The sequence below is a fragment of the Micromonospora sp. NPDC048947 genome (assembly GCF_040649495.1).
GTDB lineage: Bacteria > Actinomycetota > Actinomycetes > Mycobacteriales > Micromonosporaceae > Micromonospora > Micromonospora alfalfae.
In genome coordinates this window covers 57,672-114,241 of the sequence record NZ_JBEZFO010000004.1, presented here as the reverse complement: position 1 = coordinate 114,241, position 56,570 = coordinate 57,672, and the positions used below count along the sequence as shown (strand labels likewise).

51 protein-coding genes (2 of these 51 cut by a window edge) are annotated in these 56,570 nt (G+C 71.8%); 22 read left to right on the top strand and 29 right to left on the bottom strand.

The window, feature by feature from the left end; translation table 11 throughout:
* Nucleotides 1–869, top strand: partial view of an ABC transporter ATP-binding protein gene (locus tag AB0B98_RS07895; RefSeq protein ID WP_357361675.1) — the 3' portion only. Its footprint begins 838 nt before the window's first position; only the last 869 of its 1,707 coding nucleotides appear in the window; the start codon falls outside the window, past its left edge; it ends in the stop codon at nt 867–869.
* A 50-nt stretch (nt 870–919) separates the two neighbouring features.
* A complete protein-coding gene (locus tag AB0B98_RS07890) occupies nt 920–2,611 on the top strand; it encodes an ABC transporter ATP-binding protein (protein WP_357361674.1) in 1,692 nt (563 codons plus the stop codon).
* A gap of 6 nt (nt 2,612–2,617) precedes the next feature.
* Here the strand turns inward: AB0B98_RS07890 and AB0B98_RS07885 are convergent, their stop codons facing one another.
* From AB0B98_RS07885 to AB0B98_RS07865, 5 genes are read right to left on the bottom strand one after another with little or no spacing between them, the layout of a single operon-like run.
* On the bottom strand, nt 2,618–3,547 hold the full coding sequence (locus AB0B98_RS07885) for a carbohydrate ABC transporter permease (protein ID WP_357361474.1): 930 nt from the start codon (nt 3,545–3,547) through the stop codon (nt 2,618–2,620).
* Nucleotides 3,547–4,455: a sugar ABC transporter permease gene (locus AB0B98_RS07880; RefSeq protein ID WP_357361473.1), complete on the bottom strand. Its 909-nt coding sequence runs from the start codon at nt 4,453–4,455 to the stop codon at nt 3,547–3,549. The genes AB0B98_RS07885 and AB0B98_RS07880 overlap by 1 nt, the downstream gene beginning before the upstream one ends.
* A gap of 18 nt (nt 4,456–4,473) precedes the next feature.
* Nucleotides 4,474–5,910, bottom strand: coding sequence for an N-acetylglucosamine/diacetylchitobiose ABC transporter substrate-binding protein (gene ngcE / locus AB0B98_RS07875; protein WP_357361472.1), 1,437 nt, complete (start codon nt 5,908–5,910; stop codon nt 4,474–4,476).
* Nucleotides 5,911–5,936: 26 nt separating this feature from the next.
* Nucleotides 5,937–6,686, bottom strand: a complete 750-nt coding sequence (locus AB0B98_RS07870) for an SIS domain-containing protein (RefSeq protein ID WP_091403970.1) — start codon at nt 6,684–6,686, stop codon at nt 5,937–5,939.
* Nucleotides 6,683–7,636: a MurR/RpiR family transcriptional regulator gene (locus AB0B98_RS07865; protein ID WP_357361471.1), complete on the bottom strand. Its 954-nt coding sequence runs from the start codon at nt 7,634–7,636 to the stop codon at nt 6,683–6,685. Before AB0B98_RS07865 ends, AB0B98_RS07870 begins: the two co-directional genes overlap by 4 nt.
* 206 nt (nt 7,637–7,842) lie before the next feature.
* Here AB0B98_RS07865 and AB0B98_RS07860 point away from each other — a divergent pair, with 206 nt between their 5' ends.
* Entirely contained in the window at nt 7,843–8,829 is a 987-nt protein-coding gene (locus tag AB0B98_RS07860) for a BadF/BadG/BcrA/BcrD ATPase family protein (RefSeq protein ID WP_357361470.1), read from the top strand.
* A 336-nt stretch (nt 8,830–9,165) separates the two neighbouring features.
* Nucleotides 9,166–10,137 (top strand): SDR family oxidoreductase, encoded by a 972-nt coding sequence (locus AB0B98_RS07855; RefSeq protein ID WP_357361469.1) that lies wholly within the window; start codon nt 9,166–9,168, stop codon nt 10,135–10,137.
* A gap of 197 nt (nt 10,138–10,334) precedes the next feature.
* On the opposite strand, the gene AB0B98_RS07850 is transcribed toward AB0B98_RS07855, so the two are convergent.
* The 5 genes from AB0B98_RS07850 to AB0B98_RS07830 all read right to left on the bottom strand — a co-directional run bounded on the left by AB0B98_RS07850 (nt 10,335) and on the right by AB0B98_RS07830 (nt 16,676).
* Complete coding sequence (locus AB0B98_RS07850; protein WP_357361468.1) at nt 10,335–11,234, bottom strand: carbohydrate ABC transporter permease; 900 nt, start codon at nt 11,232–11,234, stop codon at nt 10,335–10,337.
* A complete protein-coding gene (locus tag AB0B98_RS07845) occupies nt 11,231–12,139 on the bottom strand; it encodes a sugar ABC transporter permease (RefSeq protein WP_238672637.1) in 909 nt (302 codons plus the stop codon). The genes AB0B98_RS07850 and AB0B98_RS07845 overlap by 4 nt, the downstream gene beginning before the upstream one ends.
* A gap of 64 nt (nt 12,140–12,203) precedes the next feature.
* The gene (gene ngcE, locus AB0B98_RS07840) at nt 12,204–13,619 is read right to left on the bottom strand and encodes an N-acetylglucosamine/diacetylchitobiose ABC transporter substrate-binding protein (protein WP_357361467.1); all 1,416 of its coding nucleotides are present in this window, start codon (nt 13,617–13,619) and stop codon (nt 12,204–12,206) included.
* Nucleotides 13,620–13,893: 274 nt separating this feature from the next.
* Nucleotides 13,894–15,381: a CoA-acylating methylmalonate-semialdehyde dehydrogenase gene (locus AB0B98_RS07835; protein ID WP_357361466.1), complete on the bottom strand. Its 1,488-nt coding sequence runs from the start codon at nt 15,379–15,381 to the stop codon at nt 13,894–13,896.
* Nucleotides 15,378–16,676, bottom strand: a complete 1,299-nt coding sequence (locus AB0B98_RS07830) for an aspartate aminotransferase family protein (protein WP_357361465.1) — start codon at nt 16,674–16,676, stop codon at nt 15,378–15,380. Before AB0B98_RS07830 ends, AB0B98_RS07835 begins: the two co-directional genes overlap by 4 nt.
* Before the next feature lie 239 nt (nt 16,677–16,915).
* Here AB0B98_RS07830 and AB0B98_RS07825 point away from each other — a divergent pair, with 239 nt between their 5' ends.
* Nucleotides 16,916–17,812, top strand: coding sequence for a glutamate cyclase domain-containing protein (locus AB0B98_RS07825; protein WP_357361464.1), 897 nt, complete (start codon nt 16,916–16,918; stop codon nt 17,810–17,812).
* Here the strand turns inward: AB0B98_RS07825 and AB0B98_RS07820 are convergent.
* Together AB0B98_RS07820 and AB0B98_RS07815 are read right to left on the bottom strand one after the other, a co-directional pair.
* The gene (locus AB0B98_RS07820; RefSeq protein WP_357361463.1) at nt 17,796–18,608 is read right to left on the bottom strand and encodes a hypothetical protein; all 813 of its coding nucleotides are present in this window, start codon (nt 18,606–18,608) and stop codon (nt 17,796–17,798) included. The genes AB0B98_RS07825 and AB0B98_RS07820 overlap by 17 nt on opposite strands.
* Nucleotides 18,609–18,639: 31 nt before the next feature.
* Entirely contained in the window at nt 18,640–19,509 is an 870-nt protein-coding gene (locus AB0B98_RS07815; protein WP_357277154.1) for a hypothetical protein, read from the bottom strand.
* An 86-nt stretch (nt 19,510–19,595) separates the two neighbouring features.
* On the opposite strand from AB0B98_RS07815, the gene AB0B98_RS07810 reads away from it, so the two are divergent.
* Nucleotides 19,596–20,564, top strand: a complete 969-nt coding sequence (locus AB0B98_RS07810) for a hypothetical protein (RefSeq protein WP_357361462.1) — start codon at nt 19,596–19,598, stop codon at nt 20,562–20,564.
* Nucleotides 20,565–20,568: 4 nt separating this feature from the next.
* On the opposite strand, the gene murD is transcribed toward AB0B98_RS07810, so the two are convergent.
* Nucleotides 20,569–21,915 carry a UDP-N-acetylmuramoyl-L-alanine--D-glutamate ligase gene (murD, locus tag AB0B98_RS07805; RefSeq protein WP_357361461.1) on the bottom strand — a complete coding sequence of 449 codons (1,347 nt, stop codon included), beginning with the start codon at nt 21,913–21,915 and terminating at the stop codon, nt 20,569–20,571.
* A gap of 82 nt (nt 21,916–21,997) precedes the next feature.
* On the opposite strand from murD, the gene AB0B98_RS07800 reads away from it, so the two are divergent.
* Nucleotides 21,998–23,347, top strand: coding sequence for a hypothetical protein (locus tag AB0B98_RS07800; RefSeq protein ID WP_357361460.1), 1,350 nt, complete (start codon nt 21,998–22,000; stop codon nt 23,345–23,347).
* A gap of 442 nt (nt 23,348–23,789) precedes the next feature.
* On the opposite strand, the gene AB0B98_RS07795 is transcribed toward AB0B98_RS07800, so the two are convergent.
* From AB0B98_RS07795 to AB0B98_RS07785, 3 genes are read right to left on the bottom strand one after another with little or no spacing between them, the layout of a single operon-like run.
* Nucleotides 23,790–25,670 (bottom strand): PucR family transcriptional regulator ligand-binding domain-containing protein, encoded by a 1,881-nt coding sequence (locus AB0B98_RS07795; RefSeq protein ID WP_357361459.1) that lies wholly within the window; start codon nt 25,668–25,670, stop codon nt 23,790–23,792.
* 47 nt (nt 25,671–25,717) lie between these two features.
* Nucleotides 25,718–27,169 (bottom strand): argininosuccinate synthase, encoded by a 1,452-nt coding sequence (gene argG / locus AB0B98_RS07790; protein WP_238672652.1) that lies wholly within the window; start codon nt 27,167–27,169, stop codon nt 25,718–25,720.
* A 47-nt stretch (nt 27,170–27,216) separates the two neighbouring features.
* The gene (locus AB0B98_RS07785) at nt 27,217–28,131 is read right to left on the bottom strand and encodes an RNA methyltransferase (RefSeq protein ID WP_357361458.1); all 915 of its coding nucleotides are present in this window, start codon (nt 28,129–28,131) and stop codon (nt 27,217–27,219) included.
* A 26-nt stretch (nt 28,132–28,157) separates the two neighbouring features.
* Between AB0B98_RS07785 and AB0B98_RS07780 the strand changes: the two genes are divergently transcribed.
* Complete coding sequence (locus tag AB0B98_RS07780) at nt 28,158–30,005, top strand: thiamine pyrophosphate-requiring protein (RefSeq protein WP_357361457.1); 1,848 nt, start codon at nt 28,158–28,160, stop codon at nt 30,003–30,005.
* A gap of 5 nt (nt 30,006–30,010) precedes the next feature.
* Here AB0B98_RS07780 and AB0B98_RS07775 read toward each other — a convergent pair whose 3' ends face one another.
* From AB0B98_RS07775 to AB0B98_RS07760, 4 genes are all read right to left on the bottom strand, one after another.
* Nucleotides 30,011–32,212 carry a transglycosylase domain-containing protein gene (locus AB0B98_RS07775; RefSeq protein WP_357361456.1) on the bottom strand — a complete coding sequence of 734 codons (2,202 nt, stop codon included), beginning with the start codon at nt 32,210–32,212 and terminating at the stop codon, nt 30,011–30,013.
* 345 nt (nt 32,213–32,557) lie between these two features.
* On the bottom strand, nt 32,558–33,325 hold the full coding sequence (locus tag AB0B98_RS07770) for a hypothetical protein (RefSeq protein ID WP_357277214.1): 768 nt from the start codon (nt 33,323–33,325) through the stop codon (nt 32,558–32,560).
* A 133-nt stretch (nt 33,326–33,458) separates the two neighbouring features.
* Nucleotides 33,459–34,565, bottom strand: a complete 1,107-nt coding sequence (locus tag AB0B98_RS07765) for an SPFH domain-containing protein (RefSeq protein WP_238672666.1) — start codon at nt 34,563–34,565, stop codon at nt 33,459–33,461.
* Nucleotides 34,566–34,570: 5 nt separating this feature from the next.
* Entirely contained in the window at nt 34,571–35,044 is a 474-nt protein-coding gene (locus AB0B98_RS07760) for an NfeD family protein (protein WP_091403880.1), read from the bottom strand.
* A 120-nt stretch (nt 35,045–35,164) separates the two neighbouring features.
* Between AB0B98_RS07760 and AB0B98_RS07755 the strand changes: the two genes are divergently transcribed.
* A complete protein-coding gene (locus AB0B98_RS07755) occupies nt 35,165–36,466 on the top strand; it encodes a serine hydrolase domain-containing protein (protein ID WP_357361673.1) in 1,302 nt (433 codons plus the stop codon).
* A 33-nt stretch (nt 36,467–36,499) separates the two neighbouring features.
* Here the strand turns inward: AB0B98_RS07755 and AB0B98_RS07750 are convergent, their stop codons facing one another.
* Complete coding sequence (locus AB0B98_RS07750; RefSeq protein ID WP_357361455.1) at nt 36,500–37,312, bottom strand: DUF3097 domain-containing protein; 813 nt, start codon at nt 37,310–37,312, stop codon at nt 36,500–36,502.
* A 412-nt stretch (nt 37,313–37,724) separates the two neighbouring features.
* Between AB0B98_RS07750 and AB0B98_RS07745 the strand changes: the two genes are divergently transcribed.
* Nucleotides 37,725–38,519 carry a hypothetical protein gene (locus tag AB0B98_RS07745; RefSeq protein WP_238672671.1) on the top strand — a complete coding sequence of 265 codons (795 nt, stop codon included), beginning with the start codon at nt 37,725–37,727 and terminating at the stop codon, nt 38,517–38,519.
* Between the two features lie 245 nt (nt 38,520–38,764).
* On the opposite strand, the gene AB0B98_RS07740 is transcribed toward AB0B98_RS07745, so the two are convergent.
* From AB0B98_RS07740 to fabG, 4 genes are all read right to left on the bottom strand, one after another.
* A complete protein-coding gene (locus tag AB0B98_RS07740; RefSeq protein ID WP_091403868.1) occupies nt 38,765–39,544 on the bottom strand; it encodes an HAD-IIA family hydrolase in 780 nt (259 codons plus the stop codon).
* A gap of 15 nt (nt 39,545–39,559) precedes the next feature.
* A complete protein-coding gene (locus AB0B98_RS07735) occupies nt 39,560–40,588 on the bottom strand; it encodes a ferrochelatase (protein ID WP_357361454.1) in 1,029 nt (342 codons plus the stop codon).
* Nucleotides 40,589–40,688: 100 nt separating this feature from the next.
* Nucleotides 40,689–41,456, bottom strand: a complete 768-nt coding sequence (fabI, locus tag AB0B98_RS07730; RefSeq protein ID WP_210786387.1) for an enoyl-ACP reductase FabI — start codon at nt 41,454–41,456, stop codon at nt 40,689–40,691.
* Between the two features lie 27 nt (nt 41,457–41,483).
* Nucleotides 41,484–42,239: a 3-oxoacyl-ACP reductase FabG gene (gene fabG / locus AB0B98_RS07725; protein ID WP_357361453.1), complete on the bottom strand. Its 756-nt coding sequence runs from the start codon at nt 42,237–42,239 to the stop codon at nt 41,484–41,486.
* Nucleotides 42,240–42,394: 155 nt separating this feature from the next.
* Between fabG and AB0B98_RS07720 the strand changes: the two genes are divergently transcribed.
* The 5 genes from AB0B98_RS07720 (at nt 42,395) to AB0B98_RS07700 (ending at nt 46,823) form a co-directional block, all read left to right on the top strand.
* Complete coding sequence (locus AB0B98_RS07720) at nt 42,395–43,624, top strand: histidine kinase (protein WP_357361452.1); 1,230 nt, start codon at nt 42,395–42,397, stop codon at nt 43,622–43,624.
* Entirely contained in the window at nt 43,621–44,283 is a 663-nt protein-coding gene (locus tag AB0B98_RS07715; protein ID WP_091403852.1) for a response regulator transcription factor, read from the top strand. Before AB0B98_RS07720 ends, AB0B98_RS07715 begins: the two co-directional genes overlap by 4 nt.
* Before the next feature lie 100 nt (nt 44,284–44,383).
* The gene (locus AB0B98_RS07710; protein ID WP_238672679.1) at nt 44,384–45,283 is read left to right on the top strand and encodes an alpha/beta hydrolase; all 900 of its coding nucleotides are present in this window, start codon (nt 44,384–44,386) and stop codon (nt 45,281–45,283) included.
* Nucleotides 45,280–46,545 carry an acyltransferase gene (locus AB0B98_RS07705; RefSeq protein WP_357361451.1) on the top strand — a complete coding sequence of 422 codons (1,266 nt, stop codon included), beginning with the start codon at nt 45,280–45,282 and terminating at the stop codon, nt 46,543–46,545. Before AB0B98_RS07710 ends, AB0B98_RS07705 begins: the two co-directional genes overlap by 4 nt.
* Nucleotides 46,546–46,613: 68 nt before the next feature.
* Nucleotides 46,614–46,823, top strand: coding sequence for a hypothetical protein (locus tag AB0B98_RS07700; protein ID WP_357277279.1), 210 nt, complete (start codon nt 46,614–46,616; stop codon nt 46,821–46,823).
* 89 nt (nt 46,824–46,912) lie between these two features.
* Here AB0B98_RS07700 and AB0B98_RS07695 read toward each other — a convergent pair whose 3' ends face one another.
* From AB0B98_RS07695 to AB0B98_RS07685, 3 genes are read right to left on the bottom strand one after another with little or no spacing between them, the layout of a single operon-like run.
* Nucleotides 46,913–47,863, bottom strand: coding sequence for a VWA domain-containing protein (locus AB0B98_RS07695; RefSeq protein WP_357361450.1), 951 nt, complete (start codon nt 47,861–47,863; stop codon nt 46,913–46,915).
* The gene (locus AB0B98_RS07690; protein ID WP_112603426.1) at nt 47,860–48,861 is read right to left on the bottom strand and encodes a DUF58 domain-containing protein; all 1,002 of its coding nucleotides are present in this window, start codon (nt 48,859–48,861) and stop codon (nt 47,860–47,862) included. Before AB0B98_RS07690 ends, AB0B98_RS07695 begins: the two co-directional genes overlap by 4 nt.
* Entirely contained in the window at nt 48,840–49,937 is a 1,098-nt protein-coding gene (locus AB0B98_RS07685) for a MoxR family ATPase (protein ID WP_238672683.1), read from the bottom strand. Before AB0B98_RS07685 ends, AB0B98_RS07690 begins: the two co-directional genes overlap by 22 nt.
* Before the next feature lie 241 nt (nt 49,938–50,178).
* On the opposite strand from AB0B98_RS07685, the gene AB0B98_RS07680 reads away from it, so the two are divergent.
* The 5 genes from AB0B98_RS07680 (at nt 50,179) to AB0B98_RS07660 (ending at nt 54,129) form a co-directional block, all read left to right on the top strand.
* Nucleotides 50,179–50,409: a hypothetical protein gene (locus AB0B98_RS07680; protein ID WP_357361449.1), complete on the top strand. Its 231-nt coding sequence runs from the start codon at nt 50,179–50,181 to the stop codon at nt 50,407–50,409.
* Nucleotides 50,410–50,651: 242 nt separating this feature from the next.
* Nucleotides 50,652–51,185, top strand: coding sequence for a PH domain-containing protein (locus tag AB0B98_RS07675; RefSeq protein WP_238672716.1), 534 nt, complete (start codon nt 50,652–50,654; stop codon nt 51,183–51,185).
* Nucleotides 51,186–51,228: 43 nt separating this feature from the next.
* Entirely contained in the window at nt 51,229–52,755 is a 1,527-nt protein-coding gene (locus tag AB0B98_RS07670; RefSeq protein ID WP_357361448.1) for a PH domain-containing protein, read from the top strand.
* A gap of 55 nt (nt 52,756–52,810) precedes the next feature.
* Nucleotides 52,811–53,158: a PadR family transcriptional regulator gene (locus AB0B98_RS07665; protein WP_357361447.1), complete on the top strand. Its 348-nt coding sequence runs from the start codon at nt 52,811–52,813 to the stop codon at nt 53,156–53,158.
* Nucleotides 53,155–54,129 carry a hypothetical protein gene (locus AB0B98_RS07660; RefSeq protein WP_357361446.1) on the top strand — a complete coding sequence of 325 codons (975 nt, stop codon included), beginning with the start codon at nt 53,155–53,157 and terminating at the stop codon, nt 54,127–54,129. The genes AB0B98_RS07665 and AB0B98_RS07660 overlap by 4 nt, the downstream gene beginning before the upstream one ends.
* Before the next feature lie 39 nt (nt 54,130–54,168).
* Here AB0B98_RS07660 and AB0B98_RS07655 read toward each other — a convergent pair whose 3' ends face one another.
* Nucleotides 54,169–55,245, bottom strand: coding sequence for a phosphatase PAP2 family protein (locus AB0B98_RS07655; protein WP_357361445.1), 1,077 nt, complete (start codon nt 55,243–55,245; stop codon nt 54,169–54,171).
* Between the two features lie 126 nt (nt 55,246–55,371).
* Between AB0B98_RS07655 and AB0B98_RS07650 the strand changes: the two genes are divergently transcribed.
* Together AB0B98_RS07650 and AB0B98_RS07645 are read left to right on the top strand one after the other, a co-directional pair.
* Nucleotides 55,372–55,776 (top strand): hotdog domain-containing protein, encoded by a 405-nt coding sequence (locus tag AB0B98_RS07650; protein WP_238672688.1) that lies wholly within the window; start codon nt 55,372–55,374, stop codon nt 55,774–55,776.
* Nucleotides 55,773–56,570, top strand: partial view of an MBL fold metallo-hydrolase gene (locus AB0B98_RS07645; RefSeq protein WP_357361444.1) — the 5' portion only. The gene runs 33 nt beyond the window's last position; only the first 798 of its 831 coding nucleotides appear in the window; it begins with the start codon at nt 55,773–55,775; its stop codon lies beyond the right edge, outside the window. Before AB0B98_RS07650 ends, AB0B98_RS07645 begins: the two co-directional genes overlap by 4 nt.

Genomic DNA, 56,570 nt, shown 5'->3' with positions numbered 1-56,570 from the left:
CCCTGATCGTGCCGGTCTGGTTTCTGCTGGAGGGCAGTCACCAGCTCATCCGCGGTCGGGTCGCCGCCCGACGGATCGCCGACCTGCTCAACGTGACACCGGACGACGTCGGTGGCCCGGGCCGCCGGTGGCCGGGCGCCGTGCCCGAGGCACGCCAGCCCGACGACCGGGCCGGGCCGGACCGCCCGGCCGACCTGCACGACCCGGTTACCGGCCTGACCGTGCGCGCCGGCCAACTGACCGGGGTGGCGGCAGATGATCCGGCGGCGGCCGTCGCACTGGCCGACCGGCTCGGCCGGTACGTCGCCAGTGACGTCACCTGGGGGGCCGTGCCGCTGCGCGAGGTCGCCCTGGACGAGGTCCGCGCGCGGATCCTCGTCGCCGACCACGACTCCTACCTCTTCGCCGGCACGCTGCGCGACATCCTGTGCGCCGGGGCCGACGGCGACGACGAACGGATCGGCGCGGCAGTGCGGACCGCCTCGGCGCAGGACGTCGTCGACGCCCTGCCCGCCGGGCTGGACACTCCGATCGACGCCCGAGCCCGGACGCTCTCCGGCGGTCAACGTCAACGGGTGCGCCTGGCCCGGGCGTTGAGCATCGAACCGGAGGTGCTGATCCTCGTCGACCCGACGTCGGCGGTGGACGCGCACACCGAGGCGCGGATCGCCGAGCGGCTGCAGGCCGCGCGGGCCGGGCTGACCACAGTGGTGATCGCCACGTCGCCGCTGCTGCTCGGCCGGGCCGACCTGGTCGCGCTGCTGAGCGCCGGCCGGATCACCGCCACCGGCAGCCACGCCGACCTGCTCGACGACGACCCGGCCTACCGGCACCTGGTGGCCCGCGGCAGCGAGGAGGCGTACCGGTGAGCCGGCTGCCCGTCGCCGACCGCGGCACCGTACGCCGGGCCCTGCGGGACATGATCAGCCGGCACCGGCGCGCCGTCTGGGTCGTGCTGGCGCTGCACAGCGCCGCCGCGGTCGCCGGGCTCGCCCCGCCGTGGCTGCTGGGCACCATCGTCGACCGGGTCACCGCGGGCGCGGACGTGGCCACCGTGGACCGACTGGCACTGGCCATCGCCGGCTGCGTCCTGGTCAGCGCCCTGCTCTCCCGGTACGCCCAGTACGCCGGCCACCGCTTCGGCGAACGGGCCGTCGCCGAGCTGCGCGAGGATTTCGTCTCCCGGACTCTCGGGCTGCCCGTCTCGGTCGTCGAGCGTGCCGGCTCCGGGGACCTGGCCACCCGCAGCTCGGTCGACGTGTCGACGGTCGGCACCACAGTCCGGGACGTGGTGCCCACCATCGTCATCGCCACGGTGCAGTTGACGTTGCTGTTCGGGGCCATCTTCCTGCTGCACCCGCTGCTCGGGTTGGCCGCGCTGGCCGGGCTCCCGTCGATCGTGGGGGTGACCCGCTGGTACCTGCGCCGGGCCAGCTCCGCGTACCTCACCGAGGGCGCGGCGGCGGCCGAGCTGACCGAGACGCTGACCACCACCGCCGAGGGCGCGCGCACCGTGGAGGCGCTGCGGCTGGCCGACGACCGGATCCGGCACGGCACCACCCGCGTCACTGCCGTGTGGCGGGCCCGTAGGGCGACCCTCGCGCTGCGTACCGTGTTCTTCTCGGTCGTCGAGGCCAGCTATCCGCTGCCGGTCGCCATGGTCCTGCTCGTCGGGGGCTACCTGCTCTCCCGGGACATGGTGTCGCTGGGCGCGGTGGTCGCCGGCGCGCTCTACCTGCAACAGGCGATCGACCCGTTGGACCGGCTGTTGCAGTGGACCGAGCAGGCGCAACGCGGGTTCGCGTCGTACGCGCGGCTGCTCGGCGTGGGCCTGGTTCCGCCCGAAGCAGCCGGCACGACCGCCTCGTCACGGGGCGAGCGGCTCGTCGTTCGAGGCGCCCGGTTCTCCTACTCCGACGGGACGGACGTGCTGCACGGCATCGACCTGGAGGTGCAGCCCGGTGAGCGGCTGGCCGTCGTCGGCCCGTCCGGCGCGGGCAAGTCCACACTGGCCCGGCTGCTGGCCGGGATCGACGCGCCGCGTCAGGGCGTCGTCAGCATCGGCGGCTGCCCGGTCACCGACCTCGACCCGGCCGAGCGTCGCCGCCGGATCGCCCTGGTCACCCAGGAGCACCACGTCTTCATCGGCTCGGTACGCGACAACCTCTCCTTCGCCGCGCCCGACGCCTCCGACGAGCAGATGCGCGCCGCGCTGCTCACGGTGGGCGCCGACTGGTTTGCCGGGCTACCCGACGACCTGGACACCCAGCTCGGCGACGGGGCCCGTCAACTCGGTGCGGCCGAGGCCCAACAGCTCGCGCTGGCCCGGTTGGTGCTCGCCGACCCGCACACGCTGATCCTGGACGAGGCGACCGCCGCGCTCGATCCGTCCACCGCCCGCCGCACCGAACGCGCGCTGGCCGCCGTGCTGGTCGGGCGGACCGTCATCGCGATCGCGCACCGGCTCAACACCGCGCACGACGCCGACCGGGTGGCCGTGCTCGCCGACGGTCGGATCACCGAGATCGGCAGCCACGACGAGCTGGTCGCGGCCGGCGGAGCGTACGCGGCCCTGTGGCGCTCCTGGCACACCCGCGTCGACGAGCGCTGAGGCGTCCTACTTCACCGCGCCGGAGGTGAGGCCGGCCTGGATCTGACGCTGGAACACCGCATACACGATGATCATCGGGAGGATGGCGATGGTCAGCGCGGCGAACAACCCGGACCAGTCCGCCTCGTAACCGGCGTTGACGGAGATGTCGGCGATGCCCTGGGTGAGCACCCACTTGTCCTTGGCGTTGGAGAGCAACACCAACGGGAGCTGGTACTGCGCCCACTGACCGATGATGTTGAAGATCGCGACGCTGATCAGACCCGGCTTCGCCATCGGCATCATCACCTGGAAGAACAACCGGCTGTGCCCGCAGCCGTCGATCATCCCCGCCTCGGCCACCGACGACGGCAGCGTCTTGAAGAACGCGGCCAGGAAGAACACAGTGAACGGCAACGAGTACGCGGTGTAGACCAGCACCACGCCGGTGTGGGTGTCCAACAGACCGAGGTTCTTCACCACGAAGAAGAGCGGCACCAGCGCCAGGAAGACCGGGAAGGCCAACCCCGAGACGAAGAGGAAGTAGACCGCCCGGTTCCCCCAGAACTTGTAGCGGGCCAGCACGTACGCGGCCATCGAACCGAGCAGCATGGTGAGGAACGTGCTGCACGACACCACGATCACACTGTTGAGGAAGTACCGCCCGACGTGCGCCTTGGTCCAGGCCCGCCCGAAGTTCTCCCAGCGCAGCTCGGCCGGCAGCGTCCACGGGCTACTGAAGATCTCGCTGGTGTTCTTGAACGCGGCGAGGAAGGTCCAGAGGATCGGCACGATCACGATCACCGCCCACACGGCGAGCGCGACGTGCCCCAGGCTGGCGAAGAACCGTACCTCCGAGCGGGGGCCCTTGTGCCCCGACCCGGTGGGGGCGGACGGGTCACCGGTCTTCGGCGGCAGCGCCGCCGGCGTCGGCGGCAGCGTCGACTGCGGATTCATCAGTACTCCACGCTTTCCCGCTTGGTGAGCCGCAGCGTCAGCGCCGCGAACGTGAGGGTGAGGAAGAACAGCGCCACGCCCATCGCCGAGGCGTAGCCGTACTTCGAGTAGACGAACGCGTTGCGGTAGATCTCCATGGCGAGAACCGTGGTGGCGCCGTCCGGGCCGCCACCGTCCACCGAGAGCACCGCGACGATGGCGAACGCGTCGAACGCCGCGATCCCGAGGTACACCCAGGCCACCTGGAGGGTGTCCCACAGCAGCGGCAGGGTGACCCGGAAGAACAAGGTCACCTTCGTCGCACCGTCCATCTCGGCGGCCTCGTAGATCTCACCGGGGATGGAGGCCATCCCGGCCGAGAAGAGCACCACGTAGAAGCCGACCGCCTGCCACACCAGCACCGCGATGATCGACCAGAGGGCCAGGTTCGGCTTGACGAGGAAGAGGACCGGCTCGATGCCGAACTTCATCAACACGCCGTTGATCAGGCCGGACTCGTTCGGCCGGTACACCATCTGGAACAACACGGCGATGATGGCCACCGCCAGGACCTGGGGGAAGAAGAACACCACCCGGTAGAACTTCGCCCCCCAGACCCCCTGGCGTTGCCCGCCGCTGCTCTTGCCGCCCACGTTGAGCAGGAAGGCGAAGAACAGGGCGATGGCAATGGTGATCAGCGGCAGGGCAAGCAGCAGTACGCCGTGGTGCTGGACCGCTTTCCAGAAGGCCCCGTCGTCGAGCAACCTCCGGTAGTTGTCGAAGCCCACCCACTGCGGGGCCGACAGCCCCCGCCAGTTGGTCATCGAGATCTGGAACGCCTGCGCGTACGGCCAGATCACGAATGTCACGTACAGCGCGACCGGGGCGAACAGGAACCCGATCACGAATGGATACTTGCCGTGCCGCATGACCCTAGCTCCGATCGATCAGCGCTTGAACTTGGTGACGGAGCTGTCCTTCTTGATGGCGTCGGCGCGCTTCTGGATCCGCTCCACGAAGGCGTCGGCGTTGATCCGGCCGAACATCAGCTCGTTGGTGGCGGTACGCGCCTCCGTGTCGAGCTCCTTGTACCAACCGTCGAAGTACAGGTTGAACACGTCCTGACCGGCTGCCTTGAGCGCGGCCTGGGAGCTGGCCACACCGGGCGGGAAGGCGAAGCCCTCCGAGCCGGCGGTGACCACGGTCGGGGCCTTGACCACCTCGGTGAAGCCCTTCGCCCCCTCCTTCGACAGCATCTGGCGCATGTACTCCAGCCCGCCCTTGGGGTTCTTGCTCTTCGCCGAGACAAAGTAGCCCTCACCGGCGGTGGCACGCAGCGCGGTGGCCGGCAGCTTGTCCGAGGCGGACAGGCTCGGCACCGGCATGAGCTGGTAGTCGAAGCCGGCCGGCGTGTCCTTCTTCTGCTCGCCCTCCAGCCAGTCACCGCTGGGGTACATGGCCACCTTGTACTGGTTCTGCCGCAGCTGCACGTCGGTGTGCTTGAGCCCCTCGAAGCTCTTGTCGCTGAACTTCGCGCCGACCTCGGCCCACGCCGCGGCAGCCTGCTTGACGGCGTCCTGCTTCCAGGCACCGTCCTCCAGGTTGTCGATGTTCTTCAGCACGTCGGTGCCGCCGATCTTGGCGGCGTGGGTGAGGATCACGTTCCACTGGTAGTACGCGGCGTTCGCCCCGGCGTAGCCGTACGGGGTGATGCCCTTGGCCTTGATGTTCGTGAGCAGGGCCAGGAACTCGTCCCAGTTCTTCGCCGGCGCCCAGCCGTTGTCCTTGAACAGCTTGCCCGAGTACCAGATGCCGAAGACGGTGGAGACGTAGTACAGGACGAACGGCTTGCCGTTGAACGAACCGGCCTCGATGGTGCCCGGCACCACCGTGTCGCGGACCTTCTTGCTCGGGTCGTCGACGGACGGCGCGTCCCACAGCTCGGTGAGGTCCTGGAGCTGACCGTCGGCCACGAGCGCCCCGAAGTCCATCAGCTTCTCGCCCGAGTTGTTCACGAACTCCGGCGGGTTACCGGAGGCGAACCGCGGCTGGAGCACAGTGGAGACGGCCTGGGTGGCCTGGTGCTTGACCTCGGCCTTGGGGAACGCCTTCTTGTACAGCGGCTCGTGCACGTCGGTGGCGTACTTCTCGCCGTAGCCACCGTTGAAGATGACCACCTCGATCGCGGCGTCCTCCTTGACGCCCAGCGGGTTCTTCTCGCTCTTGGTGCCGCCGGCGACCTGCTCGTTGTCACCGTCGCTGCCGCTGGTGGCGCAGGCGCCGAGCAGGCCGATGGCCGGAGTGGCGAGCATGCCCACGGCGGCGGCGCGACGCAGCACCGTGCGACGGTCGAGTGCGGCCGGGTGTTCGGGGGTAATCGACATCGTCGTCTCTCCTTGTGAAATTCGGGTCATGCGGTACGCCGGAGACGTCCGGCGTACCGCGACTCGAGGGCGAGGTTGTGCTCGTCCCCGCCGGGGACGTTGGCGGAGAGGTAGATAGGGGGTACCTCCCCGGCCTGGTGGAACCGTCGTACCACCTCCGCGGTCAGCAACTGCGCCAGCAGCGCCGTGGTGACCGAGGAGACCGCACAGACCGCGCCGCCGCCCTCGAGCGGCAGCAGTGCATCGCCGTACGGCGCGCCGTTGTCCAGCACGACGTCGGCGAGGTCGGCGAGCCGGTGCCCGGACGGGTGCCGTGGGGCGACCCGCGCGGTGTGCTCGACCGAGGTGACCGCGATCAACGGGTGACCGCGCTCGGTGACCAGCGCCGCCAGCTCGACCACCGAGCCGTTGATGCCGGATTGGGACGCCACGACGAACACGTCGCGCGGCTGGGGTGCCGCGAGCGCGTAGATCTGGTGGGCGATGGAGGGATCACGTTCCAGCTTGGGATCGGCGAGCACGTCACGCGGGGCGTCACCGTGCATCACCAGGTCCCGGACCGAGAGCCTGTTGGTGGGGACCAACCCGCCGGCCCGGGCGACCAACTCGGCGGCGAACGCCTCCGAGTGCCCGGCGCCGAACGCCTGGAGCACGCCGCCGTCGCGCAGGCTGTCGGCGATCAGGTCGGCGGCCCGGGTGATCCCGTCGGCCTCCGAGTCGAGCAGCCGGTCGAGCACCGGGCGGACGGCGTCCGCGTACCCCTGGGCGCTGATCATGAGAGGGCTCCCTTCGCCGCCTTGTGCCCGTCGACTGCCTGCGCTGTCCGCCGGAAGGCCGCGTGCGCGCGGTCGTGCGTGCGCTGGGCGACGGCGATGTAGAGCAGGTCGAGCACCACCAGTTGGGGGTGCCGGGCGGAGAGCGCGTCCGGTCGGAAGGTGGTCGCCTGGCTGGCCGTGAGCAGCACGATGTCGGCCAGCTCGGCCAACGGGGAGCGGGGGAAGCCGGTGAGCGCGAGCGTGGTGGCGCCCCGGCTGCCCGCCTCGGCGAGCATCTCGATCGTCTCCCGGGTCTGCCCGGTGTGCGAGATGCCGAGCGCCACGTCCCCCGATCGCAGCAACGCGGCGCTGGCCAGCCCCTCGTGCACGTCGTTCCACGCCCACGCGGCCACACCGATGCGGTGCAGGCTGAACTGCATCTCCTCACCGACCAGGGCGCTGCCACTGGCACCGAAGATGTTCACCCTGCTGGCGCCGGCGATCGCCACAGCGGCCCGTTCCACCTCGGTGAGGTCGAGCAGTGTGGCGGTGTCGTGCATGGCCCGGGTGTCGGCGGCCATGATCTGGTCGAGCACCCGGGCGAGCGGGTCGCTCGGCTGGATCTCCCGTCCGATGTCGACCGTCCAACCGGCCGAGCGGGCCCGGCCGGTCTCGGAGGCGATGCCCAGTCGCAGGTCGGCGTATCCCTCGAAGCCCATCGCCCGGCAGAAGCGGGTGATGGTCGCCGGTGAGGTGCCACTGCGCTCGGCCAGCTCGACGATTGTCGAGCGGGCGGCGGCCTCCGGGTCGCTGAGCACGTGCTCGGCGACCCGACGCAGGGCGCCGGTCAACTCGCCGAGCCCGTTGCGTACCCGGGCCAACACCCCGTCGGAGGCCGAGGTCCGCCGGTCGATCACGTTGGCGTCGACCACCGCGGTCCCCGCGGCGGTGTCCACCTCGTGATCAACCATGAGACGCCTCAGCTTTCCGAAAAGACTGTTAACTGTTAGTGGTAAAAGTTCTTACTGAACGACCCCCTGTGTCAAGACTGTGGGCGAAGTTTTCAAACTGTTACCTGGTGCACAGCCCGCCAGTCCCGCCACAACTTGCCCCGCACGACCCCGCCGACCAGCATGAACAAGCCAGATCGCCGTTCCGCGCAAGGAGACTCGTGCCGATGTCCGACACCGTCGTGGTGGGTCTCGATATCGGCGGTACGTCCACCCGGGCGACCGTCCTCACCCTCACCGGGCAACGCCTCGGCACCGGCCGCGCCGGCGGCGGCAACCCCACCAGTCACGGCGCCGAACGCGCCGCCGCCGAACTGCTGACCGCGCTCCGCGGCGCACTCGCCGACGTCGACCCGACCCGGGCGGCCGCCGGCACCATCGGGCTCGCCGGAGCCGGCCGGCTGCTCGCCGACCCCGCCGGGCGGGACGCCTTCGACCAGGCCTGGCACGACGCCGGCCTGCGCTGCCCGTACGAGGTGCACGGCGACGCCCTGGTCGCGTACGCCTCAGGCACCGCCGCCGCAGACGGAACCATCCTCATCGCCGGCACCGGGGCGATCACCGCCCAGGTCCACGAGCTGCGACTCGACCGGATCGCCGACGGCCACGGCTGGCTGCTCGGCGACGCCGGCTCCGGCTTCTGGCTCGGCCGGGAAGCCGTACGTCGACTGCTCGCCGACCTCGACGCCGGCAATGGGCTCGGCGCGCTGACCACGACAGTGCTCACCGAGATTCTGGGCAGCGCCGACATCGCCGCCCGCCCCCGGGACACCGTCGACGCCACCATCCAGACTGTGACTCGTCGGCCCCCCGTCGAACTGGCCCGGCTCGCGCCGCTGGTCGTCGACGCCGCCACCCACGGCGACCCGGTCGCCGCCGCGCTGATCAGCGAAGCCGCCACACACCTCACCGAGAGCGTGAGCCGGATCCGCCCCGCCGGGGCCGTGACACCGATCGTGCTCGGCGGTGGCCTGCTCACCGCCGACACCCCGCTGGCCGCCGCCGTCCGGGCCGAGATCGCGCGACACTGGCCGGACGCGCCACTGCGTACCGCCGGAGACGGGGCCGCCGCCGCAGCCTGGCTGGCCGCCCGCGGCCTACCCGAGGTGACCGACCCGGCCGCCCTGCACGCCCGCCTCTTCCCCACCCCCTGACACCCCCGGCGCAGCGCGCCCACAGCACCCCCGCCCCACGCGCCGCGCCACCCCGCCCCACGCGCCGCGCCACCCCGCCCTGCACGCCGCACGCCGCGCGCCGCACGCCGCACGCCGCGCGCCGCACGCCGCACGCCGCGCATGATCGCGCCCGATCCAGGTTGTAGTGCCCTCCGGTCGCGACGAGGGGACTCTTTCCAGGTTCCAGCGCGATCACCGACGCGCGGCACCCGAGACGAGCGCGCTCACCGACGCGCGGCACCGAGACGAGCGCGCTCACCGACGCGCGGCACCCGAGACGAGCGCGCTCACGGCGGCAGGCGGCCGCGTATCCGCGTGGCCTACCCCGGCCCTGAGCGGCTGGGCGGCTGGGCAGCGCTCGCCGAAGCCGTGGCCGCGGTCGAGGACTGCCGATTCCGGGAGATGCGTTCTCGGCACCCGTCCTCCAGTGGTGGCATTGCACCAGAGCCCGTACCGCCAGGGAATCAGGAGATATGCTTGCTTGTTCAAGCAACTAACGAGTTTCAGGAGAGGTTCAGAACCGGAGGTACTGACATGAATCGTCTCGAAGGGCGCGCCGCACTGGTCACCGGGTCAACGAGCGGAATTGGGCGCGGCGTGGCGGAGGCGATGGCCCGCGAGGGCGCCATCGTCGTCGTGACCGGACTCGGCGCGGAGCAGGGCGCTCAGGTCGTCGACGGAATCGTCGCGGAGGGAGGCATCGCCCACTTCATCGAGGCGGACCTCTCTGCGGGCGGCGTCGAGATCCGCCGCCTCGCACACGAGGCGACGACCCTGGCGGGTCGGCCGATCGACATCCTGGTCAACAACGCGGCCTTTCTCGTGCCGCCCCACCCCATGACGGAGTCGACCGAGGAACAGATCGACAAGGTGCTCGAGGTCAACGTCAAGGCCCCGTTCCTTCTGACGGCGGCCCTGGTGCCCGGCATGGTGGAGCGCGGTGGCGGCTCCGTGATCAACATCGGCTCGATCGGCGGCGTGGACGGGATCAAGTTCACTTCGCTGTACGGCGCCAGCAAGGCGGGCCTGCACTCGCTGACGAGGTCGTGGGCCGCGGAGTTGGCCGCCGACGGTGTGCGGGTGAACACCGTCGCCCCCGGGCCGACCATCACGGAGGGGAACGAAGACCTCCGCCCCCTTCTGGAGAAGCTCGCCGAGAGCAACCCGGACAGGCGTACGGGCAACGTGCAGGACACCGCCGCTGCCGTGATCTTCCTTGCCAGTGAGGACGCCTCACACATCCACGGTGTACTCCTCCCGGTGGATGGCGGGGCTCTCGCGATCTGAGGACCGGCCGGCTCGGCGCGTCGGCGCGCCGAGCCGGTGTCGACCGGATCTCCAGGGCCCGACGCACGTCGGGCAGCGCGCACGTCGAGCGATCCCGACTGATCAGGATCGGTCAGACCCGAGCTGCCTGGAGGTCGCCACAGTCGCCCGGAGTACGCGGGGTAGCCGCCCCGATGGCCGGGAGGCACTGACGGACGCTACTTGAGCTGCCCTGCGGTGAGGCCCGCCTGCACCTGCCGTTGGAAGGCCACATAGACGGCGAGCACAGGGAGCACCGCGATGCTCAGCCCGGCGAACAGTCGAGCGTAGTCGCCGGCGTACCCCTGGCTGACCGACAGCGCGAACAGCCCCTGCGCCAGCATCCACTTGGACTCGTCGCCCTGCAAGAGCACCTGCGGCAACAGGAACTGGTTCCAGTGGCTGAGGAAGTTGAAGATCGCCACACTGATCATTCCCGGACGGGCCATGGGCAGCATCACCCGGAAGAAGAGCCGGAAGTGACCGCAGCCGTCGACAAGCGCGGCTTCCGCCACCGAGGTCGGAAGGGTCCGGAAGAAGGCGGTCAGGAAAAACACGGTGAACGGCAGCGAGTAGGCCGCGTACACGAGGATCAGCCCGAGCCAGGTGTTGAAGAGACCGGCGTTGCGGACCACGAAGAAGAGCGGCACCAGGGCGAGGAACACCGGGAACATCAGGCCGCCGACGAACAGGTAGTAGACGACCTGGCGGCCGCGGAACTCGTAGCGGGCGAAGACGTACGCGGCAGTGGCACCCATCAGCATGGTGAGGCTGACCGAGCCGGTCACCACCACCAGGCTGTTGAGGAAGTACCTACCGATGTGCGCGCCGGTCCAGGCCCGCGCCCAGTTGTCCAGGTGCAGCGCGCCGGGGAGCCCCCAGGGGTCGGCGAGGATCTCACCGTTGGTCTTGAACGAGCTGATGAACATCCACAGCAGTGGCAGCACGGTGAGCAGGCCCCAGAGCAGCAGGAAGCCGTGCGAGAGGGCGTTGGCCACGCCGAGTTCCCGACGTACTGGGCGGTCCCCGCTGGTGACCGGGGTGGGGGCGGTCGCTGTGGGCTGATCCAGAGTGGTCACGAGTACTCGATCCGTTCGCGCCGGCCGATGCGCAGCGACAGCACCGCCACCGAGAGGGTCAGGAAGAACATCACCACGCCGATGGCCGAGGCGTAGCCGAACTTGGTCTCGCTGCCGAAGGCGGTGTCGTACATGCGTACGCCGATCACGTCGGTGGAGAAGTTCGGCCCGCCGTTGGTCATCAGCTGCACGAGGATGAACCCGTCCAGGGCGAAGATGGCCAGGTAGACCCAGGCGACCTGGACGGTGTCCCAGAGCAGCGGCAGGGTGACCCGGCGCAGTGTGGTGAACCGGGACGCGCCGTCGAGCAGGACGGCCTCGTAGATCTCCTTCGGCACTGCCGACATCGCCGCGCCGAACAGCACCACGTAGAAGCCGACGTTGCTCCAGACCATCACCGCGAGCACGCACCAGAAGGCGGTCGCCGGGTCGCCGAGCCAGGTCGGGGCGGGCAGGCCGAGGCCGTGCAGAGCGGTGGTGAGCAGCCCCTTGTTGGGGTGGTACACCTCCTTCCACAGCAACGCGATGATCACCACGGAGAGCACCTGCGGGAAGAAGTAGACGGTGCGGTAGAGCGCGCCGCCGCGTACGCCGGTGACGCCGGCACTGCCCTTGCGCCCACCCATGGCGAGCATGGTGGCGAAGAAGAGCCCGAGCACGATGGTCAGCACCGGCACCAGTCCCAGCAGGATCGCGTTGTTCTTCAACGCGTTCCACACGTAGTCGTCGTGCCAGAGGGTCTTGAAGTTGGCCAGTCCGACCGGGTTGGCGTCGGCCGAGTAGCCGAGCCAGTCGGTGGTGGAGATCTGGAACGCCTGGAAGTACGGCGAGACGACGAAGAACACGTACAGCAGCACCGGTGGCACCAGGAACGTGACGATCAGCGGCCACTTGCCATGTTTCACGGGAGGGACCTCTCCGAGGGGGGACGGCCGGTGGGGGTGGATCTCTCCCCCACCGGCCGGGCGGTCAGGCCGCTCGCTTGTACTTCTTGATCGAGCTGTCCTGGGCGATCGAGTCGGCGCCCTTCTGGCACTGTTCGAGGAACTCGGCGGGGCCGATCCGGCCGCTGAAGAACTCGCCGCACGCGGCGTCGACGAGGTTGCGCTCCAACTTGCGGTAGTAGTTGTTGTAGACCCAGTTGAAGCCGTTGGTGCCGGACGCGTCGAGGGCCTTGACCACTGTGTTCAGCCCGTACGGCAGCTCGACTCCCTCGCTGGCGCCGGCGACGACGGTGAGGCTGGCGACCTTCCTGGTGAAGTCCTGGGCGCCCTTCTTGGACAGCATGGTCCGGAAGTACTCCAGACCGCCGGCGACGTTGCGGGCCTTGGCCGGCACCAGGAACGGTTCCCCGGCGGTGCCGCGGATCGCCTCGAACGGCAGCTTGTCGCCGCTGCCCAGGCTCGGCGTCGGCGCGATGGTCATGTTGAATCCGGCCGGGGTGACGTCCTTCTGCTCGCTCTCCAGCCAGGAGCCGCAGGAGATGAATGCGGCCTTGCCCTGGCACCAGGCGGTCTGCGACTGCTTGTGGTCCAGGCCGGGCGAGCCTTCCAGGATGTACTTGTCCTTGACGATCTGGTGCCAGGCGTCGGCCGCGGCCTTCATCGAGTCGGACTTCCAGGCGTTCGGCTCCAGGTTGTCGAGCGCGAGGGCCACCGACGGGCCGCCGAACTTGATCGCGGTGGAGATCAGCGGCCAGCTCATGTAGCGGGGGTGCAGGCCGGCGTACGTCCAGGGGGCGATGCCGGCGGCCTTGATCTGCTTGCAGAGCGCGATGTGTTCCTCCCAGGTCTTCGCGTACTCCCACTTGCGTTCGGTGAACAGCTTGTTGGAGTACCAGATGCCGTAGGCGGTGTAGGTGTAGTTGAGCACCAGGAACTTGCCGTCGTAGGAGCCGATCTCGACAGCACCGGGCAGCAGGGTGTCCTTGACGGTCTTGCCGGGCGCGTCGAGGCTCGGGGCGGCGAGCAGCTCACCGAGGTCGGCGAGGGCGTTCTGGCTGACCAGGCCGTTGAAGTCGATCTGGCCGGTGCCGGAGTTGTTGACCACGTCCGGGGGGGAGCCGTCGACGAAGCGCGGCTGGAGGGTCTTGCTGATCTCCTGGGTGGAGGAGTGCTTGATCTTCGCCTTCGGGTACTTCTCGGTGTACATGGCCTCGTGGGCCTTGGCGTACTCCTCTCCGAACCCACCGCCGAAGATCACCACTTCGAGGGGGGCGTCCTCCTTCACGCCGAGCGGGTTCTGCGCGCTCTTGGTGCCCCGGTAGGTCTCCGCGTCGTTCTTGTCACCGCCACCGCCGGTGGCGCAGCCGGACAGCAGACCGGCGGCGGGGGTGGCCAGGAGGCCGGCGGCGGCGCTGCGCCGCAGGATGTCACGCCTGTTCATGGGTTCTCCTCGGGTCGGGTCGGGCGGATCGCCGGTCTGTGGGGGGAGGCGTCCGCCGCGCGAGGGGCGGTAGTTCTCTTCAGTTCATGCTCTGTTGCTGAAGAATTTCTACGACAGCCGGGCTCGGACTTCAAGTCCTGACTGTCGAACCGTTATCACCACCAGCCGCAGGGACCGACGCCGCCGGGCCGTCGCACCCCGAGAATCCGGGGGTACGCCGACGAAGGCCGGCCCACCTCGCGGCGGGCCGGCCTGGTGTTGTCGGCGGCGAGCGTCAGGTCTGGGTGGGGAACCCGAGGTTGACCCCGCCGTGGCGCGGATCCAACCAGCGGCTGGTGACGACCTTGCCCCGGGTGAAGAAGCGCACCCCGTCCTCGCCGTGCGCGTGCAGGTCACCGAAGAGTGACGACTTCCAGCCGCCGAACGAGTGGTACGCCATCGGCACCGGAATGGGCACGTTGATCCCGACCATGCCCACCTCCACCTCGTGCTGGTAGCGCCGGGCCGCCCCACCGTCGTTCGTGAAGATCGCCGTGCCGTTGCCGTACGGGCTGGCGTTGACCAGGTCCACCGCCTCGTCGTACGAGCCGACCCGGACCACGCTCAGCACCGGCCCGAAGATCTCGTCGGTGTAGATCGACATGTCCGGGGTCACCCTGTCGAACAGCGTCGGGCCGAGCCAGAAACCGTCCGGGTCGCCGTCCGGCGTCACGTCGCGCCCATCCACCACCGGCACCGCGCCGGCGGCGACACCCGCGTCCACGTAGGAGCGCACAGTCGCCGCGTGCGCGGCGGTCACCAACGGGCCCATGTCGCAGCCCCGTCGGCCGTCGCCGGTGCGCAGACCGGTCACCCGCGCGGCGATCCGCTCGACCAGCGCGTCCGCCACCGGCTCCACCGCCACCAGCACCGAGATGGCCATGCACCGCTCCCCCGCCGAGCCGAACCCGGCGTTGACCGCCGCGTCGGCGGCCAGGTCCAGATCGGCGTCCGGGAGCACCACCATGTGGTTCTTCGCCCCACCGAGCGCCTGCACCCGCTTGCCGGCTGCCGTTGCGCCTTGGTAGACGTACCGGGCGATCGGCGTGGAGCCGACGAACGACACCGCCCGCACCTCCGGGTGCTCCAGCAACGCGTCGACCGCCTCCTTGTCGCCGTTGACCACGTTGAGCACCCCGTCGGGCAGGCCCGCCTCGGCGAACCACTCGGCCAGCAGCAGCGCCGCGCTCGGGTCCTTCTCGCTCGGCTTGAGCACCACCGCGTTGCCGCAGGCCACCGCCACCGGCACGAACCACAGCGGCACCATCACCGGGAAGTTGAACGGGGAGATCACCGCGACCACGCCGAGCGGCTGCCGGATCGTGTACGAGTCGACCTCGGCGGACACGTTCTCGCTGAACGCGCCGCGCAGCGCCGACGGCAGGCCACACGCGTACTCGATGACCTCCAGGCCGCGCTGCACCTCGCCGGCGGCATCGGCGAGCACCTTGCCGTGCTCGGCGGTGATCACCTCGGCGAGCCGGTCCCGCCGGGAGTGCACCAACTCGCGGAAGGCGAACAGCACAGCGGACCGCCGGGCCAGCGACGCGTCCCGCCAGGCCCGCGCCGCGCGGGCGGCGGCCTGCACCGCCACGTCGACGTCCGCCGTCGAGGCCAGCTCGACAACTGTGGTACGCCGTCCGGTCGCCGGGTCGAACACGTCGCCGCGCCGCTCGGAGGTGCCTTCGACCCGCTTGCCGTCGATGAAGTGACCGATGCTCATGCCGCCACCCCCGCAGCCGAACGGATCGCGTCGACGAGGATCGCCAGACCCTCACGGGCCTCCTCCTCGGTCAACGTCAACGGTGGACCCATCCGCAGCACGTTGCCGTAGAGCCCGCCCTTGCCGGTCAGCAGGCCACCGTTTCGGGCGGCTTCGAAAACCAGGTTGGTCAGCGCCGGATCCGGCTCACCGCCGCCCGGACGGACGAACTCGACGCCCAGCATCAGCCCCTTTCCGCGTACCTCGGCGACGCAGTCGAGACCGCCCACCGCGGACCGCAGGCCGTCGGCGAGGATCGCGCCGACGCGGGCCGCGTTCGCTTGGAGGTCGTGCGCGATCAGATAGTCGAGCACCGCGTTGCCGGCCGCCGTGGAGATCGGGTTGCCGCCGAAGGTGGAGAAGCTGATGGCCGGCACCGACTCCAGCACCTCGGCCCGGCCGACCACCCCGGCCAGTGCGAAACCGTTGCCGATGCCCTTGGCGAAGGTGAGCAGGTCGGGGGTGACGCCGTGCGCCTGGTAACCCCAGAAGTGCTCCCCGGTACGCCCCCAGCCGGTCTGCACCTCGTCGGCGATGAACAGGATGCCGTGCTCGTCGAGGACCTTCTTCCAGCCGGCGAAGAGCCCGTCCGGCGGGTGCACGAAACCACCCACGCCCTGGATCGGCTCGGCGATCAGCGCGGCCACGTCACCGGCGGTCTGGGTGGCCAGCACCTCGCGCAGGTCCTCCACCGCCGCGTCGACCTGCTCGTCGGCGCCGAGCCGGGCCAGCAGGCCGCGCAGCCGGTCACCGGAGTGCAGCCAGGCCACCTGGAGCGGGTTGAGGCCGCTGGCCGACCAGTTGCGGTTGCCGGTGACGCCCATCGCCGCGTACGACCGGCCGTGGTAACTGTTGCGCACGGCCAGGATCTGGTGCGAGCGGCGGTGATTGGTGGCGACCAGCAGCGCCGCCTCGTTCGCCTCGGTGCCGGAGTTGGTGAAGAACACCCGGGCGTCCGGGATGCCGGAGCGCTGGGCGATCTTCTCGGCCAGCTCCACCTGTTGGCGGATCAGGTAGAGCGTCGAGGTGTGCACGATGCCGGTGGCGAGCTGCCGCTCCACGGCCTCCCGGATCTCCGGAATGTCGTACCCGATCATGTTGGTCAGCACGCCGCCGAAGAAGTCCAGATAGCTGCGCCCCTGCGCGTCGGTGACCCGGCGACCCGAGCCGGAGACCAGTTCGAGTGGCTCGGCGTAGTACAACGGCATCCAGGACGGGAGCACGGCCCGGTGCCGGGCCAGCAGGTCGTCGGTCATCGTGGCAACCCTTCAGCGGCGTTCGTGGATATCGCACGCTCCCACCGCCGGCCGATGCGAACAACTGTCAGCCTGTAGCGCATGGGTGCCCCGACCTGACAGCACGTCAACGCTTTCCACGGCTATGGTCATTATTGACCGCCGATTTCAGCAGCGTTGACGGCATACTTCCACTCGATCCGCAGCATGGCCGCCCACCGCTACAGTGGGTCGGTCCACTCTCGCCGGGGAGGCACGCGGTGCGCATCGAAGAGACGATCGCCGAGCTGGAGCGCGTCGCCGCGCGCGAGGTGGGCCGGGGCAGCGAGGCGCTGGCAGCGCCCGCGGCGGGTGGACTGCTGGCCGCCGCCCGGTCGCTCGCCACCGCCGGGGCGCCCGACGCCGCGGTGTTCACCGGGTTCTTCATCCCCGGGGCCGAGCCACCCGCCGCGGAGACCGACGGCCCGCTCGGCGCGGTCCAGATCGCCGCCGCCCTGCGCCTGCTCGGTGGCCGGTGCCGGCTCGTCACCGACGAGCCCTGCGCCCCGGTGGTCGAGGCGGCAGTCGCCGCCGCCGCGCCGGGCCTGCCGGTCGACGTCGCGCCGCTACGGGAGTACGAAGAGTGGGCCGCAGTCCTCCGCCCCGAGTACGGCCGGCTGACCCACCTCATCGCCTGCGAACGGGTCGGGCCCGGAGTGGACGGACGGCCCCGCAACATGCGCGGTGAGGACATCGGCGCGCACACCGCACCCCTGGACCGGCTCTACACCTGCGGGTCGGCGTACCGCATCGGGATCGGCGACGGCGGCAACGAACTCGGCATGGGCCGCCTACCGGCGGACCTGATCGGACGGGTGGTCGCCTCGGGCGAGCGGATCCGGTGCGTGGTGGGCGCTGACGCGCTGCTCGTCGGCGGCACGTCCAACTGGGCCGCCGCCGCCCTCGTCGGCGCGCTGACGCTGCTGCGCCCGGAGGTGCCCGAGCTTCGGACACTGCTGGAGCCCGCCTGGTCGTACGACCTGCTGACCGCGATGGTGCGCGCAGGCGCGGTGGACGGCGTACGCCGCCGCCCCACGCTCAGCGTCGACGGCCTCGACTGGCCCGCGTACGCCGAACCGCTCACCCGGATCGCCGAGCTGGTCAGGGCAGGCCGGTAGGCGTCTGTGGCTCGGTCGCCGGCCGCAGTGCCCTCGGCGGGCGGCTCGCCGCTCGGGCGTGCGCGACCTGGCGGGGGCGCAACGGCAGGTGCAGGGCGGCGGCGACCACAGCGAAGGCCGCCCAGCCGGCACCGAGCGCCGCAGCCGACGAGACGTCCTGAAGGTAGTGGTACGCGGTGAGGAAGCCGACCAGCGCGAGGCTGTTGCGGGCGAAGTGCCCACTGAACTCCGCCAACTGCCGGCGGGCCTCGACGGCGACCAGCACCCCCGAGTACGGGAACGTCACCACCATGCCGCGCAGCACCGCGCCGAGCAGCGCGGTGAGGACCGCCCCAACGAAGATCACCACCAGCTTGAGCAACACCGGCAGCCCGTCCGGGCGGGTCTCCGCGACGGCGACCGCCTCGTCGGCGGAAGCGCCACGTCGGAGGGCGCGACGGCGCAACCACAGGATGGCCGCCAGCCAGAGCACCAGCGTGACGGCGAGGGCCACCTCGAACGGAATGTCGACAGCCAACAGGCCGGCGCTCAGCGCCACGTAGACGGCGATCCCCGCGACGTCGGCGAGCAGGATCGGCCAACGCCACCGCTGGTGGGTGACCGCCACTGTGACGAAGAAGAGGTTGAGCCCGAGCACGCCGAGCACCTGCGCGCCGTCCACCCGGTACTCGGTGGTCACCAGGGCGAGCGTCATCGGCAGCGGCAGGCTGTAGACCAACGCGCGGAGCCGGACGGAGCGGATCACGCTGACCGCCCAGACCACGGCCGTCACCAGCAGGACCGCGCTCCACGTCATGGCTCACCCGTTCCCGCCCCGATGGGGGCCGTCAGTCCTGGAAGGTCGCGGCGTTCGCGCAGAGGTCGAACACGCGGGTGAGCCGAGCGACATCCGTCCGGTTGACCGAGAACTGATTCTCGCCGATCTCGCCGTGCGCGGTCATGTGGGCCTCCCAACAGCTCGACCCGTCCCAGAGTGTCAAGTTCACGTGCAGATGCGGACTCACCACCCCGAGGGGCAGCAGACCCACCCGTGCCCCGGCCGCGCGCTGCTTCTCCACCAGTGCGGACAGATCGTCGGTCAGCGTGGCGTAGACGAAGACCCGGGTTATCTGGACACCCCGTTGCAGGGCCTCCACGTTGGCCTCCCAGTAGCGGCGGCCGATCTCACTGCGCCACCAGCTCAACTCGCCGCTCACCCGGGGCATCACGTTGGTCAACCCGTCCAGCCGACGTACGCAGGCGCGGGTCGCGCCGACCAGATCCTCGTCCTCGTCACCGCGCCGGATGATCCGACCGTCCGCGAGCTGCTCGGCCTCCAACCGGAACTGCTCGTAGCGGCGCTGCGCCTCCACCGCGACCCGGGTGCCCGCGTGCTGCTCGGCAGCCGACCGCATGGCCCCGGCCAGCTCCGTGGTGGTGCGGACCAGCCAGGGCGGGCCGTCCAACAGCGTGCGCAGGTGGAAACGGCGCTCCGCGCGGGCCAGCGAGTCGACCAACAGCGAGATGGTGATGCCCATCAGGCCGGCCAACAGCGACTCCACCCCGGAGGCGGCGTTGCTGAGGTCGAGCACGATGCTGAGGGTGATCGACAGCGTGATGCCGACCAACGCCACCGGATCGGTGTGCGCCACCAGCCGGACGAAGCCGGCGGTGGAGCCGCCCTCCCGCAACCGCTGACGGGCCACGTCACGGGTCATCGAGATCCCCCAATCAGCCGTTCCCGCCAGCGTAGACAGCGACCACAACCAGAGGCCCCGCCGCAGCGGGCCGGTAGCATCCGGCTGTGCACAGAGCGGACGCGGCGGCGTCGAGCGGAACAGACGACGAGCGGATCACGGCGGAAGTCCGAACCTGGGTCTGCTCCACCCCGCTCCGCGGCCTGGTCGCCCACTTCGGCGGCACCTGGCCCGACGGTGACCTCACCGACGTGCTCCGCTTCCTCGACGACTTCTCCGCCCGCCACTGGGACTTCCGGGGCGGCCGGGAACGACCCGACGCCCGGGAGCCCGACCTCGACCCGGCCACCGCGACACTGGTGCTCGACGCGGCCGCCGCGCTCGGGCTGATCCACCCGGTGCCGCCGGCCCGGTCGGCGTACGCCCACCTGGTGGTGCTCGGCGGCCTGGCGCACGCCTGCGTACGCCGCGTCGGCTACGCCGCGCACCTGCTCCGCACCGGCCTGCCGGTCAGCGGCGAGGTCGCCGTCCTGGGCAGCTTCCGACCACTGTCGGACTGGGAACGCCGCACCCTCGCCGAGGCGGGCCTGCCGGCCGACGAAACCGAGGTGGACGTGCTGGACACAGCCGTCCGCCGGGTGTTCGAGGTGGCCACCCCGGCGGAGCAGGACGGCGTCGACGCCGGCCACCCGCACCACTCCTGGTCGTCGCGGACCTACCGACCGGACGGGCTGCCGCCGGTCCGCGTGCTGGCCGCACCGTCCAGCGAACCGGACCAGCGGCGGGCCCACACCGCCGACACCCAGCGGTTCTGGGCCGGCCACGTCCGGCTCGCGCCGGGCGACAAGGTCCTGATGGTCACCGCGCCGATCTACGTGCCGTTCCAGCACTGCGACGCGCTACGCACGCTGGCCGTGCCGTACGGGTGCGCCATCGACACGGTCGGGGTGGACCCGACGCTGGCCGACCTCGCGGTGCTGCCCGAGCAGACGCTCACGCCGGGGCGCTACCTCCAGGAGATCCGCTCGGCGATCCGCTCGATGCGTGCCCTGCACGCCGGGCTACACCAGCGCTGACAGCTCAGCGGGCGGTGTCGGCGACGGCCTGGGCGAAGACCTCGGAGCGGTGCTCGAAGTTGCGGAACCGGCCGTAGCTGGGCGCCGCCGGGGACAGCAGAACCACCCCGCCGGCCGGGGTCACCTCGCGGGACAGCCGGACCGCGTCCACCAGGTCGTCGACCAGTTCGGTACGCACCTTCGGCAGGCCGGCGAGCACCTCGACGATGCGGGTGCCGCTGTCCGGAATCCCGATCACTGTCAGCTCCCGCTCGGCCAGGTGCTCCGCCAACGGCGTGTAGTCCAGACCCCTGTCGTTGCCCCCGACGATCACCGTCAACGGCCGCCCGTCGTACGCGTCGATGGCGTGCATGGCCGCGTACGGGCTGGTGGCCAGCGTGTCGTCGACGAACGTCAGCCCGGACGGGTCGGTGATCTCGGTGAGCCGGTGGGCCAGCCCCTGGAACTCGGCGACCGCGACGGCCAGGTGGTCCTTGTTCGCCACCACGTCCACGCCGAGCGCGTCGAGCACGGCGAGCGCGACGCAGAGGTTGCCCTCGTTGTGCCGGCCGACCAGCGGCAGCACCGCTCGCGGGAAGAGCGGCTGGTCACCGAAGTGGAACCACTGTGTGCCGTCGGCGCCGGTGGCGACGTGGGTGGTGTCGGGGCGACCGGCACGGACCGCCGGCAGCTCACCCAACTCGGCGGCGAGCCGGGGGTCGCCGCCGTTGACCACGATCGTCTGCGGGTCGTGGGCGAGCAGGTTGAGTTTGTCCCGGTAGTACTCCCGTTCCCCACCGTGCGCGTCCAGGTGCTCGGGGAAGAGCGCGGTGACCACCGCCACCCGGGGCGAGTCGGTGAGGTCGCTGCACTGGTAGCTGGACAGCTCCAGCACGTACAGCTCCGCCTCCGGCAGGTCCAGGGTCGGCACCCCGATGTTGCCGCCAAAGACGTTCGGCCGGCCCATCGCGGTGAGCAGATGACTGATCAGGCTGGAGGTGGTGCTCTTGCCCTTGCTGCCGGTGACCCCGACGGTGCGCGCGGCGTGGTCGGCCATCCACAACGCGGTGCCCTGGGTCACCAGGATCCCGCGGCGGCGCAGCTCGATCAGCCACGGGTGGGTCTGCGGCACGCCCGGAGAGCGGACCACGACGTCCGCGGCGGCCAGCCGTTCGAAGCCCGCCTCGCCGGTGACCAGCGGCGCCGCCTCGGCCAGTGGACCGTCCCAGGGCAGCGACAGGAAGTTCGCGCTGTCGTCGACAGCGACCAGCTCGGCCGGGCCGTGCGCGGCGATGGCGGTCACAGCGGCCCGGCCCTCCCGACCGGTGCCCCAGACGGCAACGGTACGTCCGCGCAGGTCAGAAAGGCGCACGGGGCTCTCCTCGGGGGTCACGGCGGCGGCTGGCAGGGCCCGGTCCGGACACGGCCGGACGAACCAGGGCCTAGTATGGCGTGTGCCCAACGAGCAGCTCCGGCGGATGGACGCCTTCACCTTCCCGTCCTACTCGATCGACTTCGCCACCGGCGAGGTGTTGTTCGACTACGCCCTTACCGGCCCGGCCGGTGAGCAACGGTTCACCGAGGTGATCACGCTTCCGCTGCCGGCGGAGCCGCCCTCCGACGAGACGGTGGCGACCCTCAACCGGGTGCTGGAGGTGCTGCACCTCGTCGCCGGGGTCAGCTACTACAAGGCCGCCGCGCCGCCCCGACTCCTGCTGCCGACGCCGCTGGGCGCGGCCACCGTCGACTACGTCACGGCCGTCTACACGAAGGGCCTCGCGGAGTACGCGTACCGCAACCAACTGCCGCACGTGCTCGAGCTGCGCCCCGAGGTGCCGGCCGGGACGCCGGAGTCTCCCCGGGTGTACGACGACTCGGACCGTCGCCCGCTGTCAGCGGTCGGCGGCGGCAAGGACTCGATCGTCAGCCTGGAGGCGCTGCGCCGCGCCGAGCTGGACCCGGTGCCTTTCTCGGTCAACCCGAACCACGTGATCGTCGCCGTCAACGAGGCGTCCGGGCTGGTTCCGCTGGCCGCCCGGCGGCGCATCGACCCGGTGCTGTTCGACCTGAACGCAGCCGGCGCGCTGAACGGGCACATCCCGGTCACCGCCATCAACTCCCTGATCGCGGTGGCCACCGCCGTCCTGCACGGGCTGGGCCCGGTGGTGATGTCCAACGAGCGTTCGGCGTCCGACCCGAACCTGGTCTGGAACGGCCACGAGATCAACCACCAGTGGTCCAAGGGCGTCGAGGCGGAGGGGCTGCTGCGCGCGTCGCTGGCCGAGCACGCCGGCCTGACCGACCCGTACTTCTCCCTGCTGCGTTCGCTGTCCGAGCTGCACATCGCCCGGCTGTTCGCCGAGTTCACCCGGTACGACGGCGTGGTGACGAGCTGCAACCAGGCGTTCAAGCTGCGCGACGCGAGTGAGCGCTGGTGCCGTGACTGCCCGAAGTGCCGCTTCGTCTTCCTGGCCATGGCGCCGTTCATGCCCCGGGAGCGGGTGGTGGGCATCTTCGGCGGCGACCTGCTGGCCGACGAGTCGCAGATCCCCGGCTACCGCGAGTTGCTGGGCGTGGACGGGCACAAGCCGTTCGAGTGCGTGGGCGAGGTCGAGGAGTCGGTGGTGGCCCTCGGCCTGCTCGCCGAGCAGGACCAGTGGCGCGACGCCCCGGTGATCCAGGCCCTTGTCGACGCCGTCCCGGAGACGGCCTGGTCGGCAGTGGCCAACTCGGACGTTTTCACCCCCGGCGGCCCCAACCACATCCCCCCCACCTACGCAAAAGCCCTGACCACCCTCACCTGACTCGGAAGCGGACCCACTTTCCCCGCCTCGCCTCGCCTCGCCCCGCGCCGCCCCGCCCCGCCCCGCCCCGCCCCGCCCCGCCCCGCCCCGCCCCGCCCCGCCCCGGGCAGTGTGCCCCTGCTCCTTTGGAGCTGATGTCGTAAACGAATCAGGGCGCGATTGACCCGCGCCGAGCCGGGCCGCGCCGAGCCGGGCCGCGCCGCGCCCAGCCGAGCCGCGCCGCGCCGCGCGATTCGTTTACGACATCAACTCGATAGCGTCCCGGCCCTCTATGCCCACCCCTACGCCAGGCCGACCCCGGCACGCGTCGATCATGGCGTTGCGGTGGGCGCAATAGACGTTTTCGCGACGTTTGCCCCCCACCACAACTCCTTGATCGACGCGGGCGGGGGCGGGGCGAGGGTGGGGTGGGGGTGGGGCGGGGTGGAGTCCGGCCCGGGGGTTAGGGGGTGCGGACTGCTTCCAGGGCCAGTAGGGCGACGTGTAGGGAGAGGCTGGCCTCTACCGAGTCCAGGTCCACGTCGAGGATGCGGGCGATGCGGGCCAGGCGTTCGTAGAAGGCCGGCCGGGACAGGTGGGCGGCGGCGGCGCCGGCGGACTTGTTGCGCCCCTGCTCCAGGTAGGCGCGCAGGGTGTCGAGCAGCCGTTCCCGGGGGTGCCGGGCGTCGTACTCCAGCAGCGCGCCGAGTTCGCGCTCCACGAACGTCTGTAGGCGGGGCTCGTCGCGCAGCAGGTGCAGCAGCCCGGCCAGACCGACGTGCGGCAGCCGGAAGATCGGCAGGTCACGCCGGTCCCGCCGGGCCGCCTCGGCGATTTGCCGCGCCTCGACCAGCGACCGTCGGGCTTCCCGCAGTGTGCCCACTCCGGAGCCGGCGGCCACGATCACGCCACTCTGGCCAGTTCCCCGGAACGGGTCGACACCGACCACCGACCGAGCGGCCTCGACACCGAACGCCGCGCGGGTCGGATCCACGCCGAAGCCCGTGCGGGCCGTGTCGACGCCGACTGCCGCACGGGAAGCGTCGGCTGCGGAGCGGGACACGTCGACGCCGGAGGCGGCCCGCGCCGGTTCGACACCGGGTGCCGGTCGGCCGGTGCCGGCGTCGAGGCGTACCTGACGAAGGGCGCTGGCGAACGCGGACAGCGCGCGGTCCTCGGCGGCCGGGTCCGGTAGGGCCAGCAGCGCGCCCACCGAGTTGTCGTCGACGGCGCTGGTCAGCGCGGTCAGTTTCGCCTCCCGCAGGGCCTGGCCGACCGCCTCGGAGAGATCGCGTAGCCGGGCCTGGCTGGCTTCGGGGCCGACCTCCCCGGCGGGGTCGTCGGCGCGGTGCCGGACCATCACGCCGACCAGGTGCCGCCGGTCGAGCACCACGCCGAGCGCCTTTGCCCGCAGCCCCACCTCGTCCACCGGGCGGGAGTGGTCGAGCAGCGCGGTGAGCAGGGTGCGGTGGATCTGCCGTTCCAGGCCCTCGGCGTCGCGGCGGATCAGCCGGCCGAGCGCGAGGGTGGACGCGGCCCGCTCGATCAGGATGGTGAGTCGGGTGGGCGAGCCCGCTGTCGGTTCGACGGCCTGGGCGCCGGGCACGTCGCCGCTGGCCGGCCAGCGCAGCAGCAGCCGACCCCAGTCCTGCCCCCGGGCGCCGACGGTGGTCACCAGCCAGCCGCTGTCCGGGTCGTACGCGGTCCGCCCGGCCGGGCGGATCCGCCGGGAGTGCTGCTCCCAGCCGTCCAGCAGCAACTCGGCGCTCTCGCCCGCCGGGTCGTACCCGAGCACCTGCCGGGACAGGTTCTCCAGCACCACTGGGCAACCGGACAGCTCGGCGGCCTGTCGGATCACCTCAGCGGCGTCGGCGCCCTCCACCGACAGGTCGTTGAACCGCTGGTGGATCTCCTCGGTGGCGCGTAGTTCGGTGAGCTGCGCGTCGACGATCAGCGCGTGCACCGCCTCGGTGATCCGGACGAACGGGGTGGCCCGGCGCAGCTCCACCAGGGGCAACCCACGCCGCTCGGCGGCGGCGGCCATCACCCGGGGCACCCCGCTGACGTACCGGCGGCCCAGCTCGACGACGAGCCCGGAGACTCCGACGTCGGCGAGGTCACCGATGAACGCGCGCAACCCGGCGTCGTGAGCGGGCAGACCGATGCCGGTGGTGAGCACCAGTTCGCCACCGCCGAGCAGGGTGGCGATGTCCGGCACCTCGGCGACGTGCACCCACCGGACGGGCCGGTCCAGCCCTTCGTCGCCGGCGACCACGCGGGGCGCGCCGTGGCGGACCGGGTCCAGGGCGAGGACCTCACGGACGGTAGGGAACACGGCCGACACGCTACCGTCCGTGACCCCGGAACTCGACTTGCCACCGGCGCGAGGGGTCAGTCGACGCCGAACTCCATAGCGGCGCGGTCGAGCGCCTCGTCCTCAGCCGAGGCGACGCCCCGGGAGGCGATGGCTTCCGCGCCGCCCTCGGGCATCGCGCCGATCAACCCGGTCGAGGCGGCCTGCGCGGCGCCGATCATCCGCTGCGGGTTCCCGCCGCCGACCAGGCCGAGGGAGGCGTACTGCTCCAGCTTCGACCGCGAGTCGGCGATGTCCAGGTTGCGCATGGTGAGCTGGCCGATCCGGTCCGACGGGCCGAAGGCCGAGTCCTCGGTACGCTCCATCGACAGCTTGTCGGGGTGGTAGCTGAACGACGGGCCGGTGGTGTCCAGGATCGAGTAGTCCTCGCCCCTACGCAGCCGCAACGTCACCTCGCCGGTGACCGCCGTGCCGACCCACCGCTGCAACGACTCGCGCAGCATCAGCGCCTGCGGGTCCAGCCAGCGGCCCTCGTACATCAGCCGACCGAGGCGGCGACCCTCGTTGTGGTAGTTCGCCAGGGTGTCCTCGTTGTGGATGGCGTTGACCAGCCGCTCGTACGCGTAGTGCAGCAGAGCCATACCGGGCGCCTCGTAGATGCCCCGGCTCTTGGCCTCGATGATCCGGTTCTCGATCTGGTCGGACATGCCCAGGCCGTGCCGGCCGCCGATGGCGTTGGCCTCCAGCACCAGGTCGACGGCGCTGCCGAACTCCTTGCCGTTGATGGTGACCGGGCGACCCTGGTCGAAGCCGATGGTGACGTCCTCGGTCGGGATCTCCACCGACGGGTCCCAGAACCGGACGCCCATGATCGGGTTGACGGTCTCGATGCCGGTGTCGAGGTGTTCCAGGGTCTTCGCCTCGTGCGTGGCGCCCCAGATGTTGGCGTCGGTCGAGTACGCCTTCTCGGTGCTGTCCCGGTAGGGCAGGCCGCGTTCGAGCAGCCACTCGGACATCTCCTTACGCCCACCCAGCTCGGTGACGAAGGCGGTGTCGAGCCACGGCTTGTAGATGCGCAGCATCGGGTTGGCCAGCAGGCCGTAGCGGTAGAACCGCTCGATGTCGTTGCCCTTGAAGGTCGAGCCGTCGCCCCAGATCTGGACGTCGTCGGCGACCATCGCGCGGACCAGCAGGGTGCCGGTCACGGCGCGGCCCAGCGGGGTGGTGTTGAAGTACGCCCGTCCGCCGGTGCGGATGTGGAAGGCGCCGCAGGTCAGCGCGGCCAGGCCCTCCTCGACCAGGGCGGCGCGGCAGTCGACCAGGCGGCCAAGCTCGGCGCCGTAGCTGAGCGCACGACCGGGCACCGAGGCGATGTCGGGCTCGTCGTACTGGCCGATGTCGGCGGTGTAGGCGCAGGGAATGGCGCCCTTGTCGCGCATCCACGCGACAGCGACCGAGGTGTCGAGGCCGCCGGAGAAGGCGATGCCGACACGTTCGCCGGTGGGCAGGGAGGTGAGAACCTTGGACACGGGGAAAATTATGCAATAGAACGCATGGCCATGCAAGCTGATGCGGTCTACTCGCCGTCGGACGTCGGGTCGTCGCGTCCCAGCTCCCAGAACGCCACCGCCGCCGCGGCGGCCACGTTCAACGAATCCACGCCGCGCCGCATCGGCAGGACCACCCGCACGTCGCTGGCGGCCTGGGCCGCCGCGGTGAGGCCGGGCCCCTCGGCGCCGAGCAGCAGCGCCGCCCGCTCCCGCTGGGCCGGGGTCAACCGCTGCATCGGTACGGCGTCCGGCGCGGGCGTCATCGCGAGCACCGTGAAGCCGGCCTCCCGTACCTGGTCCAGGCCCTCGGGCCAGCGGTCGAGCTTCGCGTACGGCATCGCGAAGACCTCACCCATGCTGACCCGGACACTGCGCCGGTAGAGCGGGTCGGCGCAGGTCGGCGAGAGCAGCACCGCGTCGACACCGAGCGCGGCGGCCCCCCGGAAGATCGCGCCCAGGTTGGTGTGGTTGTTCACGTCCTCCAGGACGACGACCCGGCGCGCGGTGGCGAGCACCTCGGCCGCCGTCGGCAGCGGCTGGCGGTGGAACGACGCCAGCACCCCCCGGTGTACGTGGAAGCCGGTGGCCCGTTGCAGCACGTCCTGGGTCGCGGCGTACACCGGAGCGTCGCCGGTGTCCAGGTCGGCGAGCTGGTCGACCCGCTTGGCGTCGACCAGGTACGACCGGGCCGGATAGCCCGCGCGCAACGCCCGGCGCAGCACCAGCTCCCCCTCGGCGATGAACAGGCCGTGCGGTGGTTCCCAGCGGGTGCGCAGCTCGACGTCGGTGAGCGCCCGGTAGTCGGCGATCCGGTCGTCGTCAGGGTCGGTGATCTGGTGTACGGGCACCGGACGATTCTGCCGGACGCCGGGCAGCGCGCTCCGACGCCCGCTCGACGATGTGTTTTGTCCGAATAAGAAGGGGAATGACCGGCGTAGCATCGGACGCGACGGGAAGGACCAGCCAGGTGAGCGCAGACGACACCACGCCGGACGAGGCGGGCGCTCTGCCCCGGCGTCCGACCGTCGCCGACCACATCGTGTCGCGGCTGTTCAGCTGGGGTGTGCACCGCTACTTCGGCTACCCCGGCGACGGCATCAACGGCATGACCTCCGCCCTGCAACGCACCAACGGGCGGGCCCAGTTCATCCAGGTCCGCCACGAGGAGACCGCCGGGTTCGCCGCCTCCGCGCACGTCAAGTACGGCGGCGGGCCGCTGGGCTGCGCCCTGGTCACCAGCGGGCCGGGCGCGATCCACCTGCTCAACGGCCTGTACGACGCGAAGCTCGACCACCAACCGGTGATCGCCCTGGTCGGGCACACAGCGACCACCGCCGAGGGCGGCGGCTACTACCAGGAGGTGGACCTGCTCGCCCTCTACAAAGACGTGGCCGCGGCGTTCCTGGCCCAGCTCGACAATCCGGCGCAGGTCCGCCACCTGGTCGACAGGGCGTGCCGGACGGCGTTGGCCCGGCGTACCGTCACCGCCCTGGTCCTACCCCTGGACATCCAGGACGAGCCGGCCGTACCGAACCCGCCGCACGCGCACGGCTACTACCAGACCAGCAACGCGCCGAGCAGCACACCGACAGTGCCACCGGAGGCCGACGTACGCCGGGCGGCCGAGGTCCTGCGCGGCGGGCAGCGGGTGGCCATGCTGGTCGGGCAGGGCGCCCTCGGCGCGCGCGACGAGGTCCGCGAGATCGCTGATCGGCTCGGGGCCGGCGTGGCCACCGCGCTGCTCGGCTTCACCGCCGTCGACCACCGCGAGCCGTGGGTGACCGGCGCGATCGGACTGCTCGGCACCCGACCGAGCTGGCAGTTGATGAGCGGTTGCGACAGGCTGCTGATCGTGGGCAGCAACATGCCGTACTCGGAGTTCTACCCGCAGCCCGGGCAGGCCCGCGCGGTGCAGATCGACCTGGACGGCACCCAGCTCGGGCTGCGCTACCCGACCGAGGTGAACCTGACCGGCGACGCCCGCCCCACCCTGCGGGCGTTGCTGAACGAGCTGGGCCCCGGCCCCGGGCCGACCGCCTGGCGGGCGGAGGTCACCGAGGCCACCTCGGCGTGGCGTCGGGTGCAACACGACCTGGCCGAGCAGACCGCCGACCCGGTCAACCCGCAGTTGCTGTTCCACACGCTGAACGAACGGCTGCCCGACGACGTGCTGCTCGCTGTCGACTGCGGCACCACCACCGCCTGGTACGCCCGACACATCCAGGTACGCCCCAGCATGCTGGCCAGCCTCTCCGGCACGCTGCTGTCCATGGGCGGCGCCATGCCGTACGCGCTGAGCGCCAAGTTCGCCCACCCGGACCGGCCGCTGGTCGCGTTGATCGGCGACGGCGCCATGCAGATGAACGGCGTCAACGAGCTGATCACCGTGGCGAAGTACTGGCGCAGCTGGGCCGACCCGCGCTTCGTGGTGCTGGTGCTCAACAACCGGGATCTGGCGTTCGTCAGCTGGGAACAGCGCTCCACCGAGGGGACACCGATGTTCCCGGACAGCCAGCAGTTGCCGGACATCGCCTACCACCAGTGGGCGGAGGTGCTCGGGCTGCACGGCGAGTTGATCGACTCACCGGATCAGGTACGGGACGTCTGGGACCGGGCGCTCACCGCCGACCGACCGGTGGTGATCAACGCCCTGGTCGACCCGGCGGAGCTGATGCTGCCACCGCACTTCACAGTCGAGCAGGCCCGCAAGACCGCCGCCGCGGTGCTACGCGGCGACACCGACTGGGCCGGAATCATCCGCCGCGGCATCCCCGCCACAGTGGCCAGCTACCGCCCCCGCCGCCGAGACCGCTGAGACCGTCAGCCTCGGCGGTCGAGCCAGCGTTGGAGGGCCGAGCGGGGGTCGTCGGTGGTGGGGTCCTGTCGACGGTTCGGGACCGTCGGGCGCTCCACCGGGCGGTGCGGGTCGCCGGCCAGCTCGTGGCTCGGTGCGGCGAACGCCTTCTCCGGTTGGCCCTTCACTGCGGTGGCGATGACCCGGGCGACCGCGTCGATCACCTTGGTCTGCACCGCCGAGCCCACCGAGTCGGCCGGGTCGTCCGGGTTGGCGGCGATACCGGCCACCGCGACCTGCGGGGTGAAGCCGACGAACGTCTCGGTGGAGTTCTGCTCCGAGCTACCCGTCTTACCAGCCACCGGTCGGCCGTCGAGGATGTCGTTCACACCGGTGGCGGTGCCACCGTTGCACTGCCCGAACGCCGACTGCTGACCCACCGGGCAGCGCGCCGCGTCGGTCGCGGCACGGGCGACGTCGGCGTCGAGCACCCGCTTGCAGGAGGGCTGCCCCACCGGCACCTTCGCGCCGTCCGCGCCGGTCACCGAAACCACCGGCACCGGCGTGCAGTAGGTGCCGTCGGCGGCCACCGTGGCGTACGCGTTGGCCAGGTCCAGCGGGGTGGTGGCCGCCACGCCCAGGGTGAACGAACCCCAGTTCGCGGCGTTGTTCTTGGCGAAGGCGGCGTCCGAGTCGGCGCGGAACGTGATGCCGAGCCGTTGCGCCATCTCGACCACCTTGTCCTGGCCGACCTGCTCGGCCAGCCAGACGAAGTAGGTGTTCACCGAGCGGCCGAAGCCGTCCCACATCATCCGGTACCCGTCCATCCAGTCCGGGTTGGCGTTCGCCGGGCACCAGCGGCCGTCACAGCTGCCCGGCCCCTCGGCGGCGTACCGGGTGGGCAGCTTGGCGGGCGCGTCGAAACCGGTGGAGAGGGTACGGCCCGACTCCAGCGCGGCGAGCATGGTGAACAGCTTGAACGTGGAACCCGCCTGGTACCCGTCGACGCTGGCTCCGCCGGAGATCAGCGGGTTGACGGTGTTCGGGTAGTTCGCCTGCCCGGCCGGGTTGTCGGCGAGGCTGTAGTGCCTGTTGACGGCCATCGCCAACACCCGCCCGGTGCCCGGCTGGACCGCCGCGATCGGCAGGGCCCGCTTGTTGTCGTAGGAGTAGACCTTGGTGGCCTGCTGCTGCGCTGTGGCCTGGATCTTCGGGTCCAGCGAGGTGACCACCGTGTAGCCGCCCGACCGCAGTGCCTGCTCGCGCTCCGCGACGGTGGCCCCGAAGGCCGGCTGGGTCAGCCACCACTGGCGCAGGTAGTCACAGAAGTAGCCCCAGTCGTCGTGACCCTGGGAGACGGCGGTGCAGCCGTTGGGCTGGGCGGTGGGGTGCAGGGCCAGCGGCTCGGCCTTGGCCTGGGCGGCCTGCGCGGCGGTGATCGCGTTGGTGGCGACCATCGAGTCCAGCACGTACGACCGGCGGGCCAGCGCCTCGTCCTTGTCGCCACTGATCGGGCTGTACGCGTCCGGGGACTGCACCAGACCGGCCAGCAGGGCCGACTCACCGAGGGTCAGCTGCGCCGGAGGCTTGCCGAAGTACCGCTGGCTGGCCGCCGCGATCCCGTACGCCCCGGAGCCGAAGTAGGCGATGTTCAGGTACCTGTCGAGGATCTCGTCCTTGCCGAGGCTCTTGTCGAGCGCACTCGCGTACCGGATCTCCTGGATCTTGCGGCCCACCGTGGGATCGGTGGCGGCGGCGCGTTCCTCGGCGGTGCGGGTGGGATCGGTCTTGAGCACGTTACGGACGTACTGCATGGTCAGCGTCGAGCCGCCCTGCTCGGTGCCGCCACCCTTGACGTTGGCCACCAACGCCCGGGCCAGGCCGCGTAGGTCCGCGCCACCGTGGTCGTAGAAGCGCCGGTCCTCTGCCGCCACGATCGCCTGCCGCATGACCGGGGCGATCTCCGACAGGGGGACGTCGGTGCGGTTCACGTCGTAGAACGTGGTGATCAGCGTCTTGCCGTCGTTGGCGTAGAGGTACGAACGCTGCGGCGTGGCCGGGGTCTTCAGCGAGGCCGGCAACGCGGCGTACGACCCGAGCGCGGAGCGGGCCGTGAGCCCGAGGAGCAGGTTGCCCGGCAGGGCGGCGACTGCCAGGACGAGCCCGGCCAACACGCCGGCGAGCAGCACTGTGAACAGCCGCGACAGCGGCGAGCGGGGGGCGGCCATGCAACCCAGGATTGCCACAAAAAGCGCCAACCGACCACCCCCACCCGGCGATTGTCAGCAACTTCACGCCCACCCACCAGCCAACTCCCACCCCACCCCCTCCGACCCCCACCCCAGTGATCACGGGCTCGCCAAAAGGTTCAGAGTCGACCGAAGGCCGGGCCCCGGCCCCGGCCCCGGCCCCGCGTTGATCATGAAGTTATTGCCACGACACGCCGTAGCCGAGCGCAATAACTTCATGATCAACAGGCGAGGGGTGGGCCTGAGGCCGGGTGGGGTGGGTGGGTGGGGTGGGTGGGGTGGGTGGGTGGGTGGGGTGGGGCGGGGTGGGGCGGGGTGGGTAGGTTAGGGGTTTGGGGTACTCAGGCTGGCGGTGGCGGCGTCTCTGGCGGTTTCGCGGGGCATCAGGCGGCCGGAGCGGTAGCCGATGCCGATGCCGGCGATCAGTACGAAGATCGCGCCGAAGGTCTGCAACGAGCCGATCAGGGCACCGCCGAGGCCGAGCAGCGGCGCAGCGATGATCAACATGACGCCGTCGCCGAGGCTGAAGGTGCCCGAGCGGGCCACCGCCCACCCGGTGAGGAACCAGCCCGCGCTGTAGAACGTGGCCCCGAGCAGGACCAGCGACCGCGCGGTGGTGCCGAAGACCGGCGTCTGCTCCTCGAACCCGGCGAACGGCAGCATCAGCACGGTGCCGGCGATGCTGACCAGTAGCCCGGCGGCGGCCACCCGGCGGCTGCGGGTCGCGGCCAGCAGCCCGGTGAGGGCCAGCAGCGCGAGCAGACCGAGCCAGACCGCGGCCACCCAGCCGATCAGGTACACCGCCCGGCCGTTGGCCGGATAGGGGTCGTTGCCCACCCCTCCGTCGCTGGCCATCGCCACCGCGCCGTAGAGGATGGCGTACGCGGGCAGCAGCCAGACCGCCGCCCGCGCGAACCGGCGCACCGACCAGGCCCAACTGGCGTTCGTGGCGGGGGCGCCCGGGGTCGGCTCACCGACGAAGGGCAGTACGCCGAACCCGCCACCGCTGCGCCGGGAGCCCAGCGGGGCGACCGGGTCATGTGCGCCGGGCACCGGGGCCGAGGACCACATCCGATTCGCCGGATCCTTCATGCGTCACCTCGCTCGTCGTCGAGCGGTGCACCGACGCGCCGGGGCGCCCCGATTGCCTGGTCACCACCCGTCCTAGGACCGATCGTGGCAGGCGTCGGAGCGCCCCATGAGTCTTTCTCGTATTAAGCCGTGATCAGCCGCGCTCACGCTGGTCGGCCGGGTCCTCGACGAGGCTGGTCGGCGACACCGGTTCCGGTGCGGGCAGCCCCTGCCGCCCCTTGCCGCCGGTGGCCTGCGCCTCGGCGACGCGTACCTCGTCGTGGATCTGCTGGGCCGCGTCCGCCGCGGCCTGCGCCGCCTCGGCGGCCTCGCGCTCGACCTGGCTCGCCTGGTCCGCGGCCTCCGGTGCGGGCAGGTCCCCGACCATCTGGCTCAGCCCACCGAGCGCGCCACCCATCCCCTCCAGGGCCTTGGTCAGCTCGGCCGGGACGATCCAGACCTTGTTGGCGCTGCCCTGGGCGATCTGCGGCAGAGCCTGCAGGTACTGGTAGGCGAGCACCTTCTGGCTCGGGTTGGCCTGGTGGATCGCGTCGAAGACCGTACGGATCGCCTTCGCCTGACCCTCGGCCTGCAGGATCCGGGCCTGGCGGTCACCGTCGGCGCGCAGCACCGCCGACTGCTTGTCACCCTCGGCGGTGAGGATCACCGACTGCTTGTGCCCCTCGGCGGTCAGGATCGCCGCGCGGCGGTCCCGCTCGGCGCGCATCTGCTTCTCCATCGAGTCGCGGATGCTGGCCGGCGGCTCGATCGCCTTGATCTCGACCCGGGTCACCTTGATGCCCCAGCGGCCGGTGGTCTCGTCAAGCACACCCGAGAGGTGCCGGTTGATCTCGTCCCGGCTGGTCAGCGCCCGCTCCAGATCGAGCGAACCGATCACGTTACGCAACGTGGTGACGGTCAACTGCTCGATGGCCTGGAGGAAGCTGGAGATCTCGTAGGTCGCCCGGACCGAGTCGACCACCTTGAAGTAGAGGACAGTGTCGATCGAGACCACCAGGTTGTCCGAGGTGATCACCGGCTGCGGCGGGAAGCTGACCACCTGCTCCCGCATGTCGACCTTGGTACGGACCGCGTCGATGAACGGCACCAGCAGGTTGAGGCCGGGGCTGAGGGTGCGCTTGTACTTGCCGAGCCGTTCCACCACGTCCTGGCGTTGCTGCGGCACGATCCGTACCGCCTTGGCCAGCGTTATCACGGCGATCAACGCCACCGCGATCACCACCACCCCGATTAAGGTCATCCCGTTCACCCTCTCGATTCCGGCAGCTCGCCGGCGGAAGAAACATCGTCCTGCCACACCAGGGCTGTCGCGCCCCGGACCTTTATCACCCGAACCCGTTGACCGGGGTCGTAGACCTGTGTCGTGTCGTACGACCGGGCGCTCCACAACTCACCGTCGATTTTGACGAGACCCTGCTCGGCGTCCACCCGTTCCAGCACCAGCGCCGTGGAGCCCTCGATCGCCTCCACGCCGAACGGCTGCTCGCCACTCTCCAGCGCGGAGCGGCTGTGCCGCCGGATAACCGGTCGGACCACCACCAGGCTCAACGCCGACACCACAGCGAAGACCAGCGCCTGCACGGCGACCGGCGCGCCCAGGGCGGCAGCACCGGCGGCGGCGAACGCACCGGCCCCGAACATGATCAGAAATAGCGTCGTCGTGAAAATCTCGGCGACGGCCAGCAGCACACCCAAAACGATCCACACCACGGCGTCCACCCCCCGATCGTGACACGCGAATGCACGAGCAGCCCACCCGTGAAGATCAGTAGGCTCGGCGAGACCTTTTCCGGCCCGTCAGAACACCACGAACCGGCGGCCCGACCCGAGGAGATCCCGTTGACCCTGCTCCCCGAGACCGCCCGACAGATCGACACCCGGGTCGCCCAGGCACAGGCCGACGGTCACACCCCGTCGCTGGTGCTGGGCGTGGTCCGCGACGGAACGCTGGCGCATGTGGCCGTCGCAGGCGTTCACCCCTGCCCGGATGTCGACCTGCAGTACCGGGTGGGCTCGATCAGCAAGACGATGACCGCCACCCTGATCATGCAGTTGCGCGACGCCGGCCGACTGGCCCTGGACGACCGGCTGGAGCAGCACCTGCCGGACACCGGTGTAGGCGCGCTCACAGTGCGCCAACTGCTCGGCCACGCCAGCGGCATCCAACGCGAACCCGAGGGCGACTGGTGGGAGCGGGCGGCGGGCGTCGACCTCACCACACTGCTCGCCGGGGTCGACGCCGACAAGATCGCTTATCCGCCACACCGCGCGTACCACTACTCCAACCTGGCGTACGGGCTACTCGGCGGGTTGCTCGAACGGCTCACCGGGAAACCGTGGGCCGACCTGCTCGACGAACGGATCCTCACCCCGCTGGGCCTGCGCCGCACCACCTACGCGGCCACCGAGCCGTACGCCCGCGGCTACGTCGTCCACCCCTGGCACGGCACGTTGCGCGAGGAACCCCGCACCGACACCGGCGCCATGGCCCCCGCCGGGCAGCTCTGGTCGACGATCGAGGACCTGGGGCGCTGGGCCGCGTTCCTGGCCGACCCCGACCCGTCGGTGCTGGCCGGCGAGACGCTGACCGAGATGTGTGCCCCCGTGGTGATCAGCGATCTCGACTCCTGGACCGGCGGGCACGGCCTGGGGCTGGAGCTCTACCGTGACGGCGAGCGTGTGTATGTCGGGCACGGCGGCTCGATGCCCGGGTACGTGGCCGCCCTCGTGGTGCACCGGGCCAGCCGCACCGCGGTGGTCGGCTTCGCCAACTCGTACGGCTTCCCGATCACCGGGCTCGGCCGCCAGCTGCTGACCACGGTGCTGGACGCCGAACCGGCGTTCACGCAGCCGTGGCGACCGGCCACCGCCGCGCCGGCTGCCGAGTTGGCCGAGCTGACCGGCCGCTGGTGGTGGATGGGCACTTCGCTGGACCTGAGCTGGGACGCTGGTGACCTGCTGGCCCACGTACGCGGTGAGCGGGTGAGCCGGTTCACCGCCGAGGGGACGGACCGCTGGCGGGGACGTTCCGGCCCGGAGAACGGCGAGATCCTGTCGGTGCTGCGCGACGACAACGGAATGGCGCGGGCTGTCGACATCGCCACGTTCGTCTTCACCCGCAGCCCGGACGAGGTTCCCTGAACCGCCGCTGGGCGGATTCGGCGGACCAGGCGGTCAGGCCGGCTCGGTGACGAAGTCGATGAGGCGTTCCATGGCGTTGATCAGAGGGGTCTCCACGTCGGCGAAGCTATTCACCCGGGACAGGATGTGCCGCCACATGTCGGCCGGCTCGGCCACCCCGAGGGCCGCGCAGACACCTTCCTTCCACGGCCGCCCCGGCGGCACCACAGGCCAGGCCGCGATGCCCAACGCGGCCGGCTTGACCGCCTGCCACACGTCCACGTAGGGATGCCCCGTCACCAGCACGTGCGGCGAGTTCACCCGGGCGACGATCCGGCTCTCCTTGCTGCCCGGCACCAGGTGGTCGACGAGCACGCCGAGTCGTCGGGTCGGGCCGGGGCCGAAGTCGCGTACCTCGGCGTCGAGTGCGTCGATGCCGTCCAACGGCTCGACCACCACGCCCTCGATCCGTAGGTCGTCGCCCCAGATCCGCTCGACCAGCGCGGCGTCGTGGATGCCCTCCACCCAGATTCGGCTGGCCTTCGCCACCTGGGCCCGGACGTTGTCCACGGCGACCGAGCCGGACGCGGTCCGCCGACGGGCCGCCGGCACCGCGGCGCGGGTCGGGCGGCGCAGCGTCACCGGACGGCCGTCGAGCAGGAACGCCGCCGGCAGCAGCGGGAAGTTGCGCCGCCTACCGTGCCGGTCCTCCAACACCACAGCTCCGGCCTCGAAGCCCACCACCGCTCCGCAGAACCCGGAGTCGGCATCCTCGACCACGAGATCCGGTTCGGCGTCCACCTCGGGGGTGACCTTGCGCCGTCGCCAGTCGCCCGCCAACACGTCCTCGCCGTATCGCCCCGCCATGTCGATCACGCTAAACCCAGTCCGCGCCCACCTCGCTCCCCGACACACCGCGCCACGCCCACAGCCGCCCCCGCCGCCCCATCCCCTCCGCCGATCATGGACTTGTGGTGCCTCACAAAACACTCGCAATCGGGAGTTGTCCCCCACCACAACTCCATGATCGACCTGAGCGGCGGGAGGGGTGGCGGGGAGGGTGGCGGGTGGGCGGCGGGAGAGCGGCGGGAGGGTGGCGGGTGGGCGGCGGGGTGGGTGGCGGGGTGGGGCGGCGGGTGGGTGACGGGGTGGGTGGGCGGCGGTGGCGGCGGGTGGGCGCTGGTCACGCACGGTGGGGCGAACAGGGCAGTTGGGGGCAGGCCGGGCGACCGGAGCGGCAGCCGAGACAGGGCCGGTCGCGACCACGTACCCTTTCGGCATGTCCACCCCCGCAACGGGCGCGGCCACTCTCGCGCCGCGCCGGTCCAGCCGGTTCGTTGCCTGGGTGCGCGCGTGGCGCGCCGGGTTGGTGCCCTATGACGAGGTCGCCGACGCCATCGCCGGCGACGAGGAACACCTCGTTGCGGACGCCCCGGGCACCTGGACCGACGTCCCGCTGGGTGCCGCGCTGCCCACCCTGGCCAAGCTCTCCCCGGACGAGATCCGCCTGGTGCTGCCCGCGCCGGGCGACCCGAGGGGTCTGCCCGGCCCCGGCGACTTCGCAGGTGCGGCGCTGGTCACGGGCGAGGCGGTGGTCGCCGGTGGGCTCGGGCTGATCCCCCAGGTGCGGCTGCACACCTCCGGCTCCGGAGACTGCTTCGAGACGGTGCTCTGGCGGGTCTACCCGCTGCCGGCCAACGCCCACGCCGCGTCGCTCTCGTTGCCTGGCGCCGCCGAGGCGGAGGCCGAGTTGGCCGCCGCGCTGGCCGAGACGACCGCCGTCCTGACCCGCCTCGACGTCGCCCAGTGGCGGCCCGAGCTGGCCGGTGCGCTGGCTGCGCTCCGCCGCCCGGACGGCACCACCGACCTCCCACCGGGCTTCGACCCGCGGGCCCGCCGGCTCTTCGCCAGGGCCGCGGTGCTCGACCGGGTGCTGGCGTTGGCCGGGCACGCCGCCCCGGGCGGTGCGATCAACAACTACGAGGCGCAGCAACGGGACGCGGCACTTCGCCCCCTGACCGCTGCCTGCCGGCAGGCGCTGGTGGCCGCCTGCAACGCCCCCCTGCGCCCCTGACCAGCACCGCCGTCACGAGCGCCGCCGTCACGAGCAACGCCGCCACGAGCAACGCCGTCACGAGCACCGCAACACCGCCGCCCGGACCGCGACGACCAACCGCGACGCGCGCCCGCCCCACCACACCCATGATCGTGCTCGATCCAGGATGTAGTGGCCTCCCGCCGCAGGGTCACCACTAAATCCTGGTTCAAGCACGATCATCAGCGCTAGCGCACCGCGCGGGCGAGGAGGACCGGGGCTGGTCAGATCTCGTCGAGCAGGTCCGCGACCGAGTTGATGATCCGCGACGGGCGGTACGGGTAGCGCTCCGCCTCGGTGCGGCTGCTGATCCCGGTGAGCACCAGGATGGTCTCCAGCCCAGCCTCCAGGCCGCACAGGATGTCGGTGTCCATCCGGTCACCGATCATCGCGGTGCTCTCCGAGTGCGCGTTGATGGTGTTCAGCGCCGAGCGCATCATCATCGGGTTGGGCTTGCCCACGAAGTACGGCTCGACCCCGGTCGCCTTGGAGATCATGGCGGCGACCGAGCCGGCGGCGGGTAGCGCGCCTTCCACTGACGGGCCGGTCACGTCGGGGTTGGTGCAGATGAACCGGGCGCCGTCGTTGATCAGGCGGACGGCCTTGGTGATCGCCTCGAAGCTGTAGGTGCGGGTCTCGCCGAGCACCACGTAGTCGGGGGCGAAGTCGGTCAGCACGTAGCCGACGGCGTGCAGCGCCGTGGTCAGCCCGGCCTCACCGATGACGTACGCGGTGCCACCCGGCCGCTGGTCGGCGAGGAACTGGCCGGTGGCCAGGGCTGAGGACCAGATCGACTCCTCCGGCACGTCCAGCCCCATCCGGCTGAGCCGGGCCGTCAGGTCCCGCGGGGTGTAGATCGAGTTGTTGGTCAGCACCAGGAACGGCTTGCCGGAGGCGCGCATCCGGTTGATGAACTCCGGCGCGCCGGGCACCGGCTGGCCCTCGTGCACCAGCACGCCGTCCATGTCGGTCAGCCAACTCTGCACGGGCTTACGGTCATGCATGATGATCCTCAGAGGTCAGGGGCGACGGGTCGACACGCAACAGACGGTGGGGCAGGTGTCCCACATGGGCAGCTCGCCCAGGCGGCGGCGCAGCTGCGCGCCGTCCGGGTCGGTCCGCTCGGTGACCAGCTCACGCACCATGGTCACGAAACGCGGGTCGGTGCCCGGCGTACCGGCCCGGACGAAGTCCAGGCCGAGCTGCTTGGCCGTCTCCAGCGCTTCGGTGTCCAGGTCCCACACGACCTCCAGGTGATCGGAGACGAACCCGATCGGGCTGACCACCACGCCGGTGGTGCCGCGGTGCGCGAGGGCGGCCAGGTGGTCGTTGATGTCCGGTTCCAGCCACGGCACCTGCGGCGGGCCGGAGCGGCTCTGCCAGACCAGGTCGTACCCCAGGTCGGGTGCGGCGGCAGCGGCGACGAGCCGGGCGGTCTCGTGCAGCTGCGCCTCGTACCGGCCGCCGTGCGGGCCGGCGTTGGCAGCCATCGAGTTGGGGATGGAGTGGGCGGTGAAGACCAGCCGGGTGGTGTCCCGCTTCGCCGGGTCGAGCTGGCCCAGTGCCGCCCGGACCGCGTCGACGTGCGGCTCGACGAAGCCGGGGTGGTCCCAGAACTGACGCAGCTTCTCGATCACCGGGGCGTCCGGGCCGACGGCGGCACGGGCGGCGGCGATGTCCTCCTGGTACTGCCGGCAGGACGAGTAGCCGCCGTAGGCGCTGGTGACGAAGGCCAACGCCCGGGTGACCCCGTCGTCGCGCATCTGGGTCACGGTGTCGGCGAGCATCGGGTCCCAGTTGCGGTTGCCCCAGTAGATGGGCAGGTCGAGACCGTGCGCGGCGAAGTCGGCGCGGACGGCGGACAGCAGGTCCCGGCACTGCTGGTTGATCGGGGACACCCCACCGAAGTGCTGGTAGTGCTCGGCGACCTCGACCAGTCGTTCGGGAGGCACACCCCGACCCCGGGTCACGTTCTGGAGAAACGGCATCACGTCCTCGGGCCGTTCGGGCCCGCCGAAGGACACCAGCACCACCGCGTCGTACGACATGGGGTCATTCTCGCCCCTCGGCCGGGACGTCCCGGCGACGCCCCCTGGTCCGGACGCGTAGATCACGCGGACGGTGACCAGGGGGCGTCACGGTGCGGCGTCAGGAACCGATGGCGTGGTAGCCGCCGTCGACGTGGACGATCTCGCCGGTGGTGGCCGGGAACCAGTCGGAGAGCAGCGCCAGGCAGGCCCGCGCGGCGGGCTCCTGGTCGGTGAGGCTCCAGCCCAGCGGGGCGCGCTCGGCCCAGGCTTCCTCGAACTGGTCGAAGCCAGGGATCGACTTCGCGGCGATGGTGCGCAGCGGCCCGGCGGCGACCAGGTTGCTGCGGATGCCCTGCTTGCCCAGGTGCAGCGCCAGGTAGCGGGACGCGGACTCCAGGCCGGCCTTGGCCACGCCCATCCAGTCGTAGACCGGCCACGCCTTCGTCGCGTCGAAGGTCAGGCCGACGACCGCGCCGCCGGGCGACATCAGCGGCAGCGCCGCCATGGCCAGGGACTTGTACGAGAAGGTGGACACGTGCAGGGCGGTCGCCACGTCCTCCCAGGGCGCGTCGAGGAAACCGCCGCCCAGGCAGCTCTGTGGGGCGAAGCCGATCGAGTGCACGACACCGTCGAGGCCGTCGACGTGTTCGCGGACCCGGTCGGCGAGGCCGGCCAGGTGTTCGGTGTTGGTGACGTCCACCTCGATGACCGGCGCCGGCTCGGGCAGCCGCTTGGCGATCCGCTCGACCAGGGAGAGCCGGCCGTAGCCGGTGAGCACGACCTGCGCGCCGTTCTCCTGAGCGAGCTTCGCCACCGAGAAGGCGATCGAGGCGTCGGTGATGACACCGGTGACGAGCAGTCGCTTACCGGCGAGCAGTCCGGACATCGCTGATTTCCTCCGTAGTCAAAAGGGTTAGTGGCCCATGCCGAGGCCGCCGTCGACCGGGATGACGGCGCCGGAGACGTACCCGGCGCTGTCGGAGGCCAGCCAGGTGACCACGGCGGCGACCTCGTCCGGGCTGGCCATCCGGCCGGCCGGGATGGACTTGAGGATCTCCGCCTTACGGTCGCCGGAGAGGCCGGCGGTCATGTCGGTGTCGATGAAGCCGGGTGCCACCACGTTCGCGGTGATGTTGCGGCTGCCCAGCTCCCGGGTGATCGAGCGGGCGACGCCGACGAGGCCGGCCTTGCTGGCGGCGTAGTTGACCTGCCCGGCGCCGCCGGCGAGGCCGACCACCGAGGAGATGAAGATCATGCGGCCCCACTTGGCGCGGAGCATCTTGCCGGAGGCCCGCTTCGCGACCCGGAACGCGCCGGTGAGGTTGGTGTCCACCACGTCGGTGAACTGCTCCTCGGTCATCCGCAGCAACAGCGTGTCGGCGGTCATGCCGGCGTTGGCGACCAGCACCTCGACCGGCCCCAGCTCGGCCTCGACGGCGGCGAACGCGGCGTCGATCGAGGCGGCGTCGGTGACGTCGGCGCGGACGCCGAACAGGCTGCCCTGATGGCCGGCTCCACCTGCGCCCAACCCCGGCTCGGCTGCACCGGCGCCGGGCACTCCCCCACCCCGGTGGGTGACCGCCACCCGGTCGCCCTGCTTGGCGAAGGCCTGCGCGATGGCCAGGCCGATTCCCCGGTTGCCCCCGGTCACCAGCACGGTACGGGCCACTGTTCCCCCTTGCGAATGGTCAGCACGGACGCGTCGGAGCCTAGGCGTTACCGGCAGGTAAGCGCTAACGGGAGTCGCGTCACACTGGGGTACGACACGGGGATCAACCCCTGGTGGCACGCCTCGTGGCGGGGTCGGCCCGTAGCCTCCGGGTGGTGAACCGGCATCCGATCGTGGTGGCCCTGCGGGCTCTGCGACAGACAGTGCTCGGCCCGGACGCCCGGCCCGAACGGCCGCTGCTGGCCCGTTGGCCCGGACCGGCCCGCTACGCAGCGCCGGTCGGTCTGCTCGCCGCGCTCGGCCTCTTCCTGATCACGTTGACCGTGGAGAGCGACTGGGGTCTGCCGCCGCCGATCGCGCTCCTGTTCGCGGCGATGACGGTGGCGCCGCTGCTGGCGCTGCCCCGGCGTCCGCTGCTGGCCTGGCGGCTGACGGTGCTGGCCCTGCTGGTCTGCACCTTCAACGCCCCGGCCGACCAGGCCTGGCCGTGGACCCCACCGCTGGCGCTCGGGTCGATCGCTGTGGCGGCGGTGGTCTTCGCACGGGTCGACCGGCCGGTGCTGGCCTGGGTGGTGGCGATCAGCACGGTGCCGGTGCTCACCCTGGTCCATCCCGACAACCGGGTCCCCGTCCTGCTGCTGCTCGGCGCGCTGGCGATCGTGGGCGACCTGATCCGCCGCAACCGACTGTCCCGGCACGCGCTGGCGGCGCAGGCCGAGCTGAGCGAACGGGAGCAGGAGCGCCGCGCGGTGCTGGAGGAACGCACCCGGATCGCCCGGGAACTGCACGACGTGGTGGCCCACCATATGTCGTTGATCGCGGTGCAGGCGGAGACCGCCCCGTACCGGCTGACGGACGTGCCGGCCCCGGCAGCCGCGGAGTTCGTCGCCATCGCCGCGTCGGCCCGCGACGCGCTGACCGACATGCGGCGGCTGTTGGGGGTGCTGCGCAGCGAGACGACCGGACCGCAGACCGCACCGCAGCCGGACCTCACCGACCTGGGCGCGATGGTGGACGCGGCACGCCGGGCCGGGCTGCCGGTGACCCTGGACGCCCCGCCGGTGGACGACGACCGGGTGCCCGCCCCGGTCGGGTTGGCCGCGTACCGCATCGTCCAGGAGGGCCTGGCCAACGCGGCCCGCCACGCGGCCGGCGCCGCGGTGCGCGTCACCGTCCGCGTCGGCCGGTCCGGTCTGGGGGTACGCGTCGAAAACTCCCCGGCCGACGTTCGACCGACAGCCGACGGCGGCTCCGGGCACGGGCTGACCGGCATGCGGGAGCGGGCCACCTCGCTGGGCGGTACGTTCACCGCCGGGCCGCTGCCCGACGGTGGTTACGCGGTGGCGGCCGAGTTGCCGTACGACGTGGAGGGCGGGGACCGATGATCCGGGTGCTGATCGCCGACGACCAGGCGATGGTCCGGCAGGGTTTCGGCGCGCTGCTCGCCGCCCAACCGGACCTGCTGGTCGTGGGGGACGCCGCCGACGGCGCGCAGGCGGTGGCCGCCGCCCGCCACCTCGACCCGGACGTGGTGCTGATGGACGTGCGGATGCCGGTCATGGACGGGCTGGAGGCCACCCGCAAGCTGCTCGGTGACCGGTCGACGCAGCGACCGCGGGTGCTCATCCTCACCACCTTCGACCTTGACGACTACGTGTACGAGGCGCTGCGCGCCGGGGCCAGCGGGTTCCTGCTCAAGGACGCCCCGGCGGCCGACCTGGTGCAGGCGGTGCGGGTGGTGGCGGCCGGCGACGCGCTGCTCGCCCCGGGGGTGACCCGCCGGTTGATCGCCGAGTTCGCGGCCCGCCCGGACCGCCGCCGCCCCCGCCCCACCGACCTGGCCGGGCTCACGCCCCGCGAGACCGAGGTGCTGCGGTTGATCGCCCGGGGCCGCAACAACGCGGAGATCGCGGGTGACCTGGTGGTGGCCGAGCAGACGGTGAAGACGCACGTCGGGCGGATCCTGGCCAAGCTGGGGCTGCGCGACCGGGCCCAGGCCGTGGTGCTGGCGTACGAGACGGGTCTGGTGGCCGCCGGCGAGTAGCCCTGTGGAGCCAGCCCGGGAACGGCTCTGCGGGACGACGACCGGGCCCCGCCCCTGGGCGCACTCTCCCCTTCGGACGACATTCCGGAGGGAGAACGTGATGCGACGACGAGGTGCCAGCGGGGTGGCGATGGCCGCGCTGCTCGGTGTGAACCTGGTCCTGCCGACCCGACCCGAGCCGGCCACGGCGGTGGGGTTCGTCGAGGCGTACCCGGTGACGGCGGCGGCGATGCGCGCGGCCGGCCCTCCGTACGCGGACTGGGCTGCCGACGGACGCCGGTTCCTGCTGTTCGACGAGCGCGGTGACGGTCGCGCGGTCGAGGTGTTCGGCGACCTCGCCGACGCGGACCGGATCGCGGTGCTGGTGCCGGGGGTCGGCAGCACCCTCGCCGACTTCGACACCGGGTTGGGCGGGGTGGCCCGGCGGGCGCCGGCGGTGCAGGCCGGGCAGCTCTACCGGGAGCTGCGGGCGACCGACCCGACGGCGCGGGTAGCGGTGCTGGCCTGGCTCGGCTACGACCCGCCCGACGGGGTGTTGACCGCCGCCGGTGGCGTCAGCGCGCGGCGCGGCGCGGCCGGGTTGGCAGCACTGCTGCGGGAACTGGCCGGGCGGCGTCCGGCGGCGACGATCACGCTGGTCGGGCACAGCTACGGGGCGCTGGTGGTGGCGCTGGCGGCGGCGGACGCCCCGGCCCAGGTCACCGACGTGGTCAGCCTCGGCGGTGTCGGCGCTGGGGTGCAGCGCGCCGACGACCTGCCCGGCGGGCGGCGATTCTGGGCGGCCGAGGCGCCGACCGACTGGATCCGACGGGTACCGCCGGTGCGCCTGCCCGGCCTGGGTTTCGGCCGGCGACCCGGCGACCCGGCATTCGGTGCCCGACCCCTGCCGGTGGGTGGGGTGGCGGGGCACGACGGCTACCTCGCGTCGGGCAGCGCCGCGCTGGGCGCGGTGGCGGCGGTAGTGCTGGGCGACGTCGACCGGATCGGGGACGCCCGGTGAGCCGGGACCGTGCCGTCGACGCGCTGCGGGCGTACGCCATCGGCGGGGTGGTGCTCGGGCACTGGCTGGTCACCGGTCTGGTGCTTGGCGGCGACGGCGGGCTGCACCAGGCCAGTCCGCTGACCGCCCTGCCCGACCTGGCCCCGGCGACCTGGGTGTTGCAGACGCTCGGGCTGTTCTTCTTCACCGCCGGGTTCGGCTCGACCCGGTCGCTTGCCCGCCACCCGGGCGGCGCGGGTGGTTGGCTGGCGGGGCGGCTGCGCCGGCTGCTGCTGCCCACCGTGGCGCTGCTCGGTGTGGGTGCCGCGGTGCTGCTCGCCGCCACCGTCGTCGGCACCTCGGACGACACGCTCTCCGTCGCGCTGCGGCTGGCGGTCAGCCCGCTGTGGTTCCTGCTACCGCTGGTGATCCTGGTCGCGGTGACCGGCCCGCTGCGCGTCGCCGTACGCCGGTGGGGGGTGGCTCGGTGCGGGGCCCCGGCGGTGGCCGTGGTGGCTGCTGCCGACCTGGCCGTCCGGCTGCTGCCGGCCGGCACCGACCTGCCCCCGGTCACCGTGCTGGCGGCCTGGTCGGTGCCGTACCTGCTGGGTGTGGCGCACGCCGACGGGCGGCTGGACGGCCGGCGGGCGGGCGGCACGTTGGCGGCCGGTGGGGCGGTCGCGCTGGCGGCGCTGCTGGCGCTGGGCTACCCGGTGAGCGCTGTCGGCGTGCCCGGGGCCGGGGTGTCCAACCTGAACCCGCCGTCGCTGCTGGTCGTGGCGCTGGCGGTGACCCAGGTCGGGCTGGGGCTGTTGGCCCGGCCGGCCCTGCACCGGCTGCTGACCCGGCCGCTGCCGGGCCGGGCGGTGACCGCTGTGAACCGGTCCGCGGTCCGGATCTACCTGTGGCACCAGCCGGTACTGGTGGCGGTGACCGCGCTCACCGCGCGCGGCGGGCTGGCGATGCCCGGTCTGCACACCGCCCCGGACGGCCCGGGATGGGTGCTGGCGCGCTGCTGCTGGCTGCCGTTGCTCACCGTGGTGCTGGTCACTGTGGTGCGGGTGGGGCGGCCGAGATCGCGCCACCGAGGCGTACGCGCTGGTGGCGAGCGGCGTCGCCAACCGGGCGGTGGAGGGGCCGCCGGCCGGTCGGCCGAGTGCGTTCCGTCGGTACCTCAGGTGTACGATCATCGACGTTCCGGCCCGCCCGACTTGCAGGAGGTGATCGCTGTGCGAGATAGCGATCCTCCCAGTCGTGGCCGGGCCGATGGTCAGTCCCGCTGAGCCACGACTCAGTCTGGTGAACTGACCCCGCTCCGCTCCCCACCACGTCGGCAACCGCCGAGGTGAGTGTGCCGCGCCGCCCGGTCCCGGGCGGTCGCCGGGAGCCGCCCGGTCACGACTTCGTGTGCGCGTCCCCACCCCCTGCGGTCCGCCCCCGCACGCGGACCGTCCAGCCGCCACCCGGAGCCGTCATGAGCCGTTACGTCGCCCCGCTGGGCTTCACCCTCGCCGCCGTCTGGGTGGCCATCGTCTTCGTGCTCGCCGGTGGCGGTCACTGACCGCTCCGGATCGGCAGTGTCGCTGACCGCTGGCCGGCGCCGCCCGTGCTGGTGCCGGCGGCGGTCCCTGACCGCCGCCGGCGCACCGGCTACAACATCCGGGACGACCAGAGCAGACTGAACGCGCCCGCGCAGAGCGCCAGCAGCAACGCCAGCCCGGCGTACCACTGGGTCACCTCACGCGGCTCGGTGCGGAACCCGATCGAGCTGCCCATGTCCTGATAGACCTGCTTCAGCTCGCTCACCGAGGCTGCCTCGTAGAAGTAACCCTCGGTGGTCTCGGCCAGCTCGGCGAGGGCCATCCGGTCCACCGGCACCCGCTGCAACTGCCCGCCGATGTCGACCTGGCCGGTGTCGGTGCCGAAGGCGATGGTGGAGACCGGAACGTTCGCGGCCTGCGCGGCCGCCGCCGCCTCCTCCACCGCCCGACCGGAGGTCCGGAAGCCGTCGGAGAGCAGCACGATCCGTGCCGGCGGGATGCCCTCCGCGCCGTCGGTCGGCACCGACCGGATCGCCTCCAGGCAGGTGAACACCGCCTCGCCAGTGGCTGTCGCCTCGGCCAGCACCAGCCCGTCGATGGCGCTGGTCACCGCGTCCCGGTCCTTGCCCGGCGGCACCAGCACGTTGGCCGCCTTGGCGAACGACACGAGGCCCAGGTTGTAGCTCTCCGGCAGCTCACTGACGAACTGCTTGGCCGCCTCCTGGGCCGCCTCCAGCCGGTTCGGCGCCACGTCGTCGGCCTGCATCGACAACGACACGTCGATGGCGAGCATCACGGTGGCCCGCTCCAGCGGCTCCTTGGTGTCCACAGCGGGACGGGCCAGCGCGGTGGCCAGCACCAGCAGGCAGAGCAGGAACGCGGTCGCCGGGACGTGCCGACGCCAGCCCAGGCCCTTCGGCGCGACAGTACGCAGCAGGTCCACATTGGTGAACCGCATCGCGTACGCCCGGCGGTGCAACTGCCGCCAGACGTAGAACGCGGCGAGGGCGAAGACCGGCAGCACAGCCAGCAGCCACCACGGTTGCAGAAAACGGATCATCGTGTCGTCCCCCGGGTACGCGCGTGCCGCTGCGCGGCCACGAATCGCACCATGTCCAGCAGCCAGTCTCGGTCGGTACGCAGACGCAGGTGGGCCGCGCCGGCGCCGCGCAGGGCGGCGGCGATCGTGGCCCGTTGGGCGGTGGCCGCCTCGGCGTAGCGCTGCCGCAACCGCGGGTCGGCGGTCTGCACCTCGTGCAGCTCGCCGCTCTCCGGGTCGACCACCGGCAACACGCCCACGTCGGGCAGTTCCAGCTCACGCGGGTCGACCACCTCGATCGCCAGCACGTCGTGGCGGACGCGCAGCTTGCGCATCGGCCGCGCCCACTGCTCGGCCGGCGCGAGGAAGTCCGAGACCACCACTGCCACACCACGACGGCGCGGCGGACGGTTGAGCATCTCGATCAGGGCGCCGAGATCACCACGGCCGGGTTGGATGGCGGTGCCGGCGACGGCACGCAGCAGGCCCTGCGCCTCCTTGCGTCCGGAGCGCGCCGGCAGCCGGGTGAGCACCCCGGGCCCGGCCGGCGGTGGTCCGCCGCGCCAGCGTCGGGCCGGGGCGGACACCCCGCCACCGGTGCCGATCACGGCGCCGATCCGGTTACCCCCGCGCACTGTCAGGTGGGTGATGGCGGCCGCGGCGGCCACCACCACCTCCCGTTTGAGCCACTGCCCGGTCCCGAAGTCCAGGCTGGCGGAGAGGTCGAGCGCGAGCCAGGTCTCCAGTTCCCGGTCGGCGACCGTACGCCGCACGTGCGGTGTGGTGGTCCGGGCCGTGACCGGCCAGTCCATCCGGCGCACGTCGTCGCCGGGGCGGTACTCCCGGGACTCTCCCGCCTCACTGCCCGGTCCGGGCAGCAGGCCGGCGTAGTCGCCCTGGAGCAGACCGTCGAGCTTGCGGGTGACGAGCAGCTGAAGCCGGGACAGCACGGCCTCGCTACGGTCGGCGAGGGGTGCCGGACGAGGGGTGGGTGAGGTCACGGGCGCTGCCCGGGCCAGCCAGCGCCCGGCGGCGGCGCGATCGTCGGCGGGGTGGCCTGCTGCCGGGGAGCGACAGCCGGGAGCGGGATCGTCGACATCACCCGCTGCACGATGTGGTCGGCGGGTACGTCGTCGGCGAGCGCGTCGTAGCTGAGCACCAACCGGTGCCGCAGGATGTCCGGCGCGATGTCCTGCACGTCCTGTGGCAGCGCGTAGTCACGCCCGCGCAGCAGCGCCAGGGCGCGGGTGGCCCGGACCAGGCCGAGCGAGGCGCGCGGGCTGGCCCCGTACTGGATCAGTTGCGCGACGTCGGGCATGCCGTGCTCGGCCGGGGCCCGGGTGGCCAGCACCAACCGGACCGCGTAGTCGACAAGGGCGTTGTGGACGAACACCTGGTCCGCCTTGCGTTGCAGGGCGATCAGCTCCGGGGTGTCGAACACCGCTGTCGGCTCGGGCGCGGCCACGCCCATCCGGTAGACGATCTCCCGTTCCTCCGCGTCGGTCGGGTAGCCCACCACGATCTTCATGAGGAACCGGTCCCGCTGCGCCTCCGGCAGCGGGTAGACGCCCTCCTGCTCGATCGGGTTCTGGGTGGCCATCACCAGGAACGGGTCCGGCACCCGGTGGCTCTCCCCACCGATGGACACCTGCCGCTCACTCATGACCTCCAGCAGCGCGGACTGCACCTTCGCCGGTGCCCGGTTGATCTCGTCGGCGAGCAGGAAGTTGACGAAGACCGGGCCCAACTCGACGTCGAACTTCTCGCTCGACTGCCGGTAGATCCGGGTGCCCATGATGTCGGCGGGCACCAGGTCCGGGGTGAACTGGACCCGGGCGAAGGACCCACCGACGACCTTGGCGAGGGTCTCCACGGCCAGGGTCTTGGCCACCCCGGGCACGCCTTCGAGCAGGCAGTGACCGCGGGCGAGCAACGCGACGAACATCCGCTCCACCATCCGGTCCTGCCCGACGATCACACGTTTGATCTCGAACAGGCCCTTCTCCAGCAGGGTGGCGTCCTGCGCGGGTGTGGTCACCGGGGCGGGTGCCGCTCCGTTCGGCGTCGGGGCGTCGGGCATGGTCGGCTGGGCCACCGGTCCTCCACAGCGTTTGTCGGTCGTCGCGGCTCGTGCGGTATCAAGACTCGCACGCCTTGCTGAGTGTCGAGGTGGGGAGAAGCCGATTTTGGCCGCGCCGTCCCCAGCGGCCGAATCGCGCATCGAGGGTGTGCACGGACCGGCCCACCGCGTGTACGATTCACCCCGTCGCCGGGCGGCTCCCCCCGTGGTCGCCCGGCGCTCAACTTCTCCGTCCCGCCGCCCTAGACTGGCCGGGATGAGCATCCCCTCCCCCGCCGATGAGGCCCTGGTCTGTTCGGCCCGGGGCTGCCGGTCCGCCGCCGTCTGGGCGCTGGAGTGGAACAATCCCCGTCTGCACGACGCCGATCGGCGCAAGACCTGGTTGGCCTGCGCCGAGCACCGGGGCAGCCTCGGTGACTTCCTCGACGCTCGAGGCTTCCTGCGTGCCGTCACTCCGGTGCCCGGATCGCCTACGCTCGACCTGTGAGCGGCGACCCTCCGGCTTCCCCCGGCCCCACCTCCCCGTCCTGGCCGCCCACCCCGGCCACCGCACCACCCGGCGTCGACCCGCCGCCCGGCGCGTTCCCGGCACCCGGCACGCTCGGCCCGGAGCCCACAGCGCCGGATGCCTCGACGCCTGCCCCGCTGCCACCGGGCGCGCTGCCGCCCGGTCACCGGCCGGCACCCGCCGCCGATCAGCGCGCGCCCGACCTGCCGCCCCCGGGTCTCCTGCCGCCCGAGCCCGGCGCGCTGCTGACGGCCGCGCCGGGTGGTCGGGGTCCACTGGAGCCCTGGCCGGACACTGTCAACTGGCAGCCGATCTCCACCGACCTGATCTGGGTGGAGCTGATCCGGCTGGCGATCGTGGTGGCCATCGGGCTGGCGGTGACCGGGGTCGGCTGGGCGTTCAGCGGTCACTGGTTGTTCGGGCTCGCCGTCGCCGTCGTGCTGGTGCTCGGTGCGTGGCGGGCCGTCGCGATCGTCCGCGCGGTCCGGGCCTGGGGGTACGCCGAGCGGGAGAACGACCTGCTGGTGCGGCACGGGCTGCTGGTCCGCCGGCTCTCCATCGTGCCCTACTCGCGGATGCAGTTCGTCGACGTGAGCGCCGGGCCGTTGGAGCGCGCCTTCGACCTGGCCACTGTGCAGTTGCACACCGCGGCGGCGGCGAGCGACGCCCGGGTGCCCGGGCTGCGTCCGGCGGAGGCGTCGCGGCTGCGCGATCGACTCACCGCGCTCGGCGAGGACCGGGCGGAGGGGCTGTGAACACCCGCGTGGGTGGCCGCCGACCGCGCCGAGGGCCGCGCCGATGAGCGACGGGGCCCCCGAGCCGAGCACCGTGCCACCCACCGGCCCGACGCCACCGGGGCCGGTGCTGCCCGCTGGCGCGACATCGTCTGGGCCGGTGCCGACTGGCACGGCATCGCCTGGGCCGGTGCCGACTGGCTCGTCACCTCATGGGCCGGTGCCGCCCGGCACGCCCGCGTCGTGGCCGGCACCACCGGTTGGCGGCGAGGGCGAGCCCCGGCAGCGACTGCACCCGCTCAGCCCGGTGCTGCACGGCGCCAAGTCCCTGGTCGTGGTGATCGCCGGGCTGTCCTGGTCGACGCTGTCCCGGGTGGGCTTCGGCTGGTTCGCCGCCATGGTGGCGGTGCTGGCGCTCGGCGCGACAGTGCTGTCGGTGATCAGCTGGTACAACACCGGCTACCACGTCGTCGGCCGGGAACTACGGGTGTACGAGGGGCTGCTCTGGCGGCGTACCCGGGCCATCCCGTTGGAACGGTTGCAGGCCGTGGAGGTGGTCCGGCCGCTGCTCGCCCAGCTCACCGGCCTGGCCGAGCTGCGCCTGGAAGTGGTCGGCGGAGGCAAGACCGAGGCGCCGCTGGCGTACCTCGGCGTCGCCGACGCGGCGGTGCTGCGCGAGCGTCTGCTGGCGCTGGCCGGGCGGGTGGCGCAGCGGCCCGCGCCCAGCGACGCCGCGGCCCCGGTTGCCCCGGGTGCGACGGCGCCACCGACGGCCGTACCGGGCCGGCCACTGCACGCGGTACGCAACCAGAACCTGCTGATCAGCCAACTGCTCACCCCGCAGGCGTTCCTGCTCCCGTTCGGTGTGGCCTTCGTCGTGGTGCAGTTCCTCACCGCCGGTTCGTGGTCGTTCGTCGCGGTGGCGAGCACACTGACCGCGATGGCGGGTGTCCTGCTGCAGCCGATCCGCCGGGTCCTCGACGACTGGAACTTCCGGCTGGCCCGCGACGGCGGCACGCTGCGGGTGCACAACGGCCTGCTGGAGACGCGGGCGCAGACCGTGCCGCTGGAGCGGGTGCAGACCGTGCGGGCCACCTGGCCGTTGCTGTGGCGGATGAAGGGCTGGCTGCGGCTGCGGCTGGAGGTGGCCGGTTACTCCGTCGCGGAGGCCGACGACCGCAACCGGCCCGACCGGCTGCTGCCGGTCGGCGACCTGCCGACGGCGACGATGATCGTCGCCGAGGTGCTTCCCGGGGTACGCCTCGACGCGCTCAACCTGAGCCCGCCGCCGCGGCGGACCCGTTGGCTGCACCCGCTGGGCCGCACCGCGTTCGGCGCGGGGCTGTTCGAGCGGGTGTTCGCCACCCGGTCCGGGCGGCTCACCAGGCAGTTGGTGATCGTGCCGTACGCCCGGATCCAGAGCGTGCGAGTGGTCCAGGGGCCCATCCAGCGCCGTCTCGGGTTGGCCACCGTCCACGCCGACACCGCGGGCGGCTCCGGCGCCACAGCCCAGGACCGCGACCTGGCCGAGGCCTGGGCCCTGGCAGCGGACCTGACCGCGAGAGCACACCAGGCCCGCACCCGACTCTGACCCCGCGACGGCCCACCCCGTTGCTATATATATCGCCGCACGATATATATAGACCATGGACATCAGTGAGCAGACGTTCCTGATCCTCTCCGCCCTCGCCGACCAACCCCGCCACGGCTACGCGTTGGTGACAGAGGTCGACGAGATGACCAGCGGCAGGATCCGGCTACGCGCCGGCACCCTCTACGGGGCCCTCGACCGCCTCGTCACCCAGGGGCTCATCGCCCCCGACCACGACGAGGTGGAGAAGGGCCGGCTGCGTCGTTTCTACACATTGACCGACGCCGGGGCAGACGCCATCCGCGCTGAGAGCCAGCGGATGGCCACAGCGGTCCGGCTCGCCGAGGAACGCCTCAACAAGCGTGCCGCCCGCAACGCCCCGCGCCTCGGGACCATCGGATGAGCCCGGACACGAGCCCCCTGGAACGACGATATCGGCGGCTGCTGCGTCTGCTGCCAGCCACGCACCGCAGCGCCCGCGGCGAGGAACTGCTCGGACTGCTGCTCGACCTCGACGACGGCCGCCGACACCCCAGCTGGCACGAGACACTGAACATCGTCGCCCTGGCGATCCGACTGCGACTCACCACGCCCGTCACCACCACGGCCCTGACCACCGGGCTCACCGCCCTGCTCGTCGCCGCCGGCACCCAGCCCGCCGGTCACACAGTGGACCTGTTCACCGGCGCCGTCCTCGCCACCGACATGGCGGCCATCATCGCCAGCTGGCCGCAACTGGCCGCTCTCGGCCTGCTGCCCCTCGCGCCACTGATCGCCTGGCTGTGCGGCGCGACCCGGACCGCCCTCACCCTGCAGGCGATATTCCTGACGGTCACCGTAGGTTGGTTCGTCATCGACGTGCTCGGCGGCGCCGGCCTGGGGATCAACCCCGGCCAACAACTCTTCGCGTACGCCCCACCGGCCCTGACCCTCGCACTGCTCGCGGTCGCCGCCCGCGAACGGTGGGCCGCGCCCCGGCCGCGCCCGTTCTGGTGGGCCCTCGTCCCGCTCGGGATCCTCGCCTGGAAGGGCACCGGAGAGTGGGGACGCCACGGCGTCTACGTTCCCGACGCCGTGCCGACGGTCATCGGGGTCCTCACCGCCGCCACAGTCGCTGTCGGAGCCGCCTTCGCGCTCCGCCGCCACCGGCCCGCCGTCATCGTCGGCGTCGGGCTCACCGGATTCGTCGCCGGATGGCTCATCCCCGACCCGCTGCTCTCCAACACGGCGATGCGCCACTTCGACGGTCAACCGCTGCCACTGGCGATCCTCATCATGGTGATCGCCGCCACCGTGGGCGGCATCAGTCGCCTCACCCGTCGCCTCAAGCCCGAGGCGCGAGCGCTACCACCCGATGAACCAGTGCTGCCCTGAACACCAGCTTCGGCTCGGAACGACCGACCCTGATGGGACCTAACGGTCGGCGGGGATCGCGGGGTGGGTGGTGGTGTCCGGTTCCCGTGGAGCGGGCGGCTCGGGCTCGCCGGGCGGAGGGTCGGTGGGCTGCTCCGTGGGCAGTGCCGCCTTGGCGCTCGGGTGGCGGGCCCGCCAGGCCGCCCAGCCGCGCTCCGCCAGACCGACCACCAGGAAGGTCAGCCCCACGTAGGCCCAGCCGACCAACACGTCGATCACGTAGTGCTCACCCGAGTAGACCAGGGTGAAGGTCATCGCCAGCGGATACGCGAGCAGCAGCGGCCACCAACGACGACGGGTGGCGGTCAGGAAGAACAGCACCACGAACAACGCCCACGCGGTGTGCAGCGAGGGCATCGCGGCGACCGGGTTGGAGGCGATCTGACCGGCGTTGAGGACGTTGCCGGCGCCGTGCATGCCGAACGCCTTCCAACCCCGGGTCGAGATCCGGGCGACCTCGGTGAGCAGGCCGTTCTGCGCCGCCCACCAGGGCGGCGCGGCCGGGTAGATGAAGTAGGTGACCAGACCGGCCGCGCAGAGGAAGCCCCAGCGCCGCATGTACGCGGCCCAGCGGTGCCGGTCGCGCAGCCAGAGCACCGCGGCGGCGGCCAGCGCCACCACGAAGTGGGAGAAGTACACCCAGCTCGCGGCGACATCCCACCAGTGCACCTGCGGGTGGTAGAGGTGCTGCTGCAACCAGACGGTGGGCACCTCACCGCCGGTGGCCCAGCCGAACATGAACCGGTCGGCGACGATCAACTCCATCGCGTGCGGCGTGGCCCCGTTGTCGGCGAACCCGCGCGAGAGGTTGTAGATCACGAACAGCAGCACCACCGGCACCCAGTCCCGGGCGAAGCGCAGGTGGCTACGCCACGGCCGTTCGCTGTTCCAGGCGATGGTCGCGAGCCAGATCCAGACGAAGGCGTACGCCGGGTCGGTGGGCAGCCCGATGGCCAGCCACGCGGCGACGAAGGCGACCGCCCAGACGGTCATCGCGACGACGCGCCGACGACCCCCGTCCGGGGACGCGGGCGGGTCGGTCCGGGCGGGGGGCTGGGGGTCAGTCACGACGGCCATCGGGGTCAAGGTTAACGACGGGTACGGCATCGACCGACGGGGACCACCCGTTGCACGTCGGGGTGGTCGCGCCCGGATCGTCGGGCGCGTGCTCGACGCGTCCGGCGAGCACCTAGGCTGACGACCATGCAGGAGCAGCCCGAGCCGGCCTTCGCGCCGGGTCTGACCGCCCAGGTCGAGTTGACGGTCACCGACGCGGACACCGCCCAGGCGGTCGGTTCCGGGGACGTACCGGTGCTGGGCACTCCCCGGGTGCTGGCGCTGGCCGAGGCGGCCACCGTCGCGGCGACGGCGACCGGGATGCCACAGGGTTCGACGACAGTGGGCACCCGTGTCGAGTTGGAGCACCTGGCACCGACAGTGGTCGGCCGGACGGTCCGCGCGCAGGCGCTGCTGGCGACCGTCGACGGTCGCCGACTGTCGTTCGAGGTCACTGTCAGTGACGGCGACCAGACGGTGGCCCGGGGCCGGGTGGACCGGATCCTGGTCGACCGGGGACGCTTCGTCGAACGGGCCGGGCGGACGTCGTGAACGCCGCTTTCGTCGAGGTCGCCGACCGGGTGCACGTGCTGGCCGAACCGCTGCTGCGGGTCAACGTCACGCTGGTCGTCGGCGACGACGAGGCGCTACTGGTGGACACGCTCTCCTCGGCCGCCCAGGCCACCGAGCTGGCCGAGGCAGTCCGGGCGGTCACCGACCGTCCGTTGACGCTTGTCAACACCCACCACCACTACGACCACTGCTTCGGCAACGCCGTCCTGGCCGGCGACCCACCCCGCCCGGTGTACGCGCACGAACTGGCCGCCACCGCCCTGCGCGAGGAGCCGGAGCGGCTACGCCGGGAGGCGTACGAGGAGTTGCGCACGGAGCACCCGGCGCTCGCCGCCGAACTGGCCGACACCCCGCTGTTCGCCCCCACGCACACAGTGCACGTCGAGACGGTCCTCGACCTCGGCGGTCGACGGGTGCTGCTACGCCACCCGGGGCGGGGGCACACCGAGGCCGACCTTGTGGTGCACGTGCCGGACGCCGACGTGTTGGTGGCCGGGGACCTGGTGGAGCAGAGCGGCCCGCCCGCCTTCGAGGACTCGTACCCGTTGCAGTGGCCGGACGCGGTCGCGGACCTGCTGCGACTCACCACCGCGCGCACTGTGGTGATCCCGGGCCACGGCGACCCGGTGGACGTCGACTTCGTCCGGGCGCAGCACGCGGAGCTGGCGAAACTGGCCTGGCTGATCCGGGCCGCGCACACCGGCAGCGCCCCGCCGGAGCGGGTGGCGGCCGAGGCCCCTTTCGGGGCCCGCCCGGCCCTGGTCGCCGCACAC

Bases quoted from the DNA above. Each gene is read 5' to 3' on its own strand.
- AB0B98_RS07890 (WP_357361674.1), top strand. From the start codon at position 920: ATGATCAGCCGGCACCGGCGCGCCGTCTGGGTCGTGCTGGCGCTGCAC.
- AB0B98_RS07885 (WP_357361474.1), bottom strand. From the start codon at position 3,547: ATGAATCCGCAGTCGACGCTGCCGCCGACGCCGGCGGCGCTGCCGCCG.
- AB0B98_RS07880 (WP_357361473.1), bottom strand. From the start codon at position 4,455: ATGCGGCACGGCAAGTATCCATTCGTGATCGGGTTCCTGTTCGCCCCG.
- ngcE (WP_357361472.1), bottom strand. From the start codon at position 5,910: ATGTCGATTACCCCCGAACACCCGGCCGCACTCGACCGTCGCACGGTG.
- AB0B98_RS07870 (WP_091403970.1), bottom strand. From the start codon at position 6,686: ATGATCAGCGCCCAGGGGTACGCGGACGCCGTCCGCCCGGTGCTCGAC.
- AB0B98_RS07865 (WP_357361471.1), bottom strand. From the start codon at position 7,636: ATGGTTGATCACGAGGTGGACACCGCCGCGGGGACCGCGGTGGTCGAC.
- AB0B98_RS07860 (WP_357361470.1), top strand. From the start codon at position 7,843: ATGTCCGACACCGTCGTGGTGGGTCTCGATATCGGCGGTACGTCCACC.
- ngcE (WP_357361467.1), bottom strand. From the start codon at position 13,619: ATGAACAGGCGTGACATCCTGCGGCGCAGCGCCGCCGCCGGCCTCCTG.
- AB0B98_RS07835 (WP_357361466.1), bottom strand. From the start codon at position 15,381: ATGAGCATCGGTCACTTCATCGACGGCAAGCGGGTCGAAGGCACCTCC.
- AB0B98_RS07830 (WP_357361465.1), bottom strand. From the start codon at position 16,676: ATGACCGACGACCTGCTGGCCCGGCACCGGGCCGTGCTCCCGTCCTGG.
- AB0B98_RS07820 (WP_357361463.1), bottom strand. From the start codon at position 18,608: ATGACGTGGAGCGCGGTCCTGCTGGTGACGGCCGTGGTCTGGGCGGTC.
- AB0B98_RS07815 (WP_357277154.1), bottom strand. From the start codon at position 19,509: ATGACCCGTGACGTGGCCCGTCAGCGGTTGCGGGAGGGCGGCTCCACC.
- AB0B98_RS07785 (WP_357361458.1), bottom strand. From the start codon at position 28,131: ATGCTACGCCGGTCATTCCCCTTCTTATTCGGACAAAACACATCGTCG.
- AB0B98_RS07775 (WP_357361456.1), bottom strand. From the start codon at position 32,212: ATGGCCGCCCCCCGCTCGCCGCTGTCGCGGCTGTTCACAGTGCTGCTC.
- AB0B98_RS07770 (WP_357277214.1), bottom strand. From the start codon at position 33,325: ATGAAGGATCCGGCGAATCGGATGTGGTCCTCGGCCCCGGTGCCCGGC.
- AB0B98_RS07765 (WP_238672666.1), bottom strand. From the start codon at position 34,565: ATGACCTTAATCGGGGTGGTGGTGATCGCGGTGGCGTTGATCGCCGTG.
- AB0B98_RS07750 (WP_357361455.1), bottom strand. From the start codon at position 37,312: ATGGCGGGGCGATACGGCGAGGACGTGTTGGCGGGCGACTGGCGACGG.
- AB0B98_RS07745 (WP_238672671.1), top strand. From the start codon at position 37,725: ATGTCCACCCCCGCAACGGGCGCGGCCACTCTCGCGCCGCGCCGGTCC.
- AB0B98_RS07740 (WP_091403868.1), bottom strand. From the start codon at position 39,544: ATGCATGACCGTAAGCCCGTGCAGAGTTGGCTGACCGACATGGACGGC.
- AB0B98_RS07735 (WP_357361454.1), bottom strand. From the start codon at position 40,588: ATGTCGTACGACGCGGTGGTGCTGGTGTCCTTCGGCGGGCCCGAACGG.
- fabI (WP_210786387.1), bottom strand. From the start codon at position 41,456: ATGTCCGGACTGCTCGCCGGTAAGCGACTGCTCGTCACCGGTGTCATC.
- AB0B98_RS07715 (WP_091403852.1), top strand. From the start codon at position 43,621: ATGATCCGGGTGCTGATCGCCGACGACCAGGCGATGGTCCGGCAGGGT.
- AB0B98_RS07710 (WP_238672679.1), top strand. From the start codon at position 44,384: ATGCGACGACGAGGTGCCAGCGGGGTGGCGATGGCCGCGCTGCTCGGT.
- AB0B98_RS07695 (WP_357361450.1), bottom strand. From the start codon at position 47,863: ATGATCCGTTTTCTGCAACCGTGGTGGCTGCTGGCTGTGCTGCCGGTC.
- AB0B98_RS07680 (WP_357361449.1), top strand. From the start codon at position 50,179: ATGAGCATCCCCTCCCCCGCCGATGAGGCCCTGGTCTGTTCGGCCCGG.
- AB0B98_RS07670 (WP_357361448.1), top strand. From the start codon at position 51,229: ATGAGCGACGGGGCCCCCGAGCCGAGCACCGTGCCACCCACCGGCCCG.
- AB0B98_RS07665 (WP_357361447.1), top strand. From the start codon at position 52,811: ATGGACATCAGTGAGCAGACGTTCCTGATCCTCTCCGCCCTCGCCGAC.
- AB0B98_RS07660 (WP_357361446.1), top strand. From the start codon at position 53,155: ATGAGCCCGGACACGAGCCCCCTGGAACGACGATATCGGCGGCTGCTG.
- AB0B98_RS07655 (WP_357361445.1), bottom strand. From the start codon at position 55,245: ATGGCCGTCGTGACTGACCCCCAGCCCCCCGCCCGGACCGACCCGCCC.
- AB0B98_RS07650 (WP_238672688.1), top strand. From the start codon at position 55,372: ATGCAGGAGCAGCCCGAGCCGGCCTTCGCGCCGGGTCTGACCGCCCAG.